The following is a 57,671-nucleotide window of genomic DNA, read 5'->3' on the forward strand; positions in this document are numbered from 1 at the left end:
AATCAGCGGCATGCCGCCGGCGCGTGTCACCGCATGCTCCAGCTTCGGGAACCCCAGGAGGATCGCGGCGCCGACCGCCATCACCAGCCACAGCCACGGTGCCCAGCCGACATCGTGACCCAGCAGCAGCGGACCGATCATGCACAGCAATCCGGCGAACAGGACGATGCTGCCCGTGATGTCAAGCCGTGTGCCGGCGCGATGCGGTGCCGAGGGCATGATGCGCCAGGCCGCCACCGCGATCACGAGACCGCACGGCACATTGACGAAGAACACCGAGCGCCAGCCGGTGCCGGCGAGATCGATCGTGACCAGGAGACCACCGAGCAGAAAGCCCGCGGCACCCGCGAGTCCCAGCACGATGCCGTAGATGGCGAAGGCGCGGTTGCGCTGTTCGTCGGTGAACAGGAGATGCAGCGTCGCCAGCACCTGCGGCACCATCAGCGCGGCGGAGGCACCCTGCGTCAATCGCGCGACGATCAACTCCGAACCGGATCGCGCCAGTCCGCACCACAGCGACGTCAGGGTGAAGCCGAGCAGACCTGCCAGGAACACGTTCCTGGTGCCGTGAATGTCGCCAAGCCGGCCGCCGGTGACGACCAGCGTGGCATAGGCGATCAGGTAGATCGCGATGACGGATTCGATCTGAGCCGGCGACGCCTTCAACTCGACCGCGATGGTGGGAATGGCGACGTTGACCACGAAGGCATCGACGCCGAACATGAACTGGGCGGCCACGACGATCGCCAGCACCCACCAGCGACGCGACGTGTCGACCTGCTTTGTGACGGTTTGATGCATCGGCGCGTGATCCTCGGATGTCCTTGCCGATCATCTCAGACCGCATGCGGCGCCGCGATTACCTCGAAGGTAGGATCCTCGCGCGTTCCGCCTCTCTCAGCGTGCCGGGAGAGGAAGACGACATACGCATGGCTGCATTCCGCCGCGCGGGACATCGCACGATTGCGTTCGCTGTCTCCAGCACGTAGCTTCGCGCCACAAACAAAAAAATGTAAGCCGGAGAGAACGCCATGGCGCGCCTGAAGTTCGGAGCCTTCCTTGCCCCGCATCATCCGATCGGGGAGCATCCGATGCTCCAGTTCCGGCGCGATCTCGACCTGGTCGAGCAGTTGGATAGCCTCGGTTATGACGAGTTTTGGTGCGGCGAGCATCATTCCTCCGGCTGGGAGATGATCGCCTCCCCCGAGATGTTCCTGGCGGCCGCCGGCGAGCGCACCAAGCGGATCAGGCTCGGCACCGGCGTGGTGTCGCTGCCCTACCATCATCCCTACAACGTCGCGCAGCGCATGGTGCAGCTCGACCACATGACCGGCGGCCGCGCCATCTTCGGCTCGGGTCCCGGCGCGCTCGCCTCCGACGCGCATACGCTCGGCATCGATCCGATGACGCAGCGCGACCGCCAGGACGAAGCGATCGGCGTGATCCGCCGCCTCTTCAGCGGCGAGCGCGTCACGGCGAAGAGCGACTGGTTCACCATGAACGACGCCGCGCTGCAGCTCCTGCCGTTGCAGGAGGAAATGCCCTTCGTCGTGGCCTCGCAGATCTCGCCCTCCGGCATGACGCTCGCCGGAAAATACGGAATCGGCATCATTTCGCTGGGTTCGATGACGACTCAGGGGCTGATGTCGCTGCAGCAGCAATGGCAGTTCGCCGAGGACGCGGCGAAAAAGCACGGCACCAAAGTCGATCGCGCGAACTGGCGCGTGCTGCTGACCTGGCACATCGCCGAGACCCGCGAGCAGGCGCGCCGCGAGGCCGGCCCCGGCCTAATGCGCTGGCACAATGAATATAATGTCGGCACGCTGCAACGGCCCGGGCTCACCGCGTTCGCCTCACCCGACGAGGCCGTGGACAAGACCGCTTTCGTCGACGGCGCGGCCTCCGTCATCGGCACGCCCGACGACCTCGTCAAGATGATCAAGAACGTGATGCAGGTCTCCGGCGGAATCGGCGCCGTCATCGGCTTCGTGCACGACTGGGCCAATCCGGAGAACACGCGCCGGAGCTGGGACATGGTCGCGCGCTACGTGGTGCCCGAGATCAACGGCTACATCGACGGCTTGCGCAAGTCGCAAAAATTTGTGATCGAGAACCGCGCGATCTTCGAGCGCGCGGGACAGGCCGTGATGGCCAAGATCATGGAAAACGAAAAGGCCGCCGAGGCGCTGAAGGTGACCGGCGCCGGCCGCGTTGCGATTCCGGCCGTCAATGCGCCGGATTTGCAGAAGGAAGCGGCGAAGCGGTAAGCGCGGAGTCATCGCAGCTGGATTGTGTTATGTTGGCCGGGTCTAGCCAACCGGAGCAATCGTCATGTCGATGCAGAATGTGGCCGCCCCTGCGCACGGCTTCACTCCGCCCAAGCGCAACGAGCTGACCCACATCCCCGGCGACGAAGGCTGGCCGATCATCGGCAAGACCTTCCAGGTGCTCGCGGACCCCAAAGGGCATATCGAGGCGAACGGCGCCAAATACGGCCTCGTCTATCGCACGCATTTCTTCGGCGAGACCAATATCGTGCTGCTCGGCCCCGAGGCCAACGAGCTCGTGCTGTTCGACCAGCAAAAGCTGTTCTCCTCGACCCATGGCTGGAACAAGGTGCTCGGCCTGTTGTTTCCGCGGGGATTGATGCTGTTGGATTTCGAGGAGCACCGGCTGCACCGCAAGGCGCTGTCGGTCGCATTCAAGTCCGGCCCGATGAAGTCGTATCTGAGCGATCTCGACCGCGGCATCGCCGCCCGCGTCGCGCAGTGGAAGGCCAAGCCCGGCGAGATGCAGCTTTATCCGGCGATGAAGCAGCTCACGCTCGATCTCGCCGCCGCGTCCTTTATCGGCGCCGATATCGGGCCGGAGGTCGACGAGATCAACCGGGCCTTCGTCGACATGGTCGCCGCTGCCGTCGCCCCGATCCGCCGACCGCTGCCCGGCACGCAGATGGCGGCCGGCGTCAGGGGACGCAAGCGCATCGTGGCTTATTTCCGCGAGCAGATTCCGCTGCGACGCGGCAATCTCGGCGGTGATGATCTGTTCTCGCAGCTCTGCCGCGCAACCCACGAGGACGGCGCGCTGCTCTCGGAACAGGACATCATCGACCACATGAGCTTCCTGATGATGGCGGCGCACGACACGCTGACCTCGTCGCTGACGTCGTTCATTGGCGAACTCGCGGCAAATCCCGGCTGGCAGGACAAGCTTCGCGCGGAAGTCATGGCGCTGGGGCTCGCCCCTGACGCGCCAAGCAGCTTCGACGATCTCGAAAAGATGCCGCTGTCGGAGATGGCGTTCAAGGAAGCGCTGCGGATCAAGCCGCCGGTGCCCTCGATGCCGCGCCGAGCCGTGCGCGATTTCAGCTTCAAGGGTTTTTCGATTCCGGCCGGCACTGCGATCGGCGTCAATCCGCTCTACACCCACCACATGAAGGACATCTGGCCGGAGCCGGATCGCTTCGATCCGCTGCGCTTCACCGAAGAGGCCCAGCGCAACCGCCACCGCTTCGCCTGGGTGCCGTTCGGCGGCGGCGCGCATATGTGCCTCGGCCTGCACTTCGCCTACATGCAGGCCAAATGCTTCGCGCGGCACTTCCTGCAGAACATCGAGGTGTCGCTGGAGCCCGGCTACAAGCCCGACTGGCAGATGTGGCCGATCCCGAAGCCGCGCGACGGATTGCGGGTGCGGGTGAAGGCGGTTTGAGCATCGCAGTCGTCATTGCGAGCGAAGCGAAGCAATCCAGACTGCGTCCGCGGAAGCGGCCTGGACTGCTTCGTCGCTTCGCTCCTCGCAATGACGAAACTATCCGCCCCCCTGATCGAACGCCTTGCGCAGGGCCACGTAGCCCTGCTGCTGCTGGCTCCAGTTGCGGCCGCCGGTCATCGCGCCGTCGATGACGAGGTCATGGCCGTTGATGAAGCTGGATTCGTCGCTGGCCAGGAACACCGCAGCATGGGCGATGTCATCGGGAAGGCCGGCGCGCGGGATCGGCTGCGCGGTCTTGTAGACCTCGCGCATCACCGCCGGCGTCTTCTCCGCCGCGTCGGTCGAAAGCCCGAGCGCCTTGCCGAAAATGCCGGTCGCGATGGCGCCGGGCGAGATCGAGTTGACGCGGACGTTGGATTCGCCGAGCTCCATCGCCACGCATTTGGTGAGATGGATCACCGCCGCTTTGGCTGCACCATAGACCATCGATGACGAGAAGCCGGCAAGACGGCCGGCGATGCTGCCATTGTTGATGATGCTGCCAGATCCCTGCTTCTTCATGTGCGGCGCGGCGTGCTTCATGCCGAGCATGACGCTGCGCAGCAGGGTCGCCATCGCCGCGTCAAAGCGCTCGACCTCGAGGCCTTCGATGCCGCCGGTCTGCGCCGGACCGCCGGCATTGTTGAACAGGCAGTCGATGCGGCCGAATTTGTCCACCGCGAGCGCGATCACCGCCTGCATCTGCGCTTCGACCGTCACATCCGTCTGGCGGAAGACGCAATTCGCCCCGAGCTGCTTCGCCAGCGCCTCGCCTTCCGGTATGCGCCGGCCCGCGATCACAATTTTGGCACCTTCGGCAACGAAGACTTCTGCAGTCCGCAACCCGATCCCGCTCGTCGCGCCCGTGATCACCGCGACCTTGCCATCCAGCCTGCCCATGGAATGTCCCTGTTTTCGAACCCCTTGACGCCAAATGGCGGACACCGATCGACGACGGCGCCGCGACGGTCGGCGCCGCGGCAGGCACTATTCCTGCCGGCTTCCGACAAGGCAAGCTTTGCTTGGGGCCGGCGACATGCGTAACATTCCTGGCGATCGCTCGATTGTCGAACGCATATCGCGACCGGACTGCGCATGGGGAAGCTGATCGACGAATTCCGCAAGGGCTGGCAGGGCGTGGCACCGCCGTCGCTCGGCCTGAGCCTTGCGTTTGCGGTCGCCTGCCTGCTGGTTGCGACGCTGGCGCGCTGGGCCCTCGCCCATGTGCGGCCCGACGTCTATTTCACGCCGTATTTCCCGGCCGTGTTCTTTGCAGCCGCGTTCGGCGGCTTCCGCATCGGCATCATCACGGCGCTGGTGGGCGGCGTGCTCGGCGTCGTCGTGAATTTCGGCGATGCCTTTGCCGATAACGCGCGATTCGCCCTGCTGGCGCTGTATTGGGCGGTCTGCGCGCTCACCATCTGGGGCGTCGAGCACTATCGCTCGCTCCTCGTCGAGCAGCGGCGGATTTCCAGACGCCTGATCGAGGAAGAAGACTACCGCAAGCTGCTGGTCGACGAGCTCCAGCACCGGCTGAAGAACAAGCTGTCGACGGTGCATGCCGTGCTGCATCAGGTGCTGCACGATCAGCCGCAAATCTGGGCCCGGATCGATCCGCGGCTGCGGTCGCTTGCCGCGACCGACGATTTGATCTCACGGATCGACAAGGCCGGCTGCGACATTCGCGACCTCCTGATCTCCGAGCTCGGCCCTTACGGCCATGTCCGCTTCACGCTCAACGGCGACCGGCTGTTCCTGCCGCCGAAACTTGCGGTCACGCTGTCCCTGATGTTTCACGAACTCGCCACCAACGCGGGGAAATATGGCGCGTTCTCCGCGCCGCGCGGGTTGTTGCAGGTGTCATGGACCGTCAGCGACGATCGCCTGACCGTGACCTGGGATGAAACCGAGGGTCCGAGCGTCGACAAGATCTCCGAGCCGGGTTTCGGCACCAAGCTGTTGAAGTCGGCGCTGTCGGCCTTCGACGGCAAGACTGAGGTTTCCTATCTCAGGACCGGACTTCATTGCACCATGCAATGCCGTATCCCCAAGGACGGTTAGACGCGGCGCCAACGAAACCCGTTCGCGCGCGTCGTTCGCGGTTTCACCGGACGCGTTGACGCCCTGTTAATGACGATAGGCTGCGCGCGTCGCATCGCCGCAAAACACCACCGTAATTCTCCGGGCCCCTTAACCAAACTTAAGAGGGAACCGCGCAAGATCGCGGCCATTGCAAAGGCGCGCTGAAACAACAAGATTCATGACTTCTATGAACGACAACAAATATTCCGGCGCGAGCGAAGCCGAACTCGGATTTCTCAAGGAAATCGTTAGAATGCTGCCTGCCGGCCTGACCGTGCAGGACGCGCAAGGCGAACTTCTCCTGGTCAACGATGTCGCGGCTGCCCAGCTCGGCATGGACGGCAGCCGCCCCTCGCGCGATCTAGCGTCGCGCCTCGAAGCCTGCCGGCAGGCCCTGAGCTCCGGCCAGGCGGTCGTCGCCGAGGAAGCGCTCCACGACGGAGCCGCACGCCAGGTGCTGCTGACCACCCATCGTCCGGTCCGCCTCGACGGACGCGAGCTGCTGATCTCGGCCTCCTCTGACATCACCGAGCAGAAGAATTTCGAAGACCAGCTGTTCCGCTCGGCCTATTTCGACGATCTGACCGGCCTGCCCTCGCGGCGCGTGATCGAGCATCGCGCCACCAGCCTGCTCGCGCAGGGTCGCACGGGCGATCGCTTTGCGCTCGCCTTTCTCGACGTCGACAATTTCAAGCACATCAACGACTATTACGGGCACGCCGTGGGCGACGCCCTGCTGGTCGAGCTGTCGAAGCGGCTTGGACGCGGCTTGCGCGACTCGGACATGCTGTCGCGCATCTCCGGCGACGAATTCCTGCTGCTGCTATCGCCGATCCAGAACCAGGAGGAAGTCGCCGAATTCATGCAGTCGACGCTGGAGCGGCTGACCGCGCCGTTCTTCATCGACAATTCGGAAGTGTTCGCCTCAACCTCCGTCGGCATCAGCCTCTACCCCGATCACGGAAGCAGCTTCGAGACACTGCGCCAGAACGCCGACATCGCGATGTACCGCATCAAGAATGACGGCAAGGGATCGGCGGCCTTCTTCGATTCCAGCATGGAACGCGAGGCGCTGGCGCGGATGAAGATCGAGCAGTCGCTGCGGCAGGCCATCCTGGAGAAGCGCTTCTGCTGCGCCTTCCAGTCCAAGGTCGACATCCGCACGCAGGACGTGAAGGGCATCGAGGCCCTGGTGCGGCTGCGCGACGACGAGGGCGTGATCCAGGCGCCCGGCTCGTTCATCAATCTTGCCACCGAACTCGGGCTGATCGACGAGCTGACCCATCTCGTGCTCGCCGAGATCGTCAAGTCGATCGACCTGATCAACGAGACGTTCGGTGCGGAAGCGACCATCAGCATCAACGTCGCGGCCAAGCAGGCCGGCAACCCGGAATTCATGCGCAGCTTTGCCCAGGCGCTCGACGACACCGGCTTTCCGCAGCGCTTCATGATCGAGGTGACGGAAGACGCCTTCGTCGCCAAGAATCATTTCCAGGCCGAGATCCTGCCGATGTTCCGCAAGCTCGGCGTCGCCATCTCGATCGACGATTTCGGCACCGGCTATTCCTCGCTCTCGGCGCTGGCCGACATCACCGCGGACGAGATCAAGATCGACCGCTCCTTCATCACCGATATCCATAAGCGTCCACGCAACCAGGGCATCCTGCGCGCGATCGAATCCCTGAGCGAAGCGCTCGGCATGACCGTGATTGCCGAAGGCATCGAATCCTACGAGGAGCTCGCCTACCTCCAGGCTGCGACCAAGATCCGTTACGCGCAGGGCTATTACTTCTCCCGGCCGATCTTCCTGGAGGAGCTGAAGCTCGCAACGCCCATTTCCAGCGAAGCACGCGCCAGCGTCACAAACCGCTCGACGCAGCAGAACCGGCAGGGCTATTCCCGCGCGAACGGATACCGGCGGTAACCCCGGGCCTGAGTCGTTACTTTGCAAAGCCTGAGCAACCCGTTCCACGGGTGAGGTCAACAATTGCATCTGCCGATTTCTTCGGCAGAAGCGATCCGGCTCGGCCGGGCCGGACAATATCACACATGCCCGTCGCGTGGTCCGCCGGAAGGTGGAATTGCAATGTCCGCACGGTTGTGCAAATCGCTATGGCCAAAGAACTCATCAGGAGGGACCATCGTGCGCCGATCGCTCATCTTAACAACAACCATCCTCGCCCTCGCCGCGGGCACCTCCGCACAGGCCGACGATCTCAAGATCGCGCTGATCTATGGCAAGACCGGCCCGCTCGAGGCCTATGCCAAGCAGACCGAGACCGGCCTGCAGATGGGGTTCGAATACGCCACCAAGGGCACCATGACGCTCGACGGGCGCAAGATCGTCGTCATCACCAAGGACGACCAGGGCAAGCCGGATCTCTCCAAGGCCGCGCTCGCGGAAGCCTATCAGGACGACAAGGTTGACATCGCGATCGGCACGACCTCGTCGGCCGCGGCACTCGCGATCCTGCCTGTCGCCGAGGAAAACAAGAAGATCCTGATCGTCGAGCCCGCGGTCGCGGATCAGATTACCGGCGAGAAGTGGAATCGCTACATCTTCCGCACCGCGCGCAACTCGTCGCAGGACGCGATCTCGAACGCGGTCGCGATCGGCAAGCAGGGCGTCACCGTCGCGACGCTGGCGCAGGACTACGCCTTCGGCCGCGACGGCGTCGCCGCCTTCAAGGAGGCGCTCGGCAAGACCGGGGCGACGCTCGCCGCCGAAGAATATGCCCCGACCTCGACCACCGACTTCACCGCGGTCGGCCAGCGCCTGTTCGACGCGCTGAAGGACAAGCCGGGCCGCAAGGTGATCTGGGTGATCTGGGCCGGCGCCGGCAATCCGCTGGCGAAACTCCAGGACATGGATCCGAAGCGCTACGGCATCGAACTGTCCACCGGCGGCAACATCCTGCCGGCGCTCGCCGCCTACAAGGGCCTGCCCGGCATGGAAGGCGCGACCTATTATTTCTACGCGATCCCGAAGAACCCGGTAAATGACTGGCTTGTCGCCGAGCACCAGAAGCGCTTCAACGCGCCGCCGGACTTCTTCACCGCGGGCGGATTCGCCGCGGCGATGTCCGTCGTCGCCGCCGTCACCAAGGCGAAGTCGACCGACACCGAGAAGCTGATCACGGTCATGGAAGGCCTGGAGTTCGATACGCCCAAGGGCAAGATGATGTTCCGCAAGGAAGACCATCAGGCGCTGCAGAGCATGTATCACTTCAAGGTCAAGGTCGATCCGAATGTCGCCTGGGCCGTGCTCGAGCCGGTGCGCGAGCTGAAGATCGAGGACATGGACGTTCCGGTCAAGAACAAGCGCTGATCTTTCTTCCTTCACCTCTCCCGCTTGCGGGAGAGGCCGGGAGAAGGCTCTGTCCTCTTGGGGTTCTCGCCTGAGGAGACACCCTCTCCCACCCTCTCCCGCAAGCGGGAGAGGGAGCGCAGCCTGATCGCGGACAAATTCTCCTCTCATCATTTGCCAGATCCGCCATGACGCTGACCCTCGAAACCCGCGACCTCACCATCCGCTTCGGCGGCCATGTCGCGGTCAACAGCGTCACTTGCAGCTTCCGCCCGGGCGAACTCACCGCGATCGTCGGCCCGAACGGCGCCGGCAAGACCACTTATTTCAACCTGATCTCCGGCCAGCTCCGCGCATCGAGCGGCAGCATTCTGTTCGACGGCACCGACATCACCCAGCATTCCGCGCCGATGCGGACGCGCGCAGGCCTGGGGCGCGCCTTCCAGCTCACCAACCTCTTTCCGAATCTGTCGGTGGAGGAAAACGTCCGCCTCGCGGTGCAGGCCGCCAACGGCACTCACTACGACATGTTGCGGCCCTGGATGGTCCGCCGCGATCTGATCGCCCGCGCCGATGCTATCCTGGATCAGGTCGCGCTCGGCGGCCGCCGTGGCGTCGCCGCGACCGCACTGTCGCATGGCGATCAGCGCAAGCTCGAGGTCGCGCTGATGATGGCGCTCGAGCCAAAGGTGTTCATGTTCGACGAGCCGACCGCGGGCATGAGCATCGACGAGGTGCCGGTCGTGCTGAACCTGATCGCGCAGCTCAAGCAGGACAAAAGCAGGATCATTCTCCTGGTCGAGCACAAGATGGACGTGGTGCGATCGCTCGCCGACCGCATCATCGTGTTGCATAACGGGCAGCTTGTTGCGGACGGCAGGCCTGCCGAGGTGATTGCGTCACCGATCGTGCAGGAAGCCTATCTCGGCGTCGCGCCCAATAAAGTTGCAGGGAGCGCAGCATGACCGATCTGTTGAGGCTCTCCGGTGTTCACACTCATATCGGCCGCTATCACATCCTCCAGGGCATCGATCTCGCTGTCGCGCAGGGGCAGACCACGATGCTGCTCGGCCGCAACGGCGCCGGCAAGACCACGACGTTGCGCACCATCATGGGCCTCTGGCAGGCCTCCTCCGGCGAGATCAGCCTCGCCGGCGAGCGCATCGAGAGCCGTGCGACGCCCGACATCGCGCGGCTCGGCGTCGGCTACGTGCCGGAGAGCATGGCGGTGTTCTCCGACCTCACGGTGAAGGAAAATCTGGTGCTGGCGGCGCGCGACGGACCACTCGACGACGCCCAGCTGGACTGGATTTTTGGCTTCTTCCCCGCGCTGCGCCGGTTCTGGCTGTCGCGCGCGGGAAGTCTCTCGGGCGGACAGAAGCAGATGCTGTCGATTGCCCGCGCCATCATCGAACCCCGCAAGCTCCTGCTGATCGACGAGCCGACCAAGGGGTTGGCGCCGGCGATCGTGATGGCGCTGATCGAGTGCCTGAAGGAGATCAAGCGCAAGGGCGCCACGATCCTGATGGTCGAGCAGAATTTCTTTGCCGCCCGCGAGCTCGGCGACAACGTGCTGGTGATGGACAACGGCACCATCGTTCATCGCGGCGAGATGGCGGCCTTGGCCTCAGACGTGCCGCTGCAGGAGCGGCTGCTCGGCCTGAGCCTGGAGACGCATCAATGACCGAGCTCGCCGCAACCGATCCGCTGCCGAAGCCGAAGCGCGACATCGCGCCGATCCTGCTGCCGATCGCGGTCGCCCTGGTGATGATCCCGCTGATCGGCTCGCCCAGCACCTGGCTGACGCTGACGGCCGCGAGCCTCGCGATGGGCATGATGATCTTCATCATGGCCTCCGGCCTGACGCTCGTGTTCGGCCTGATGGACGTGCTCAATTTCGGCCATGGCGCCTTCATCGCGGTCGGGGCCTATGTCGCGACCCTGGTGCTGGCGCCGTTCGCCGCTTCCCTCCAGGCGGATTCGCTGTGGACTAACCTCGCGGTGCTGGCGCCGGCGGCACTGCTGTCGATGGCGGTATCCGGCGCGCTCGGGCTGGTTGTCGAGCGGGTGCTGATCCTGCCCGTCTACGGTCAGCATCTGAAGCAGATCCTGATGACGACGGGCGGCCTGATCGTCGCCGAGCAGACGCTCTATGCGGTGTGGGGGCCGCAGATCATCCCGACGCCGCTGCCGACGTCGCTGCGCGGCTCCTTCATCCTCGGCGACGTCGCGATCGCGAAATACCGCGTGCTGGCGACGCTGATCGGCCTCGCCGTCTTCATCGCGATCCAGCTCGTGCTCAACCGAACCAAGCTTGGCCTTCTGATCCGCGCCGGCGTCGAGAACCGCGAGATGGTCGAGGCGCTCGGCTATCGCATTCGCCGTCTGTTCCTCGGCGTGTTCATGACGGGATCGGCGCTCGCCGGCCTCGGCGGCGTGATGTGGGCGCTGTATCGCGAGCAAGTCCACGCCTCCATGAGCGACGACCTCACCGTCCTGATCTTCATCGTCGTCATCATCGGCGGCCTCGGCTCGATCGGCGGCTGCTTCATCGGCGCGATCCTGGTGGCGATGATTGCCAATTACGGCGGCTTCCTGGTGCCTAAGCTCGCCCTCGTCTCCAATATCCTGCTGATGGTCGCCATTCTGATGTGGCGGCCGCGCGGCCTCTATGCGGTGACCAGCCGATGATGATCCTGTCAGGCGATCCGCCGCGCAGCCGCGTGCTCACGCTCGTTCTCGTCCTCATCATCCTGGCGCTGGTGGCGACGCCGTTCCTGTCTCCCGGGGCGAAGGCGCTGAACGTCGCGGCCAAGATCTGCGTCTTCGCCGCGCTGGTCGCCTCCTACGACCTCCTGCTCGGCTATACCGGCTCGGTGTCATTCGCACACACCATGTTCTACGGGATCGGCAGCTACGCGATCGCGATCGCGCTGTACGGGATGGGCCCGAATTGGGGCGCGGTCGCAACCGGCATCGTGGTCGGCCTGCCGCTTGCCGCGCTGCTTGCGCTTGCGATCGGACTGTTCTCGCTGCGGGTTGCCGCGATCTTCTTTGCCATGATCACGCTCGCGGTCGCATCCGCCTTCCAGGTGCTGGCCTCGCAGCTGTCCTGGCTGACCGGCGGCGAAGACGGGCGCAGCTTTCAGCTGCCCGAGCTGCTCAGGCCCGGCACGGTGCTGATCTCGAAGAACGTGCTGGGATTCGAGGTCAACGGCCGCCTCCTGACCTACTATCTGGTGTTCGCCGTCTCGGCCCTGATGATCCTCGCTTTGCTGCGGGTGGTGAACTCGCCGTTCGGGCGCGTGCTGCAGGCGATTCGCGAAAACCGCTTCCGCGCCGAGGCGCTCGGCTTCCGCACCGTTTTCCACCTGAGCTACGCCAACTGCATCGCCGCACTGGTCGCCGCCGGCGCCGGCATTCTCAATGCACTGTGGCTGCGCTATGCCGGTCCCGATACCTCGCTCAGCTTCTCGATCATGCTGGACATCCTGCTGATGGTCGTGATCGGCGGCATGGGCACGATCTACGGCGCGATCATCGGCGCCACCATCTTCATCCTCGCCCAGAACTATCTGCAGGCGCTGATGGGCGTCGCCTCCAAGGCGGCCTCGGAAGCCGGCCTGCCACTGCTGCCGGGGCTGTTGCATCCAGACCGCTGGCTGCTGTGGCTCGGGCTGCTTTTCATCGCCAGCGTCTACTTCTTTCCGACCGGCGTGGTCGGACGGCTGCGCAATCTCGGCGGCGACAAGAGCGCGAGCGGATCGCATTAACGCGTGATTCATGATGCAGCGCGGCGGCTCGCTCGGCGCAACCGTATTCGTGCAACGAGATTAACGCCCAGGTAACTGGCTTTCCTAAGCTTTACGCCATTTGTGCGGTGTATTCCTGTCCTTCCAGGGGGAGGGAATGCGCCAGGTCTTTGCAGAGATTGCGTCACGAATGTTCCTAGCCGCGAAGCACGGCTGGGAGGCAGCCATCCGGCGCGGACCGGTGCTGTGGCTTACTTTGTGCGGCGTGTTGCTGGTCGCCGGGATCTTCGCGGTGACCGCCCTGGCCGTCGGCGAATTTCGCGAACGTACCCTGACCAACCGCGAGCGCGAGCTGGAAAACACGGTGCAGCTGATCGCGCGGCACTTCGATCAACAATTCGAAGATGCGGACGTCGTCGCCGCCGATGTGATCGGGCAGATGAATCTGCCGGAGATCAGTTCCGCCACGGCTTTCCGCGAGCGCATGTCCGGACCCGCGACGAACCAGATGCTGCGGAGCAAGATCAGCTCGGTGTCTTATCTCGGCGACATCGCGATCTACGATGCCGACGGCGAGCTGATCAACTGGTCGCGAGCCCAGCCGCTGCCCAAGATCAACATCTCCTCGCGCGCCTACTTCCAGACCTTCAAATCCGATCCGATGGCCGAACCGGTGATTCTGGAGTCGGTCCGCAGTTTCATCATCGGCAAATGGACCACGATTGTCGCACGTCGGCTGAGCGGCGTGGACGGCAGCTTCCTCGGCACGATGGTCCGCCGGATCGATCCGGACAGCTACCAGAACTATTTCGCATCCGTTGCGCTTGCGGAGGGCACGGCGATCTCGCTGTTCGACCGCAATGGCAAGATGCTGTCGCGCTACCCGCATGTCGAAGAGCTGATCGGCAGGGACTTCAAGGACGCGCCGCTGATGCGCAAGATGCTGGCCGAAGGTGGCCGGCACACCCTGCGCGTCAGGGGCCCGATCGACGGCGACGAGCGCCTCGGCTCCGGCGCCTCGCTTTCGCATTTCCCGCTGGTCATCGTCGCGACCAACACCACGAGCGCGGCGCTGGCCGACTGGCGGCAGCAGACCGGTTTCATGGTCACCACCGCCGCGCTTTCGGCGACCGTGATTGCGCTGATCCTGTTCCTGATCGTTCGCCAGATCAGCCGTCAGAATCGGGAGGCGCAGCAGCGGCTGGAAGCGGAGCGAGGGCGGCTCGACACCGCCTTGAACAACATGTCGCAAGGGTTGATCCTGTACGATGCAGCCGGATACATCGTCACCTGCAACCGCCGCTACGCCGACATGTTCGGCCTCTCCCACGACGTCATCAAGCCCGGCTGTCACATCCGCGAGGCGATGTATCATCGCAAGGAGCGCGGCGCGTTCGAAGGCGATGTCGAGGCATTTTGCGCCGACGTCATGAGGATCGTCGCGGAGGGCACGGTCTCCACCAGAAGCCATCACTTGCCGAGCGGCCGCGCTTTCCAGGTCATCAACACCCCACTCGCGCAGGGCGGATGGGTGGCCACGATCGAAGACATCACCGAACGCCGCAATCTGGAGCAGGAACGCGACCGCAACTACATGTTCCTGCGCGAGATCATCGACCACATCCCATCGCAGATCACGGTGAAGGATGCTCAAACGCGGCAATATCTGCTGGTCAACCGGACCGCGGAAGAGCAATTCGGCCAATCGAGTGAAAACATCGTTGGCAAGACTCCCTTCGACATTTACCCGGATGCCTCCGCCAGAGTCGTCACCGACGACGACAGCAAGGCGCTGCAGATGACCGAGGGATTGTTCAAAGACGAACATGCCTGGCAGAGCCAGGCCAAGGGAATGCGCTACATCACCTCGACCCGGATCGGGATCCGCGACAATTCCGGCGAGCCGCGTTACCTCATCAACGTGGTCGAGGACGTCACCGAACGACGGCGCGCCGACGAGAAGATCGCGCATATGGCGCATTACGATGCGCTCACCGACCTGCCCAACCGGACGCTATTCCGCGAGCAGATCGAGCGCGAACTTGAGAAGGTCGGCGGCGGCAGTCAGTTCGCGCTGCTCTATATCGACGTCGACGAGTTCAAGGGCATCAACGATTCGCTCGGCCATCACGTCGGCGACGAGCTGTTGAAGGGAATCGCCGCCCGCATCCGCGGCTGCCTCGGACAGGACGACCTGATCGCGCGGCTCGGCGGCGACGAATTCGCGGTGATCCAGACCGGCATCAAGTCGTCCGCCGACGTGGTGTCATTCGTGACGCGGATCTTCGAGGCGATCCGCCGGCCCTATCACTGCTTCGGCCATCAGCTCTCCACCGACGCCAGCATCGGCATCGCGATGGCGCCGCAGGACGGCACCGATCTCGACCAGCTCATCAAGAATGCCGATCTCGCGATGTACGGCGCCAAGGCCGGAGGACGCCGCGCTCACCGCTTCTTCGAGCCGGAGATGGATGCGAGCGCCAAGGCGCGCCTGAGCCTGGAGCAGGATCTGCGGCAGGCCCTGGTGAACGGCGGTTTCGAGATCCACTATCAGCCGCTGGTCGACTTGCGCACCAATGAGGTCACAGGCTGCGAGGCGCTGCTGCGCTGGCGGCATCCCGAGCGCGGCATGGTGTCGCCGGCGGAGTTCATTCCGATTGCCGAGGACACCGGCCTGATCAACGAGCTCGGCGACTGGGTGCTGCGCATGGCCTGCAACGAGGCCGCGACCTGGCCGGCGCATGTGCGTGTCGCGGTCAACGTCTCGCCGGTGCAGCTCAAATGCGACACGCTGGCACTGCGGATCGCCGGCGCGCTCGTCGCTTCCGGACTTGCCCCCTCCCGGCTCGAGCTCGAGATCACCGAGGCCGTGCTGATCCGCGACGACGAGGCGGCGCTCTCGATCCTGCACCAGCTCCGCGCCATCGGCGTGCGCATCGCGCTCGACGATTTCGGCACCGGCTACTCCTCGCTCAGCTATCTGAAGCGCTTTCCGTTCGACAAGATCAAGATCGACCGCTGTTTCGTCGCTGATATCGCCGAGACGAGCGGCGCGCCCGTGATCGTGCAGGCGGTGGTGAACATCGCCGCCGCCAGCGACATGACCACGGTCGCGGAGGGCGTCGAGACCGAGGCGCAGCGCGAGATGCTGCGTGCGCTCGGCTGCACGGAGATGCAGGGTTATCTCTTCAGCAGACCGAAGCCGGCCAGCGAAGTGCGAAAGCTGTTCGGTTCGAGCCATGCCTTGCCGGTGGCGGCGGTGGCCTGAGATGGCGAAGCCGGGGAAAACGCCAGCCAAGACGGTCGACGTTGCGGATTCCTATGCCGTGCGGCTGATGCAGCATCTGGTGGTGCCGACCTTCGTGATCGACCCCAAGCGCCGCGTCGTGATCTGGAACAGGGCCTGCGAGCGGCTGACCGGTGTCGCCGCCTCCGAGGTGATCGGCACCAATAAGCACTGGCAGGCCTTCTACGAGACCAGGCGCCCTTGCCTCGCTGACCTCGTCGCGCTCGACCGCCCGGAACAGCTGCCGGCGTTCTATTCGGAATATGCCGCGCGCGGTCATAACGGGCTCGGCTTCAGCGCCGAAAACTGGTGCGTGATGCCGAAGCTCGGCAGCCAGCTCTATCTCGCCATCGACGCCGGCCCCATTCACGACGAGGCCGGCCATCTGATCGCGGTGGTGGAGACTTTGCGCGACCTTGCCGACCAGAAGCGCGCCGAGATGGCCCTGAAGGAGCTTGCCACCAAGGACGGGCTGACCGGCCTGTCGAACCGCCGCGCGTTCGACCAGATGCTGATGAGTGAATGGGCCCGCGCCCAGCGGACGCAGAAGCCCATGGCGCTGCTGTTCGTCGATGTCGATCATTTCAAGCTGTTCAACGACCGCCACGGCCACCAGAGCGGCGACGAATGCCTGCGCGCGGTCGCGTCCGTCGTCAGCCGGTATGCCGTGCGCCCGCTCGATCTCGCCAGCCGTTATGGCGGCGAGGAATTCGCGCTGATCCTGCCGGACATGGGTTGCGATGCCGCCTGCGCCATCGCCGACGAAATCCGCTGCGCGGTGATGGCCTTGCGGGTCACCCACGGCGCCATCGGTGCCGGCGAGCACGTCACCCTGAGTGTCGGCGTCGCCAGCCACATTCCGGACGAAACCGACGACAGCCCCCAACGGCTGCTGGGCGCGGCCGACCAGGCGCTCTATGCGGCCAAACGGCTCGGCCGCAACCGCGTCATGTGCTCCGAACGGCTGCTCGCCGAGTTCGCCAAGCTCGGGCGGGACGGCGTGCCGGTTCCTGACCGCGCGACTCGTAAATCAGCCTAGCCCAAATCAGCCTGGACGAAGCCGGCGGAAGCGGTTGCCCACCCTCCGCCAATCGGCTAAATGAACCTCGACTAGCACCCGTAGCTCAGCTGGATAGAGCGTTGCCCTCCGAAGGCAAAGGTCACACGTTCGAATCGTGTCGGGTGCGCCAGTCTCCTCCAGTGCGCGCTGGAGGCACCCTCACCCGATTTGCGTTGTTACCCCGCCCGCTCAGGTCATCGCCTGCTCGGCGCAAGCCCACCTCAATTCAGCATCGAGATGATCGCCTGAACCTGGTCGGAAGCCGACGTGACCAGTCCGTCGTAGGACGTCTGACCGTGTGCGGCCGCCTTCAGGATGCATTCGGCGACCGCCGCCTTCAGGCCGAACACCGACTGATCGGGCGGCACGCTGGCCATCACGGCCTCCAGCGCCTGACGCATCGTTCGAATGAGTTCGGAGCTGTATTGCATGGGCTGTCCTCCGCAGCCTCATATTAGAGCGCGTGGCCATGCTGGCCACTCACAAGCCTGAGATTGTTTTTTGATGAAGTGGGACATCCCGGAGCGGCGGCCAGCCTGTCTCGAGCGCTGAACCACACCCACCTCGCGCTTCTCATCGCTCGATTGTATCATCTTGCCATGAGCGAATCCGACACGGCGACCGGCGAAGCTTCGCCCGTCCGCAAGATCATCCATATCGACATGGATGCCTTCTACGCGTCCGTGGAACAACGCGATCATCCGGAGCTGCGCGGAAAGCCGGTCGCCGTCGGAGGCTCCGCGGAACGTGGCGTCGTCGCGGCCGCCAGTTATGAGGCCCGCGAGTTCGGCGTTCGCTCTGCCATGCCATCCGCGACGGCGAAGCGACAATGTCCCGATCTGATCTTCGTCAAGCCGCGCTTCGAGGTCTACAAGGCGATCTCTAGGCAGATCCGCGACATCTTCGCGGAGCATACCCCCATCATCGAGCCGTTGTCGCTCGACGAGGCCTATCTCGACGTGACGGAAAACCTGCAGGGCATCCCGCTGGCGCGTGATGTTGCGCTCAGGATCCGCGAGAGGATCAAGGCCGAGACGGGCCTCAACGCTTCGGCCGGCATCTCCTACAACAAGTTCCTGGCCAAGCTCGCCTCCGATCATCGCAAGCCCAACGGTCAGTTCGTGATTCCACCGGAGATGGGACCCGCCTTCGTCGAGACCCTGCCGGTCGGAAAGTTCCATGGGATAGGCCCGGCCACGGGTGCGAAGATGAACGCGCTCGGCATGTTCACCGGTCTCGATATTCGTCGTCAGACGCTGGAGTTCATGAATGCGAATTTCGGCAAGTCGGGCGCCTATTACTACTGGATTTCGCGCGGTGTCGACGAACGGCCGGTCCGGGCCAACCGGGTCCGCAAGTCCATCGGCGCGGAGACCACGTTCTCAAGCGATCTCACCGAATTCGACGCGCTGGTCGCCGAGCTCAAGCCGCTCGTCGACAAGGTGTGGCGCCATTGCGAGGCGACGGGCAGCCGTGGCCGCACCGTCACCTTGAAGATCAAGTTTGCCGACTTCGAGATCATCACGCGCAGCAGGTCCGCTCTTTCGCCGGTTGCAGGCCGGGACGATCTTGAGCGGCTGGCTTGCGGCCTGCTCGAAGTCGAGATTCCGCTGCCCAAGAGCGTCAGGCTGCTGGGGGTCTCGCTGTCTTCCCTCCAGGCCGGGGACGATGCGGAGCCGCCGCAGCTGACTCTCGGCATCTGAACCAAACCGACGGGCTTTCGGCGGACGCAGAGAGCCACGTCGAGCGCGCTCGCAACGCGAATCTACGGTGGCGGGTTTTCAGACTCGCCGCCGAAGGACGATCCGCTGGGCCCGATCAATGCCTCACGTGCTCGAACACGACGATCACGCCCGTCGGTTCGGGCTCGTGTGCCATCAGGCGGGTCAGCTCGGAATCGCCCCAATCGGCGAGGCTGACGACTTCGCCGCTCTGACGCTCGGTGCCGGGCGGCGCCGTGGGCTCGACGACCTTCAGCCCCGTCTCATCGACGAAGAAAGTGTGCTCGCCGAACATGCTGTTGAGCTGCGGCATCGCGGGATGCTCGTCGGGCAGCACTTGAGCGCCGAGCTGGTTGACGGTCTGCTTCACCTGTTCGGATGTGAGCTTCATGAGCTGCTCCGTTTCTGTCACGTCGGTTTCACTGAGCTGAGCCAGAGCGGGCGTTCCCTGCGCTGATGTTCGCCTGGCCCAATCTTCCGAACAGGTGCTACGCACAAATGTTCCGGAGAAATGCATTTCGTGATCGCGCGTCGCGTCTGCCGCGCTTGCGGCACCAGATCGCCACAGGATGCACATGATTCAACATCCCAAGAGCCAAATTCCAAGAGCTGATTTCAAGAGCCGAATTCGTTACTCGCTTCTGTTCTCGCCAACAGAGAGCGCGCAGATGCGTGACAGATATGTGTAGGACAACCCGGTCTCCTCGGCCCAGGCGTTGAACTGCGCCTGCACCTTGGCGAGATCGCCCTTCGACTTGACCTCTTCGGCAATGTCGAGACCGGCATCGCGCAGGCAGGCCACGACGTCCCTGGACGTCACAAAGCCGTCCCAGCCGACGAACCGCAGCAGCATCTGGCCGGTATTGCCACCCAAACGGCTGCCGCGCTTGCTTAGAAGCTCGAGCAGGCCGATCTGGTCGGACGGCGGCCACTTCGTCAGAAACCTGCCGAAGCTGCCGTGCTCTCTTGCGATCTCCTGGACGAAGGCCGCGTTGTCGCGCACCGACATGATCTTGGCACCGTTGCGCACGATGCGCGCGTCGCGCAGCAGGTCCTCCCAATAATCCTCCGGCTGGAAGGTGAGCTTGGCCGGTTGGAAACGCAGGAAGGCGTCTTCAAACCCGTCCCATTTCGTCTCGATCACGCTCCAGGCAAAGCCCGCGCAAAACACACGCTTCGTCATCTCTGCGAGGATGCGGTCGTCGCCGCGTTTGGCGAGGCCCTTCAGGTCGGGCTTTTCCGGCATCAGCTTTTCGAGCGCCTTGGGCCCGCCCTTGCGTTTTTCGGCGCGCGCACGAATGGTCTTGAAGGAGGTCATTGGGAGACACGCGATTGAGGGTGTGCCACGACACCAGAATTCGACGCTCGGGTCCAGCTCCGCCACGTCCGCCGACTTCGGTCGCGCTTGCTCGGTTCGCGGCAAGCCCGGCTATCGCGACAGACGCTTCGCGAGATGGACCGACTGCCAGTCTCCGAGACCGGTGTCCTCGAACCCCGCTTTCTTCGCAAGACCGCGCATCTCGGCGTTCACGCGCGCGGTCTCGGCTGCAATCATCTCGTGACCGAGATCGCTCGCGTGCCTCTCCATCGCCGTCATCATCTGCAGGCCGACGCCCTGGCGCTGAAAGCCATCGGCAACAGAGATGGCGAAATCACCATGCCGTGCAGCCGCATCGTAGGCGTATCTGGTTTCGCCGATGATCGTGCCCTGCCCTTCGTGCCTGATCTCGGCGAGCAGGGTGAAATGACGGGGATTGCTGGTCTTGGCGACGCATTCGGCCGCGATCATTGCAAAGTCCGCCCGCGCGCCCATGAAGCGCTTGTTGCGCGATGTCGTGGAGAGGCTCGTGAAATTGATCGAGAGGATCTCGACATCGGACGCGCTGGCCGGCCTGATACGAAGCGTGGCGTTGCCTTCGGCTGACTCGACAATGGCATCCAGCAACGGCTGTGACATGCGCGCGGCTCTCGGCAGGTTGCATCGAATGCACACCTAGCCGAGACCGCGCGCTTACCGCTTGGACGGTGCTGCCAATCTTGCGGCCGAAAACGAACAGTTCGTTGCTCGGTGCCGGGCGTCACACGCGAGAGAGTGAAGGCACCTCCTCCGGCACGATCGCCTGGAGGCCGCCGAAGCGACGCTCGCGGCCGTGGAAGGAGGCCAGGGCCGCAGCGAGATCGCCTGCGTCGAATTCGGGCCACATCCGCTCGGTGAAGTGCAGCTCGGCATAGGCACCTTCCCAGAGCAGGAAGTCCGACAGCCGTTTCTCACCCGAGGTGCGGATGATGAGGTCGACGTCGCGCAAACCGGCCTCGCCGGTGACGAGCTGCGAGAACGCCTCGCGGGTGAGACTCGTCAGCGCCGCCGCCTTCGCCGCCGCGTTGAGGATGGCGTCGCGGGCGGAATAGTCGACGGCGATGCGCAGATGAAGCGTGCCACCGTGCGCGGTGGCGTCTTCCGCGCGCGCGATCGCATTGGCGATACCGTCGGGCAGGCGGTCTCGCCGGCCGATCACGGTGAGGCGCACGCCGTTCTTGACCAGGCTCTGCACCTCGTTGCCGAGGTAGAATCTCAGAAGCGTCATCAGCGCGGCGACCTCGGCCTTCGGCCTTCGCCAATTGTCGGTCGAGAAGGCGTAGAGCGTCAGCGTGCCGATGCCCTGCTTGGGCGCGGCCTCGACGATGCGGCGGATCGCCTCGACGCCGGCCTCATGGCCGCGCACGCGCGACAGGCCGCGCCGCGTCGCCCATCTGCCGTTGCCATCCATGATGATGCCGACGTGAAGCTTGTCGTTGCGGGACACAAGGTCACTTTGCATTGCAAAGTCTCCGGTCAAAAAAGGGGGAGGATCAGGTCGAGACGATACCGAGACGGCCGAGCGGCGCCGCCTCGCGGCCGGCAGCCTTGGCTGCGTCGCGCACCAGGCGTTCGAGCACGGCGAGATAGTCGAGGAAGCGGCGGCGGCCGGCCTTGGTCAGGCGGCAGGTCGTGTGCGGGCGATTGCCCTCATAGCCCTTGGTCACCTCGACGAGGCCGGCTTCCTGGAGCACGGCGAGATGCCGGCTGAGATTGCCGTCGGTGAGGCCGCAGAGCTGCTTGAGATCGGCGAACGCCAGACCTTTCGGATGCGCCATCAGCGAGGTCAGAAGTCCGAGCCTCGCCTTCTCGTGGATCACGCGGTCCAGTCCTTCATAAGAGAAGGGTGCGCTGTCAATCTTCGACATCATGGTCTCCCGATGCGAAATACAGAATGCCCGCCATCACCGATTGCCCGATCACGAAGGGCAGGCCCATGGTCCATGGCGACAGCGTATGGGTCTGGCTCGCGAGCACCACCACCGCAAAGCCGGATATGAAATACCAGGCGCCGGCGAGCGCCACGGTGCGCGGCAGCGAACGGACGGAGGCAAAAATGCCGAGCGACACCAGGATCTGCCACAGGCCCGGCAGCAGCCACAGCGTTTCGCCCGCGAACTTCCACATCACCACCGCAAGCAGCACACCGGCAACGCCAGCGGGCAGGAATTGCTCGACGGCCTGGTGGATCATGGCATCAGCGAGGCCCGAATGATGGCGGCGCGAACGCGCGCGCATCTCGATGCCGATGATCAGGCCGGAGAGCGCGGCGGCAATGAACCAGCCGAAGAAGAAGCCGAGCGGTTCGCTGGTGGCATCCCCAAGCAGCCAGAATTCCAGGATCGCGGTGAGAAGCGCGACCGCGCCGGTCGCGGCCATCGTCGCCGGGCCGTAACCGCGAAATGCCGTGCCTGCCGCAATCTGGCTGCGGATCGCCACGATGTCGGCCAGTGCCTTGTCGAGATCGCGCATTGGCAACGCCAAAACCTCGCTCCGCCTATCCCTGCCGGGTCTATCCGTCTGTTACTTTGTACCGCAAAGCATATCGGATTGCAAAGTAAAGGCAAGTCCCGAAGGTCGCCCGAGAGGATCCGTCCTCAACAGACAACTGCCGGTTGCGCGAGACGTCCTCCCGCGGATAAGATGCGCGCGAACGCGCTGGGGGGAGAGTATGTGGCTTAAGCCATTCATCGTTGCGTCATTATTGCAGGTGAGCGTCGTCACCGCAGCACAGGCAGCCGGCCCATTCGGCAGCGTCAAAATCGGCAACTGGGTCGGCGGCGCGTTCAGCAATGACGAAACGGGAGCCTTCTCGCATTGTGCCGCGACGGCGCCTTATGCCAACGGCGTCATTCTCGTCGTCGGCCAGAATGCTGGGGGCTCGTGGATCTTGAGCTTTGCCAGTCCCAGCTACCGCTTCAAGCAGGGCGAGAATGCCGCGATCGACGTCATCTTTGACGGACAGGAGCAAGCCAGATTGTTCGCCACGGCCAACCAGACGAACATGCTCAGCTCCGTCATGCCTGCCAACGTGGTACGAACGTTTCAGAAGGCAAGCCTGATGGTCGCGACGAGCGGCCGCACCGTGCTGAATTTCGACCTGACCTCGGCCGGGCCCGTGATTGCGGCACTGGCCAATTGCGTCACCAAGGTGAAAGCCGACGGGCTCGACAAGGCCGGCGACTTCACCAAGATCGCCGCCAAGCCGCAGCCAGCGCCGGACAAGCAGGGACCGCCAGCCAACGGCAGCAAACCTGCCAGAGCCAAGAGCGGCACCGGGTTCGTCGTGAGTGCCAGCGGACACGTCGTCACCAATAACCATGTGATCAATGGCTGCGTCGGCGACATCAAGGGCAATCTCACGGGCGAAGCCGGAATGGTTTTGCGCGTGGTGTCGAGCGACGCCAACAACGACCTCGCCTTGCTGCAGGCGCCGTCGACGACCATGTTCAAGGAGTTCGCCCGGATCCGCGACCGCTCGATCCGCTCCGGCGATTCCGTCGTCGCGATCGGCTTTCCCTTCCATGGGCTGCTGACTTCGGACTTCACCGTCACGACCGGCATCGTCAGCTCGCTCAGCGGCATGCGCAACGATTCGCGTTTCCTGCAAATCAGTGCGCCGGTGCAGCCCGGCAATAGCGGCGGCCCGCTGTTCGACACCACCGGGCAGATCGTTGGCGTCGTTACGGGAAAGCTGGACGGATTACGGATGGCCGCTGCGACCGGCAACATCCCCGAAAACATCAACTTCGCGATCAAGACCGGCGCGTTGCGCGACTTCCTCGACAACTCCGTGGTGCCTTACCAGACTGCCGAACCGAAAGGCGAGATCAAGACCACAGACATCGCGGGCAATGCGCGGCCCTACACGATGCTGATCTCGTGCAACGGAATCGAGCAGGCCGACGCGAAGCGGTAGCGGCAACGCGGGCCGGCTGGAGGCGTCGAGCCTATACGAGGCGCTCCAACCGGGCTGAAGTCAGCCAGCTCGCTAGTACGGCGCGACGGGGCGCGGCCGCCGGTGCGATCGCGGTTGCGCCGGAGAAACCTGGCTGTAGGCAAAGCGGGGATTGCGATCGCAGTACAGCAGCCGGCCGGACACGCTGGCTTGGCATTGTTCATAGCTGCTGTAGGAGCATTCCCCCGGATAATCATACTCACCGCCCTGGGCACACCAAGGATAGTCGCGCGCCGCTGCCGGCGTAACCGTCGCGAAGCCGGCAAGGGCTGTCACGCCGAGTGCCACCAGCACCAATTGCGTCTTACGCATGATCTACTCCTCTCCTCACAGCGCATCATACGCGCCATATACCCATCAGGTTTCACGAAGCCGCTTTATTCCAGCTCAATGGCACGGCATCCAAGAAAAAAGCCCTGCCGAACGGCAGGGCTCCATTCCCGGACATCACAAGATCGCTACTCGACCTTCAGGCCGGCGAACTCGACCACCTTCTTCCATTTCTCGGTCTCGGCCTTGATCTCGTCGCCGAACGCCTCGGGCGTCTGCGCCCGCGGCTCGCCGCCGAGTTCGACCAGGCGCTTGGCCATGTCCGGCTCCTTTATCAGCGTGTTGATCTCGCTGTTGAGCTTGGCGATGATCTCCTTGGGCGTGTTCTTCGGCGCCCCCATGCCGAACAGCGCGCTCGCCTCGTAGCCCTTCACGGTCTCGCCGATCGCCGGCACGTCGGGCAGCTGCGGCGAGCGCTCCGCCGTGGTGACGCCGATGGCGCGGAGCGAGCCGGAGCGGATGTGCTGGATGATCGAGGGCATGTTGTCGAAGATCACCTGCACCTGGCCGCCGAGCATGTCGGTGATCGCGGGTGCGGCGCCGCGATAGGGCACGTGCTGCATCTTGCAGCCCGTCAGCGCCATGAACATCTCGCCGGACAGATGCACCGAGGTGCCGTTGCCCGAGGAGGCCATGTTGACCTTGCCGGGGTTGGCCTTCACGTATTCGATGAACTCGGCGACGGTCTTGGCCGGCACGTCCTTGTTGACGGTCATCACGTTCGGCACGCGCTGGAACGAGGCGACCGGCGCGATATCGCGCACGAAGTTGAATTTCAGGTTGGTGTAGAGCGAGGCGTTGATGAAGTTGGCCGGATTGACCAGTTGCAGCGTGTAGCCGTCGGGTTCGGCGTTGACGACCGATTCGGTGGCGATATTGTTGCCGGCACCCGGCTTGTTTTCGATCACGAATTGCTGGCCGAACTTCTCCGACAACCGCTGGCCGATCAGGCGCGCCAGGATGTCGGTGGCTCCGCCCGGCGGATAGCCGACCACCCATTTCACCGGATGGGTCGGGTAATCGGCGGCAAGGGCCTTCGACAGCGGGCTGGCTGCAAGCGGACTGGCGGCGAGCAGGCTCAGCGCGGTACGGCGTGTGATCATCTCAAGGGTTCTCCCAACGTGTTGTTCTTGAAGCCAGATAGCTTGAAAATGGCGTCGGCGCGGTTGTAACAAAGCTTGCCGCAGGCGCAAAGTACACGGGGTGCATCACGACGAAAGGATAAGGCATGGCGGTCAAGGTCGAAGCCCTCGATCATCTCGTGATCAACGTCGCGAACGTCGCAGTGACCGCCGAGTGGTACGGCAAGATTCTCGGCATGGAAGTCAAGGTATTCGACCCCGGCGGCGGCAAAGCGCCGCGGACGTCGCTACAATTCGGTAACCAGAAGATCAACGTCCGGCCGCGCGATGCCGACAAGGTGGAGTGGTTCACCGCGGACCACCAGACCGCCGGCAGCGAGGATCTGTGCTTCCTCACCTCCGCCAGCCCCGACGAGGTGGTGGCGCATTTGAAGGCACATGGCGTTGCGATCGAAGAGGGCCCGGTTCCCAAGCAGGGCGCCCGCGGCACGCTGCGCTCGGTCTATTGCAGGGATCCGGATGGCAGCCTGATCGAGATTTCGTCATACGAGGACGGCGGCCGGTAAGGCCAAGCCGCCTGCCCCACGCACCGTCGCATGAGGGCTGAGAGAGCAGGAAGACGCAATCATCAAAACGCGGCCGCCGGCAAGATGCAGGCTGCACGGGAGGACATATGCCGACTTCGCAAGCCGCCGCCGGAATCGTCGGCCCATTCGACGGGCTCGATGTGCCTTGGCTGCTGAAGATGCGGGCTGACGTGCGCAGCTCACATCCGTTCCTGATCTGGGCGCCGTTCGACGCGCCTGCGCGGCGCTGGAGCTATGGCGAGTTTCACGAGCGGGTCGGCGCGCTCGCGGCGGGACTGACGAAGCGCGGCGTGAAGCCGGGCGAATATGTGCTCATTCACCTCGACAATTGCATCGAGGCGCTGCTGGCCTGGTTCGCCTGTGTCGAACTCGGCGCCATCGCGGTGACCACCAACACGCGCTCGGCGCCGGCCGAACTCGACTATTTTGCCGATCATTGCGGCGCGGTCGCCGCGATCACACAGCCGGCCTATGCCGAGATCGTCGCGCAGAATTGCCGCAACATCCGCTGGATGGCGGTGACTTCGCACGATGCGGGCGCGCCGCCCGGGAACCCGGTCTCACGCGGCGACAGCTTTGAGGAGCTGTTCGCCGATAGCGCCGACCGTCCCAGGCGCGCGATCGATCCGCTCGCGCCGTGCAGCGTGCAATACACCTCGGGCACGACATCGCGCCCCAAGGCGGTGCTGTGGACCCACGCCAACGCGCTGTGGGGCGCCAAGATCAACGCCGCGCACGAAGACCTGCACGCAAGCGACGTGCATCAGGCCTATCTGCCGCTGTTCCACACCAACGCGCTGGCCTATTCGATGCTGGCGACGCTATGGGTCGGCGCCACCTGCGTGATCCAGCCGCGCTTTTCCGCCAGCCGGTTCTGGGGCGCTGCGCGCGAGCACGGCTCGACCTGGACCTCGACGATCCCGTTCTGCATGAAGGCGCTGCTCGAGCAGGAGATCCCGAGCGATCACAAATTCCGTCTGTGGGGCACCGCGATCAACGAGCCGCCGGCCTTCGCCGCCTTCGGCGTCAAGATCATCGGCTGGTGGGGCATGACCGAGACCATCACCCACGGCATCGTCGGCGAGATCGACCAGCCCAACATCCCGATGTCGATCGGCCGCGCCGCGCCGGAATATGAAATCCGCATCACCGACGACGACGGGCGGCCGACCGAAATCGACGGCACCGGAAATCTCTCGATCAAGGGCATTGTCGGCCTGTCGCTGTTCGCCGCATATCTGCACAACGAAAAGGCGACGCGCGAGAGCTTCGACGAGCACGGCTTCTTTCTCACCGGTGACCGCGTGGGGCGGCTGGAGAACGGCTACATTCGCTTCGCAGACCGCAGCAAGGACATGCTGAAGGTCGGCGGCGAGAACGTCGCCGCGTCGGAGATCGAGCAGGTGGTCGCACTGGTCCCCGGCGTGCGCGAGGCCGCCGTGGTGGCGAAGACGCATCCAATGCTGGACGAGGTGCCGGTCGTCTTCATCATCCCGCAGGGTGGCGTCGCCGGTGCCCGGCCTGATCTGCACGACGCCGTGATGGCCGCCTGCCGCGCCGGCCTCGCCGACTTCAAGATGCCGCGCGAGATCCGCTTCGTCGACGACATGCCGCGCTCGACGCTGGAGAAGGTGGCGAAGGCGGAGCTGAGGAAGATGGTGGGGTAGCACGAGCGATTACCACAACGTCGTCCTGGCTTTCGCCAGGACGACACCGGAGTTCAGAACGACCCCAGCGCCACCGGGCGGAACGCTTGCAACAGCTGCTGGTCCAGCTTGCCGCCCATGCCTTCCATCATCGCAAACGCGCGCGAGTGGGTGAAAGGCATGCGATAGGCGCGCTTCTCCACGAGTGCCGCGTAGATGTCGACGATGGTCGTGACCCGCACGATATCGCTGATCTGGTTCGACGAGAGATTGTTGGGATAGCCGGAGCCGTCGAGGAATTCGTGGTGATGCAGCACGACGTCCAGCATCTCCGGCGGGAAGCCGCCTTGAGCCGCGAGCGCGTCATAGCCGCGGCGCGGATGCTGGCGGACTTCAGCCATCTCCTCGTCGGTGAGCTTGCCGGGCTTGTCGAGCAGCGCGGAGGGAACGAAGGCCTTGCCGACATCGTGCAGCAGCGCGGCACGGGTCAGCCGGCGCTGGTCGTCCTCGCGCATGCCGAGGTGCTGGGCGAAGGAGACCGCAAATCCGGTCACGAACAGGCAATGCCGGTAGCTGCCGACATGGTGGCAGCCCACCGTGGTGAGCCACTCGCGCAGCGAGGAGTGCTTGATCGCCTTCAGGATCTTGCTCTCGGCGGCGATGACGTCGTCGAAGGTCAGGGGCACGCCGAGCGGCAGCTTCTCGAACATCTTCTTCAGCACCGCGTGCGCGGCCTCGACGCCGCGATTGAGCGTCTTGCCACGATCGGTCGCGTCATAGACGGCGGTGTCGGGGAAGGCGGCACGGATGCGCTGCAGGATGTCCTCAGGCTGAAGCGGCCGCGAGATGGTGTCGGTGGCGCCCAGCGCCCAAGCCTGCATGGTGCCGTGATGCAGGGCGTCCGCAAGCACGAACAGACGAGGCATGGCGCGATAGGCGTCGCCGCGCAGCTTGTTGCGCACCCGCTGCACGCTGTCGGGCGAGCGCAGATTGATGTCGACCACGAGGCCGGAGAGATCGCGCGAGGGCTGCTCGGGGAGCTCCTGCGTCGTTACCGTGGCAACGTCGCCGACCGCCTTGAGAATGCTGGCGAGCTCGGTGCTCTCGTCGCTCCGGTCGGAGGCGAGCAGAAGCCGGCGTTTGGCGGCGGGTTTGGCTGAGGCGTTCATGGCTTCCCCAAGAGCACGGGCGTGTTTCGGGCAAAAGCCTAAGCCGGATCAGGTTCTCCGGCCCTTAAGAGGCGTGCTCAATGGAACCCTGCGGAATCTGGGACAATTTTACGGAATTCGCGTCCCCGGCGGTTCCAATCAAAAACCTCGAAAACAACCCCATGCACAGTAGAGATGTGGTTGCAAACACAGGGCTTTTTTAACGACGAATCCGCCGGGGGCTGCCCCCGGCGGATCATGTCAGGTCAACAATCGCAACCAGCCTTACGCCTTCATCGCGCCCTTCACGGCTTCGGCCGTGATCGGCAGGGCCCGGACGCGGGCGCCCGAGGCGTTGAAGATGGCATTGCCGATCGCGGGTGCGATCACTGTCACCGCGGGTTCGCCGACGCCAGTGGCCTTTTCGCCATTGGCGATCACGGCGATCGCGACCTCCGGCACCTGGCTCATGCGCAAGGGCGTGTAGCTGTCGAAATTGGTCTGTTCGATGCCACCGTCCTTCAGCGTCGCCTTCTCGTACATCGCCAGTGACAGGCCCCACAGCGCCGCACCCTCGACCTGGGCGCGGATGTTGTCGGGATGCACCTGCGTGCCGACATCGGTGGCGACCGTGAGCTTCTTCACGGTCACTTCGCCCGATGGCGCCACGGCGACGTGAGCGACGCAGGCCGTCCAGCTTGCGGTCGCGCGTTCCTGCGACGAGACGCAGGCCACGCCCATGCCCTCACCTTTCGGCAGCTTCCTGGTGCCGTAGCCGGCAAGACCCATCGCGGCGAGCAGCGTATTGCGCAGCCGCTGCGCACCGCCGTCGTTCTTGCCGGCGCCGTCGAGCAGCGAGATGCGGAACTGCGCGGGGTCCTTGCCCGCCGCCGCCGCGATCTCGTCGATCATGCTTTCGACCGCCCAGAAGGTCCAGCCCGGCGCGACCGAGCGGAGCTGGCCGGACGGCGTCGCGTTGTGCGCCATCTCGTTCTTGATCGCGCGCACATGATGGTTGGGCACGGTGTAGAAGAAGTCGGCCCCGTTCACCGTGAAGGAGTCGAGCGGACCCTTCTTGTCGACCGAGGGCGTCAGGAAATCGGGTATTCCCCAGCGCTGGGTCGGCCACGCCGAAACCACGTCGTGGCTGAGCGCGATGAGCTTGCCGTCGCCGTCCACGCCTGCCTTCACTTTCTGGTAGGTGAGCGGACGCGAGAAATCCATCGTCATGTCGTTCTCGCGCGTATAGATCACCTTCACCGGCTTGCCGATGGCCTTCGCCGCCTGCACCGCCGGAATCATCATGTCGGCATCGAGCCTGCGGCCAAAGCCGCCGCCGAGCCACATCTGATGCATGACCACGAACTTCGGATCGATCCCGGCCGCACCCGCCGCGATCGCGCCGGAGCGCGTTGCGAACTGGTTGCCGGAATAGATGTGCAGGATCTCGCCCTTGAACTCCGCAGTGGCGTTCATCGGCTCCATCGGCGCATGGATATTGATGCTGGTGGTGTACTCCGCCTCCAGCACCTTGGCCGCCGTGCCGAACGCCGCCGCGGGATCGCCGTCCTTGACGAAGAACTGGCCGGAATCCTCCTGCTTCTGAAGCCGCATGGCCTCGTCGAGCAGCGACTGGCTCGACACCTTCGCGTTTGGACCGCCGTCATAGGCGATCTTGAGCGCCTGCGCCGCCTTCTTGGCGTTGGCATATGTGCCGGCGACCGCGACGACCCAGCCCGAGGTCGTTCCGGTCTTGTCGTCGAGGGTGACGGCCTTGATGAAGCCCGGCACTTTCTTGGCGGCACTGTCGTCGACCGATTTCACCGTGGCGCCGAAGCGCACGGGCGGCGTCACGACCGCGCCATAGGCCATCCCTAGCAGCATCACGTCGATGCCGTATTTGGCCGTGCCGTTGGTCTTGGAGGGAATGTCGAGCTGCGGCACCGACACGCCGATCATGGTGTATTGATCCGGCGTCTTCAGCTTGATCGCCTTCAGCTCGTCCGGCGTGAAGGTTTTTGTCGCCTTGCCGCTCTTGACGACATCGGCGAAGGACATCGCCTTCTTCGACTTCGGGTGCGAGATCATGGAATCGCGCACCACGAGCTCCGACGCCGGCACGCCCATCGCGGCGGCCGCGCCTTCTGTCAACGCCATCCGCCCGGCAGCGCCGGCGCGGCTCATGGCCTCGAAGTTCATCATGGTCGACCAGCTGCCGCCGGTGATCTGAGCGCCCAACACGGGATCGTTGAACTTCGGATCGTTGGAGGCAAGCTGTACGCGCATGTCGCTCCACTTCGCGCCCAGCTCTTCGGCCACGATCTGCGCCATGGTGGAGGCGATGTGCTGGCCCATGTCGGCCTTGCGGCAGGTGACGGTGACGAGACCATCGGGCGCGATCGCGTACCAAACGCTCGGCTCGAAGTTCGAAGGCGCCGCAAGCGCCTCACCGATGCCGGGCACGCCGGCATAGCCGAGCACGAGGCCGGCGGCCGCTGTGCCGACCAGGAAGGAGCGGCGGCTGAGATCGGTCGCCTCGGGCGCAACGTTGTTCACGTGCTTGTTCATGTGGGCCTCCGCTCGTTGCCGGAGGCGGATGCGGTGCGCATCTCGGTTGCGGCGCGCATGATTGCCTTCTGGATCCGCGAATAGGTCATGCAACGGCAAAGATTGCCGTCCATATGCGCCACGACCTCTTCCTTGGTCGGGTTGGGATTCTTCGCCAGCAGCGAGGCCGCCTGCATGATCTGACCGGACTGACAGTAGCCGCATTGCGGCACCTGTTCGGCGATCCATGCCTTCTGCAAGGGATGGTCGCCCTTGGCGGCGAGGCCTTCGATGGTGGTGATCTTCTTGCCGGCGACATCGCCGACCATGGTCTGGCACGAACGCACGGCTTCACCGTTGACGTGCACGGTGCAGGCCCCGCACAGGCCGGCACCGCAGCCGAATTTGGTGCCGGTCATCTGCAATTGCTCGCGGATCGCCCAGAGGAGCGGCGTGTCGTTCGCCGCATCCACGGACAGACTCCGCCCGTTGATGGTGAGAGTTGGCATAGGCGTCTTCCCCTGCCGGTGCATGAAGCCGCTTACGGCGGCAACTTGAGTAGCGGACGCCCACCGGGCCGGCGCCAGCCTTGATCGCAAGAATGATCGCGTTCAGGCGCGGAGGCAAATGCAATTTGGAATCGATCGAAACAAACGAGGCGCGCGCATCTTGTGCGTTGCGAGAACAGCGGTGATGCAGCGGCTGAACGCAACAGAGTGCACGCCAAGCAGGCAGGCCATCGCATTCAGGCAGTTTCCTCCGAGTAACCCGGCGCGTTAAGATGGGGGAAGACAAGATAATAAGGTGGATGCAATGCCTAAGATCGATCGGGACGGCGTTGGAATCCATTACGAGGTTCATGGCGAGGGCTGGCCGCTGCTGCTCACCCACGGCTACTCATCGACTTCGGCAATGTGGCATGGGCAGGTCGAGGCACTTGCCCGGGATCACAAGCTGATCTTGTGGGACATGCGCGGTCACGGCCAGTCCGACTATCCCGACGATCCCGCCGCTTACAGCGAAGCACTCACCGTCGGCGACATCGCCGCGATCCTCGATGTGGTCGGCACGGAGCGCGCCATCATTGGCGGGCTCTCGCTCGGCGGCTACATGTCGCTTGCCTTCGCTCGCGCGCATCCAAAGCGCGTCCGCGCGCTGCTGATCATCGACACCGGCCCCGGCTTCAAGAAGGACGATGCACGCGAGGCCTGGAATGCGCGCGCGCTCGCCACTGCCGACAAATTCGATCGCGAAGGGCTCGACGTGCTGAAGGCGGCAACGCGCGAGCGCGCCACCGCGAGCCATCGCGATGCCAGGGGATTGGCGCTCGCCGCACGCGGCATGCTGACCCAGCGCGATGCGAAGGTGATCGAGCTGCTGCCGGAGATCAAGGTGCCCAGCCTGATCGTGGTCGGCGCCGACGACACGCCGTTCCTAGCTGCCTCGGACTACATGGCCGCGAAAATTCCCGGCGCACAAAAAGTCGTGATCCCCGCCGCCGGACACGCCGTCAACATCGACCAGCCACAGGCTTTTGTTGACGCGGTGCTGCCTTTCCTGAAGAACTTGCCGGAATAGGTCGGACAGGAACAGTGGCGATGAAGCGAGCTATATTGGCTGCGGGCGCGGTGTTGCTGTCAGCATCCGCGCAAGCCGAGCAACTCGGCGGGACATTGCCCCGCCTGCCCTTCGTCGCGACCTTGTCGAACAACACGCCGCTCGCTTTCGGCATGGATGCCGACCAGACTGCGCGGGCGCTGGGGCAACCGCTGCAATATGTGCGGGGACGCCCCGGCAACGAGATCTATCTCGCCCTTCGCAACATCGGCGGCAGCAGACTGATCCCCACCCGTCACCGCCTGTTCCTGCAATTCCGCCACGGACGGCTGGCGGGCTGGAAGGAGGATTATGGCGAGAACTGGATGTGGGAGTGAGAGTGGCTTTTCATGACGCAGAGCAATCGTCTCTGCGCCATCATGCGTTGGAGCTGCCACATCGTCACGGCCGGGCTTGTCCCGGCCATCCACGATCTTTCCTACCGCACCAAGAACGTGGATGCCCGGGACATAGGCGAGCGGAAGCGACGCCGTCCTTCGGACGGCTACGCCCGGGCATGACGAGTTTGTGGAACGAGCGGAACCCGCAATCGAAGACTAACCAAAAGGACAACCCGCGTGCGACAGGACATCAAGCTGACGGCCTCCGACAAATTCCAGCTCAGTGCCTATCGCGCTGACCCCGCCGGCACGGCGAAGGGCGCGGTGGTGGTGATCCAGGAGATTTTTGGGGTCAACCATCACATCCGCTCGGTCTGCGATCGCCTCGCCGGGGAAGGCTATGTCGCGATCGCGCCGTCGATCTTCGACCGGACCTCGCCGGGCTTCCAGTCCGGCTACTCGCCCGACGAGATCGCGGAAGCGCGCAAGTTCGTCGCCAGTCCGGACTGGGACGCGATGCTGCGCGACACGCAGGCGGCGATCGATGCGGTGAAGAGCGTCGGCCCGGTCGGCATCATCGGCTTTTGCCTGGGCGGCAGCATCGCCTTCGTCGCGGCGACGCGGCTGTCGGGCCTGAAGGCCGCGATCGGCTATTACGGCGGCGCCGTCGTGCGCTATGCCGACGAGACACCAAAAGTTCCGACACAGCTGCACTTTGGCGAGAAGGATGCCGGCATTCCCCTGACCGACGTCGAGACCATCAAGACGAAGCGGCCGGACGTGGAGGTCTTCGTCTATCCGGGCGCGCAGCACGGCTTCCATTGCGACGAGCGGACGAGCTACGACAAGGCCAGCGCCGACATCGCCTGGCCGCGCAGCATGGAATTTTTCGCGAAGCATTTGAAATCGTAGCGCGCGCGGCTGTCTTCGCTGTCATTCCGGGCTCGCGCTTCGCGCGCCCCGGATGACGAGCAGGAATCGGGTGGCTGCATCCTGCTGCCCGGCGATAGAGCTGGCTGATCAAGCCAATTCGCGCCGGGAGATCATGATGCAGCAGGCCAATACGAACATCGTCATCCGCAATCCGTTCGGCACCATGGACGTGCCCGCGCCTGATGATCGCGACGTCATGGACTATGCCGCAACCGCCGCGCTTGCCGGCGATGCGGCTGACGTCAACGCGGCGGCATGGGCAATTATCGCGGCACAGTCAGACCCGCTCGACGGCATCTGGGCCAGCCGCTGGAATGGCGGCGCAGATCCGACCATTGCCGGCGATACGCCGCAAGCCTGGAAAGAAGGACGCGCGGAGGTGCGGGTCGCAGGCGAGCGCATTTTCCTCCGCTTCGACTGGGACCATGGCCGCCGGCACGGGCTGATCGATACGGCGCGTGATCGCGCGGGTCGCCTGGTCGGGAAATATATCAACCTGACCAACCCGGCGATCACACGGCCATGGGTTGGACTGGTGGTCGACGCCACCAGGATCGACGGATGTTTTCCGAACGGGCGTCTGGATTTCAGGCGGTGAGCTAGAGCTTCGGTTCTGATTGCATCAGAACCGAGGCTCTAGATTCTTTTCTGACGCGTTTTCTTTACGCGAACCGGTATCCACTTCGCTCGAAAACGCTCTAGAACCAGCGCTCGCCGACAAACACGGTGTCGCCGGGGCTCAAGGGGGTGCCGAGCGGCACCACGGCGCGCATGGCGCCGCCGGCTTCGGTGTGCGTGACGGTGACCACGTCGCGCTTGGCGCGGGGCGAGAAGCCGCCGGCGATCGCGACGGCGCTTTCGACCGTCATGTTCGGCACGTAAGGATACTGGCCGGGCGCGGAGACTTCGCCGAGAATGAAGAACGGACGATAGGCCTCGATCTCGACGGCGACCGAGGGCTCGCGAATGTAGCCGTTGCGCAGCCTTGCGGCGATCTCGCCGGCAAGACCCGCGGGGGTGCGGCCGCGTGCCGGCACGCCGCCGATCAGCGGCATGGTGATGGAGCCGCCGGCGTCGATTGCGTAGCTGTTGGTGAGACCTTCCTGGCCGTAGACAACCACGCGCAGCTTGTCGCCGGCGTCGAGATGATAGGAGGCATCGTAGCGAACAGGCGCCGCCATCGGCGCGGCATAACCGACCGGCATGGGCGCAGGCGAGGCAAAGGAATTGCTGAGTGCTGCGATGGCACCGCCGCCACTGCCGACGACGGCGGGCTGCGGCGCGTTGTACGGCTGGCCATAGACCATCGAATCGAGATCGGCGCGCGGCTGCACATAGGCGACGGGACCAGCGGTTTGCATGCAGCCGCCAAGGGTCAGCGCGGCGGACGCTGCCAGGGATGCTGCCGAGATCGACCATCGAAACGCGCGTGCAACCGGCACCGGACTTATCCCTCGAAACGAGACAGATCCAGTGATGCACCGGTTATGGTTAATAAAGCGTTGAGGGGGCGGGTGGCTTGGCAATGGTACAAACACTCCGTCATGCCCGGGCTCTTCCCGGGCATCCACGTTCTTGGTGCCGCACGAAATATCGTGGATGGCCGGGACAAGCCCGGCCATGACGAGGGACCAGCTTACGCGCTCACACCGACGCCGATCGGGCAGGACACGCCGGTGCCGCCCAGGCCGCAATAGCCGGCGGGATTCTTGGCCAGATATTGCTGATGATAGTCCTCGGCAAAGTAGAATTCGCCGGCGGGTGCGATCTCGGTGGTGATGGTGCCGAGACCTTTTGCAGCAAGCGCCTTCTGATAGAGCGCCTTCGATTGATCGGCCGCTTTCTTCTGCGCGTCTGAATAGGTGTAGATCGCGCTCCGGTACTGCGTGCCGACGTCGTTGCCCTGACGCATGCCCTGCGTCGGGTTGTGGCTCTCCCAGAACGTCTTCAATAGCTTCTCGTACGACACCTTGGTGGGATCGAACACGACCAGCACCACTTCGGTGTGACCGGTGCGGCCCGAGCAGGTCTCTTCATAGGTCGGGTTCGGCGTGTGGCCGCCGGCATAGCCGACAGCAGTCGTGTAAACGCCGTCGCCGAGCTCCCAAAACTTGCGCTCGGCGCCCCAGAAGCAGCCGAGCCCGAACACCGCCTGCTCGAGACCGGCGGGATAAGGCGGCTGCAACTTCGCGCCGTTGACGAAATGGGTGGTCGCGGTCGGAATGGCTTGCGCACGGCCCGGCAGCGCTTCCGCGGCGCTCGGCAATGCGGTGGTCTTGCGCATGAACACCATGGACGGATCTCCGAACGAGCCGTTCATCGCCTGGGCTAATTACTCAGGCGGCGTGCTCGCGATCAGGTGGGAATATAGGTCTTTACGCACGGAGCGGCAGCCCTGTTACAGCGCGGCATGCTCGAAAGCTCAATCCCGGGAATAGCCGATCAACGGCTTGCGCGGGCGGAACAGGATCATCAGGAGGATGCCGAGAATGCCGAGGACGGCGAAAACCGGCTGATCCAGCACCAGGCGGATCACCGAGGTCCACAGCCAGGGCGCCTTGGCCTCAACCCAGGTCCGGAATGCCGTCTGGCTGGCCTGATTGATGTCGTTCCAGAACTGGCCGAAGCGGGTGAACCGCAGGGTCTGGTCGGCCACCCAGCGGGCGCCATCATAGACCATGAAGATGAACCCGCCGGCGAGCAGCAACAGCCCAATCAGTCGGAAAAAGCCGCGGATCATGCCTCACCCTATATAGTCGTCCGATCGGACGACCCTCGGAACGCCGCCAGCCAATACAAGGGAGACGGCAGAAATTCAACCTCTTCAGGGCGTTACGGCACTCATCCCGGCTCTGAGGGGCTGCTTTTGCAGCCCGGGAAAGCGTTGACGGTGCCGAAGACCCTCTCTATAAGGGCGCCAACTGGCGGCGGGCGCAATCCTGCCGCCGCTGTTCTTTGAGCAGATGCAGGCTCTTTGGGCTTAGAGGCTTCTTGGGCTGAGAGGCTCCTTGGGCCTCAGAGGCAGCCGCAAGGCCGTCGCTCATGTTCCGGGAACAGCCTAGCAACCGAACACCCTAATTCCGAGCGTCGATTACGCGGTCAAGCAAGCCGGCGCTACCCGACGAAGACGCGACCGGTACCCGCAAAGGACATTGAGACCATGGCCAATACCACTTCCGCCAAGAAAGCGACGCGCAAGATCGCCCGCCGCACCGCTGTCAACAAGTCGCGCCGCACCCAGATGCGCGGTGCCGTACGTAACGTCGAAGAAGCGATCAAGACCGGCGACCGCGCCGCTGCCGTGACGGCGCTGGCGAATGCCGAGCCCGCCTTGATGCGCGCCGCGCAGCGAAACATCATTCACAAGAACAATGCCAGCCGCAAAGTCTCGCGGCTCACCGCGCAGATCGCCAAGCTCGCCAAGTAAACTCGCGAGCGTTCTGGCACGCCGTCCGATCGAGTCGTTCGATCGGGCGATCACATCGCACATCACACGCGTCAAATAGCCCGGCCTCACGCCGGGCTTTTTTGTTGCCCGTCATATTCACGCAAGCAGTCACGCGTCGAACGACCTTCGATCGGAGGATTGCGGCGCTTGCACCATGACGCGTCCGTAGTTTTACCTGCGAATGGTTTTGCAACAGCGGAAACTTGCACCGCGGTGCAAAAAGCCCCTGCGAGGCGGGCGCAAGTTGAATTCGCGGGCTTGCGAGTTCTGCACACCGTAGTTTCCCCGGATCGCGTCACGCGATGGAGTTACCCTGTGAAACGAGACTCAAAAAACGATGGCTCGCTAACAACTTATCGACATAGTGAGGCCAAGCATTTGGAAAATTCACCCGCGCGTCGCGCGCGTGACGCTTTTGTAAAAAATTTTTGGCGGTGGCGGAGAATTGTCACATCGGACGCGGCATCTTCGATTCTGTGCACGAATCCAAAAACTTGCTCTGAAGCCTGTGCACAAGTGCCGCGTGGCGTTAACGCAGATCAAGATTTTTGATGCCTCAAGTGTGAATCAATTCCGTTGCGAGTCTTTCCGCATAGTGTATTCCTTAAGACGTCAGCGGCGCCCACGATCTTGAGACCAGCGCGGTATCGGAAACGGGGCGAGCGTGCAAATCGGCGGCGGTGTGCACGTAGGCGACGCTTCAACAAGCGATTGTCGGATCAAAACCCACAGCAATGTGGGAACGGTAGCTCTTTGTCTGAATGTCTCCAAGCGGGATCTTTCTCTCGCGCTTAAGAGACATCTTGAAAGCTGCCCCGACAGGCATGATGGCGAAGCCGAGCGGACGACGAGTACACGGGCAGGCATCCGACTACGAAGCGGGTGTCGTTTGGACACGCAGGACCTTGTCGTGAGCAATCACGGCAGGACGGGGAGGTATCATGTCTTACGAACTCAACGCGGTATTGAAACACATTTCGACTTCCAGCATTTCGACTTCCAGCGATGCCGTTTTAGATCCGTCGGACATCAAGCCTCCCGCGTGTAACGGAGCGCCGAGTACGCGCTGACCTCGCGACCCCTCCATCTCTAGACATTGCTGATCGGACGCGGCGTTTCCGCCGAACGGTCGAGCCATGCCTGCAGGTGAAATCGCTTGAGGTCCCGCCATCGCAAATATCCCTGAGCAGGTATCCCTGGCAGGAACTCAGCATGGCGCTCACCACGCAACCTTATCTCTCAAGAAAAGTTCTCAAATGATGACAACCCCGGAACAGGATCGCTGGTCACGCGTGAAGAGTCGGCTGCGCTCGAACGTAGGCGAGGACGTCTATACGAGCTGGTTCGCGCGCATGGATCTGGAAGGCGTCCAGGACGAGAGCGTGCGTCTGTCGGTGCCAACCCGCTTCCTGAAGAGCTGGATCCAGGCCCATTATGCCGAGCGCGTGCTGTCGTGCTGGCAGGCCGAGATGCCGGAAGTGCATCGCATCGATCTCACCGTGCGCTCGGCCGTGCGCCCCGTGGTGCAGCAGAAGGAAGCGCCCGCGCCGGTCGAAACGCGCCGCTCGCCTGCGCCGGAGCTGCGCTCGACCGCGACCGCGCCGGTCTCGGCCAATCATGATGCACTCGGCGGCTCGCCGCTCGATCCGCGCCTGACGTTTGCGAGCTTCGTCGTCGGCCGTTCCAACACGCTGGCGCATGCGGCTGCGCGTCAGGTCGCCGAGGGTCGTCGCGGCGATCCCGTCATGTTCAATCCGCTCTACATCCATGCGGGTGTCGGCCTCGGCAAGACGCATCTCTTGCAGGCGGTGACCTGGGCCGGCAATTCCGGCAACGAGCGCAAGGTGCTTTATCTCACCGCCGAGAAATTCATGTACGGCTTCGTCGCCGCGCTGAAGACGCAGACGGCGCTCGCCTTCAAGGAAGCGTTGCGCGGCATCGACGTGCTCGTGATCGACGATCTCCAGTTCCTGCAGGGCAAGTCGACCCAGGCCGAGTTCTGCCACACGCTGAACGCGCTGATCGATGCCGGCCGCCAGGTCGTGATCGCGGCCGACCGTCCGCCGTCCGACCTCGAAAGCCTCGACGACCGCGTGCGCTCGCGGCTGGCCGGCGGCCTCGTGGTCGAGATGGCCTCGCTCGGCGAGGAGCTGCGGCACGGTATTCTCAAGTCGCGCGTCGCAGCCGCCCGCGCCCATCATGCGACCTTCGAGGTGCCGGAGGAGGTGCTGACCTATCTGGCCCGCGCCATCACCCATAACGGCCGGGATCTCGAAGGCGCGATCAACCGCCTGCTCGCGCATTCGAAGCTCAACAATCGGCCGGTGACGCTGGAGATGGCGGAGCACGAGGTGCGCGACCTGATCCGGCCGCAGGAACCGAAGCGGATCAAGATCGAGGACATCCAGCGCGTGGTGGCACGGCAGTATAATGTCAGCCGCTCCGATCTCCTGTCCTCGCGCCGGACCGCCAACGTGGTCCGTCCGCGCCAGGTGGCGATGTATCTCGCCAAGACGCTGACCTTGCGATCGCTCCCCGAGATCGGCCGCCGCTTCGGTGGGCGCGACCACACCACGGTGCTGCACGCCGTGCGCAAGATCGAGGCCCTGGTTTCCAAGGACACGGCGCTGTCGGACGAGGTCGAATCGCTCAAGCGCCAGCTTCAGGAATAAACGCCTATTTGCTTCTGCGCGGGTGCGACCACATCCAAGCTGCATCGGAGGTCGTCATGCCCGGGCCTGTCCCGGGCATCCACGTTCTTAGGACCGCGAACCCAGACGTGGATGGCCGGGACAAGCCCGGCCGTGACGGGCGCAGAGACGTCCCTGGCCGGCGAGGCGTTCAGCGCGTTGCGGAAACATAGGTAAATCGTGGGGAACTGCCCGCAATCCCTTGAATCCGGGGGCCATCCGCGCCACCTTGCGCGACCCTGACGGCTTTGGTCATATCGGCTGGATGATCCGGCTTTCCGGGGTCTTCGGTGCCGTGGCGCGCGTCCCGCCGCCCGGCTTTTCCAGATTTGTGTTTCCTTGGGGATCGGGCGAGTAGTGCAATGAAGGTTACGGTCGAACGCGCGCAACTCCTGAAGTCGCTGGGCCACGTCCACCGCGTGGTCGAACGCCGCAACACGATTCCGATCCTCGGCAACGTGCTTGTTAGGGCCGAAAACGCGAAATTGTCGCTGAAGGCGACCGACCTCGACCTCGAGGTCACGGAAACGCTCGCGGCGGAAACCGCGACCGCGGGCTCGACCACCGTGCCGGCGCACATGTTCTACGACATCGTGCGCAAGCTGCCGGATGGTTCGCAGATCGTGCTCGAAGCCGACGGCGACCGCGCCGTGCTGGCGATCCGTGCCGGGCGCTCCCGCTTCACGCTGCAGACCCTGCCGGAAAACGATTTCCCGGATCTCGCCGCCGGCGACATGTCGCATTCGTTCAGCCTCGCCGCCAAGGACGTCAAGCGGCTGATCGATCGCACCCAGTTCGCGATCTCCACGGAGGAGACCCGCTATTATCTCAACGGCATCTACCTGCATGCCGCGGGCTCCGCCAAAGCCGCCACCCTGCGCGGCGTCGCCACCGACGGCCACCGCCTCGCCCAGCTCGACCTGGTGCAGCCCAAGGGTGCCGAGGGCATGCCCGGCGTGATCGTGCCGCGCAAGACGGTCGGCGAGGTGCAGCGCCTGATCGAGGACAACGAGGCCGAGGTCACGATCGAGCTGTCGCAGGCCAAGATCCGCTTCACCATCGGCAATGTGGTGCTGACCTCGAAGCTGATCGACGGCACCTTCCCCGATTACGGCCGCGTGATCCCGCAGGGCAACGACAAGGAGCTCGTCGTCGACAAGAAGGATTTCGAGAACGCGGTCGACCGCGTCTCGACGATTTCCAGCGAGCGCGGGCGAGCCGTGAAACTCTCGCTGTCGCCGGGCAAGCTGGTGCTGTCGGTGACCAATCCGGATTCCGGCAGCGCGACCGAAGAGCTCGAAGTCGAATACGCCTCCGACGCCCTCGATATCGGCTTCAACTCCCGCTATCTGCTCGACATCGCCGCCCAGATCGAAGGCGACGTCGCAACGCTCCGGCTCGCCGACCCGGGCTCACCGACTCTGGTGCAAGACCGCGACGACAAGAGCGCGCTCTACGTGCTGATGCCGATGCGGGTGTGAGGGACGTGGTCCTCCTCTCGCGACACCTTTTATGCAGAGACAACCCCTCACCCGGCCTCGCTGCGCGAAGCCCCCCTCTCCCACAAGGGGAGAGGGGGAAGCTACAGCTTCGCCTGCCGAAACAAGCGCAATGCACGTTGCTGCGCCCTCTCCCCTTGTGGGAGAGGGCATCTCCACGGGCGGATACATACTCAGTCGGGTGAGGGGTTCGTGCCGCAGGAACCATCCCATCGGCCAGTCTCCAAACGTCTTCGCCAATTCGCGAAGAATATGCGGCACGAACCGGCGGATGCGGAAGCGGCAATGTGGCGCCTGCTCAGGCACCGGCAACTCTCCGCTTTCAAGTTTCGCCGGCAGGTCCCGTTCAACACCTACATTCTCGACTTCGTCTGCTTTGAGAAGCGCCTGGTGATCGAGATCGACGGCGGTCAGCACGTAGAATCACGACGCGATGCAGCGCGTGACGCAGCTCTCTCGCCGAAGGCTTTGTCATCGCGCGCTACTGGAACAACGACGTGCTCCAGCGACCCACTTCTGTATTGGAGGACATCCTTGCAAAGCTCGCCGAGCGGTAAGATACCCCTCACCCGTCGCCTCACCTTGTGAGGCGCCACCCTCTCCCACAAGGGGAGAGGGGAAGAATCGCGGCCACGACAAAGATCTGATGACCCCCTCCCGCATTCATCGCCTGACGCTGACGCATTTTCGTAATTACCGGGCGGCGGGGCTCGAGACGGCGGCCGACATGGTGGTCCTGGTCGGGCCGAACGGAGCGGGCAAGACCAATTGCATCGAGGCGATCTCGTTCCTGTCGCCGGGACGCGGCCTGCGGCGTGCGACGCTGGACGACGTCGCCGACAATCAGGGCGACGGCTCCTGGGCGGTGTCGGCACAGGTCGAGGGCGCGCTGGGCCTTGCCACGCTCGGCACCGGCATCGATCCGCCGTGCGCAGATAGCCCGGTCAGCCGGCGCTGCCGCATCGACCGCGAACCGGTCAATTCGGCGGCGGCGTTCGGCGACCACATCCGCATGGTATGGCTGACGCCGGCGATGGACGGGCTGTTCATGGGAGCGGCGTCCGAGCGGCGGCGCTTCTTCGACCGCCTGGTGCTCGCCATCGACAGCGACCATTCCAGCCGCATCTCCGCGCTCGAACGTTCGCTGCGTTCGCGCAACCGACTGCTCGAGACGCGCAATTACGACGACCATTGGTGTGACGCGATCGAGCGTGAGACCGCGGAGCTTGCGGTCGCGGTCGCCGCAACCCGCGGCCAGACCGCGGCGCGTCTGACCGGCATGCTGAACGCTCGCGCGCAGGCCTCCGCCTTCCCTTCGGCGCAGATCGCGCTCGACGGCTGGATGGAGAACGCGCTGCTGACGGAGACCGCGACGTCGGTCGAGGACCGCTACCGCCAGATCCTGCGCGACAACCGTCCGCGTGACGCCATCGCCGGCCGTACCACGGATGGTCCGCATCTCACCGATCTGCAGGTGATCTACGCGCCGAAAAGCATGCCGGCGCGCGATGCCTCGACCGGCGAGCAGAAGGCGTTGCTGATCGGGCTGGTGCTGGCGCATGCGAGCCTGGTCGCCGAGATGACCGGCATCGTGCCGCTGCTGCTACTCGACGAGGTCGTCGCGCATCTGGATCCCGGCAGGCGCGCGGCGCTGTTCGACGAGCTGCGCAAGCTCGGCGCGCAGGTGTGGTTGACCGGCGCAGACCCTGCCGCCTTCGCCGAGATCGGCGCCGGGGGCGAGATCTTTGACGTCGAAAGCGGACAGGTATCGGCCCGGCGCTAGTCGCCGCCGTTGAACCGGCCCCATTTCTGCCGCGACTAGTTGCCGGAGGCCGCGCCGACGGCGTCGCAGCCGTTTTGCAATCGCGCAATGACATGCCGCGCGAGACCCCTGGAGAGTGAGATGCGGACGGCAAGGTCCGGGGCGCAAGCTCCGGCACGATGGCGGGCGTTTGCGTGCGGCCTCGTCCTGCTCGCGATCTGCATGCTCGCTGCAAGGGCCGGCGCCGGGATGCCGCATCTCGCGGCGCTGTTTTCCGCCGATCTCACGCCGGATCCCGATGCCAGGCTGCTCGCACCGACCCGCTACAGCTTTCGAGGAATCCACACCACCCTGATGCGGGGCGTCGAAGCGCCGCTTCGGGTCAAGCTCGAGGCCACCGTGCCCGCCGAACTCGGCGACGTCCTAGCCTTCTACCGCAGGGAGCTCGGAAAGCTCGGCTGGCAGGAGCAGCACGATGGCGCCGTCGTCTCCGCCGATCACGTCCAGCTCGCGTTCGCATCTCCGCTCGGTCCGGCGATGCTGGAGCTCGGCCGCAAGGGCAGCAGCACCTTGGTTCATCTCGTGCAGAAGAACTCGGATACTGCAACCCGGGCGAACGTCATGCCCGAGCCGGGCCAGGCGAAGCTGGTGTTCAGCAACATCGGCGAGACGGAAGCCGTGCTCGGGATCAACGCGCACATCATCAAGCGCTCGGCCGGCGCTAACGCCGTCTCGCTGGATCTGGCGCCCGGCAGATATTCCTACGAACTGAACGTACCCGGCCGTCCGGCCCACAGCAATATCCTCACCGTCGCAGCCGGCGACGCCTGGGAGCTCACCATCGGGCGCGACGGCGAGGCATGGTCGCCGCTCCAGCTGTATTGAGCCGTCCGGATCTTTGAACCTGCCCGGTTCCTGCCGCGACTTCTCGTTTGAGACCCGCCGACGGTGTCGCAGCCGTTGCAATCGCGCGCGCCCAAGCGCCGCGCGGCATCCTGGAGACGTAACGATGGCGATGATCCCGCGCGGGATGCAAGTCCCGGCACGATGGCGGCTGCTTGCATGCGGTCTCTTCCTGATGGCGAGCTGCTCGATCGCGGCCGGCGCCGACGAGGGCATCGTCGACGTCCACGCGCTGCCCCAGCTCGAAGGTGCGGTGGAAGACATTTCGCGCCCCGATCCCTATAGCGTCGAATATCGCGTACCGATGCGGCAGGCCGTGACGCTGCCCGCGGTCCAAAAGCTCCTGCGCGACAACGGATGGGTGCCCTATGTGATGCCGCTTGAGGAGAAAAGCAGCCTGCTGAAGTTCAGGAAGGGACGACAAGGCCTTTCCGTTCATTTCACGCAGGCGCTCGGCCGGCCCGACCAGTCCGTGGTTTACTACACCACCGACCGGATGTACGGGAACGTGCCATTTCCGGAAGGCGCAAGTGACATCGTGTTCGACGGGACCCGGCCCTATCTCGGCTGCATCGCGCCGACGCCGCTCGATGCAACGTCGGATTTCTACAGCAGCCAGATGGCTGCGATCGGCTGGCAGAAGCTCACGCCGGAAACCGCCGCACGCTGGACCACCAGCCTGAATGAAACCGTTCCCAACGGCCTGCGCGCGTTCTACGCGCATGCCGATAGCAAGGAGACCGGCTTCTATCAGCAGAAGCCCGTGATGCTGACGCTGACGCGCCGCGACGATGGCCGCACCAATGTCGATATCCGGGTCGCCCCCTTCGCGCTGCCGAGCGAGCTCAAAGCCGATAGCGATCTGGCCGGCCTGCCGCGGCCGAGCCCGACCAAGACGGCCAGGGGGCTCGGCGGCGCGAGCGACAACAAGCGCGAAATGTCGGCCGCCGCGATGGCCGAGCTGCCGGCCGTGCTCGCCTTCTATCACCGCGAGTTCGCCGCGCGCGGCTGGCAGGAGGACGGCAGCGCGCAGCTCGCACCCGGTGACGAGGTCGCGATCAAGATCTCTTCGGCGGAGGAAACCGGCGTGCTGCGGCTTGGCCGCAAATATGATTTCACCATGGTCAGCCTGACCGCGCAGGTGAAGGACTCCGCGCTTGCCGCCCGTGCCAAGGCGAAGAAAGAGGCGGACGACAAGTTCCTTGGGGATGCGTTAGGTGCGGCCAAGCAGCTCATCACCGCCGACGAAGCCAGGCGCAAGGTGCAGGCGGCCGCATTGTCCGACGCGCCGCTCAACGCGCAGGCCGACAGCAAGATTCCGGTGCCGCTGCCTGAAAACGCCGAGGGTGTGAAGTTCGAGAGCGACGAGGGCAGGCTCGAGTTCTCCTCGACCTCGAGCGTGAAGGCGCTCACTGCGTTCTATCGCGCATCGCTCAAGCCAGCGGGCTGGAAAGAGCAGCCCTCCGTCATCAATCAGCCCAACATGGCGGTGATGGAGTTCGCAAAGAGCGGCAAGTCGATCTCGATGACCGTGATGCAGATGGGACCGAAGGTGAACGTTAGCGCCAACGGCTCCGGTCTGGTCGTCGCCGCGGCGAAGCCCGTCGAGGCCAAATCGACCCAAGCCAAGGCGGTCCAGACCAAATCGAAGGAGCCGCTCACGCCCGATCCCGATTCGGCCCTGCCGGTGCCGACGCAGCACAGCTCGACCGGCATCAGCTCCACGAAATTTCCCGGCAGCGACCAGTCGTTCCGGACCGAGCTCGAAGCCAGCATCCCCGCCGAGCTTGGCGAGGTCCTCGCCTTCTATCGCGCGGAGCTGACCAATCGGGGCTGGCAAGAGAAGGCCGACGGCGCGATCGTGACGGCCGAGCGGGCGGAGCTCGCGTTCACCTCGCCGCAGGGGCCGGCCGTGCTGAAGCTTGGCCGCGCCCGAGACGAGACCACGGTCAGCCTGATGCAGCGAAATCCGCAGGCCGCGGCCAAGGCCGACATCATGCCGAAGGCCGGACAGGCCAGGCTGATGCTCGGCAATATGGGGCCGAAAGAAGCATCGCTGACGATCAACAATCAGACCGTAAAGATCGCGGCCGGCGCCGGCGGTCCGCAATCGCCGAAAGGCCCGATGCTCGATCTGCCGCCAGGCAAGTACCAGTACGCGCTGCGTCTGCCGGGACGCCCCACTCGCACCGAGATTCTCACAGTGGCCGCCGGCGATGCCTGGGGCCTCCTGGTGGGGCCAAACGGAGATGTGCTGCCGCTTCAGATGTATTGAGCTGCAAGGCCGTTCCGGGGCGTTCCAGGCGCCTCGGAACGCCCTCGTCCCCGCAAAATCCACGCCTTCCACGGCCCGAAACGGCTTCCCGAATCGCGCTTTTTCCAAGCCGCCGAATCGGGCTTCGAAGGCCTTGAAAATCGGCCAAAAAATTCTATTTAATCAAAGACTTGCCGGGGGATACTTTGCGCTAGGCGCAATCCGTCTTTCGTGGCACAAATAGCCCGCATATCAGCGCCTTTTGCGCCGCTGATTCGGGCGACATCTCGAAGGCCTCTCATGACAGAACCTGCTCGGCAGACGCCTGCCGAAAACGAACCCTCAAATCCGAGCGATTACGGGGCGGAATCGATCCGCGTGCTCAAGGGTCTCGACGCCGTCCGCAAGCGTCCCGGCATGTATATCGGCGACACCGATGACGGCTCGGGCCTGCATCACATGGTGTACGAGGTCGTGGATAACGCGATCGACGAGGCGCTCGCGGGCCACGCCACGCGCGTGGACGTGATCCTCAACGCCGACAATTCCGTCACCGTGCGCGACGACGGCCGCGGCATTCCCGTCGACATCCACAAGGGCGAAGGCATCTCGGCAGCCGAGGTCATCATGACCCAGCTCCATGCCGGCGGTAAGTTCGACCAGAATTCCTACAAGGTTTCCGGCGGTCTGCACGGCGTCGGCGTCTCCGTCGTCAACGCGCTGTCAAGCAAGCTCGGCTTGCGCATCTGGCGCGACAACAAGGAACACTACATCGAATTCGCCCATGGCGATGCGGTCGCGCCGCTCAAGGTGGTCGGCGACGCGCCCGGCAGGCGCGGCACTGAGGTGACGTTCCAGGCTTCGACGGAAACCTTCAAGAACATCGAGTATGATTTCGCCACGCTGGAGCACCGGCTGCGCGAGCTCGCCTTCCTCAATTCCGGCGTCAACATCGCCCTCTCCGACATGCGTCACGCCGTCGAGAAGCGCGAGGAGATGCACTATTCCGGCGGCGTCGAGGAATTCGTCAAATATCTCGACCGCAACAAGAAGGCGATCGTTCCGGCGCCGATCATGGTGCGCGCGGAATCCAACGGCATCGGTGTCGAGGCCGCGTTGTGGTGGAACGACAGCTACCACGAGAACGTGCTGTGCTTCACCAACAACATCCCGCAGCGCGACGGCGGCACCCATCTCGCCGGCTTCCGCGGCGCGCTGACGCGCCAGGTCAACGGCTATGCCGAGGCCAACGCGAAAAAGGAAAAGATCGCGCTCACCGGCGACGACTGCCGCGAAGGCCTCACTGCGGTGCTGTCGGTGAAGGTGCCGGACCCAAAATTTTCGTCGCAGACCAAGGACAAGCTGGTGTCCTCGGAAGTGCGCCCCGTGGTCGAGAACGTGCTCAACGAGGCGCTGCAGGCCTGGTTCGAGGAGCATCCCTCCGAAGCCAAGATGATCGTCGGCAAGGTGATCCAGGCGGCGGCTGCCCGCGAAGCCGCGCGAAAGGCGCGCGAGCTGACGCGCAAGAGCCCGCTCTCGGTCTCTTCGCTGCCCGGCAAGCTCGCCGACTGCCAGGAGAAGGACCCGGCGAAATCCGAGCTCTTCATCGTCGAGGGTGACTCGGCAGGCGGCAGCGCCAAGCAGGGCCGCAACCGCGAATTCCAGGCCGTGCTGCCGCTGCGCGGCAAGATCCTCAATGTCGAACGCGTGCGTCCCGACAAGATGCTGCACAGCGAGCAGATCGGCACGCTGATCACCGCGCTCGGCACCGGCATCAGCGACGAATTCTCGATCGAGAAGCTGCGCTATCACAAGATCATCGTGATGACGGACGCCGACGTCGACGGCGCCCACATCCGCACGCTGCTGCTCACTTTCTTCTACCGGCAGATGCGCGAGATCATCGACGGCGGCTATCTCTATATCGCCCAGCCGCCGCTCTATAAGGTCAACCGCGGCAAGTCCGAGCAATATCTGAAGGACGAGCGGGCGCTGGAAGATTATCTGATCGATACCGGGCTGGACGATTGCGTCTATATTCCCGGCACCGGCGGCGATCGCACCGGCCGCGACCTGCGTTCGCTGGTCGATGACGCCCGCGCCGTCCGCGGCGTCCTGCGCAGCCTGCACACCCGCTACAATCGCAAGGTGATCGAGCAGGCCGCCATCACCGGCGTGCTCAACAAGGCGATCTACGGCGATCCGGAGAAAGCCGCCGCGGCAGCCCAATACATCGCCGCCCGCCTCGACACGCTCGCCGACGAGGTCGAGCGCGGCTGGATCGGTCAATACGTCGAAGGCCATGGTTTCCAGTTCGAGCGCACCGTGCGCGGCGTCAAGGACGTCGCCCTCATCGATGACGCGTTCCTGGGCTCGGTCGAAGCCCGCAAGCTCGACGAGTACACCGTCAAGCTCCAGGACGTTTATGCCCGCCCCGGCAAGCTGCGGCGCAAGGACACCGAGCACATGGTCTACGGCCCGGTCGATCTGTTCGAAGCCGTCACCGACGCCGGCCGCAAGGGCGTCTCGCTGCAGCGCTACAAAGGGCTGGGCGAGATGAATCCGGAGCAACTCTGGCAGACGACGCTGGACGTCAATGCGCGATCACTGCTCCAGGTGAAGGTCAAAGAGGTCGACGAGGCCGACGACATCTTCACCAAGCTGATGGGCGACGTGGTCGAGCCGCGCCGCGACTTCATCCAGGAACATTCGCTGAGCGCGACGATCGATATCTGAGATCGGATGGCTTGGACGGTCGTCATGCCCCGGACTTGTCCCGGGCATCTAGGTTCTCCGTGCATCTGGCAAAGGCGTGGATGGCCGGGACAAGCCCGGCCATGACGTAGAGACACGGCTGAACCTCCCCCGCCCTCGCGACAAGTGCAGAATTGCTCCCGCGCTCAATTCTCGGTAGTTTCCGCCTCGAAAACCCGCCCACCCAACACGACAGCGAGAGACCCCGTGGCGCCCATCCAGTACATTGTCGAGGCCGGTCACCGGCTCTCGGGCTCGATCGAGCCTTCCGGCAACAAGAATGCGGCCCTGCCGATCATCGCGGCAGCCCTGCTCACCGAGCATCCGGTGACGCTGGAGAACGTGCCGCGGATCCGCGACACCGAGACGCTGGTCGAGCTGATCCGCTCGGTCGGCGCGGCGGCGGAATGGACCGCCCGCAACACGCTTCATATTCACGCCAAGAGCATCCGCGCCGCCGATCTCGATCCTGATCTGTGCGTGCGCATCCGCGCCTCGATCCTGCTCGCCGGCCCCCTGCTCGCCCGCTGCGGCGAAGTGATGCTACCGCCGCCCGGCGGCGACGTCATCGGCCGCCGAAGGCTCGACACGCATGTGCTCGCACTCGAGCAGTTGGGAGCCAAGGTCACCGCGACCGACCGGCTCGAATTCCGCGCTTCGAAACTGACCGGCGCCGACGTGTTCCTGGACGAGCCCAGCGTGACCGCGACCGAGAACGCGCTGGTCGCAGCCGTCGCCGCCCAAGGCACCACCTATTTGCGCAACGCCGCGTCCGAGCCGCATGTGCAGGACCTCGCCAACTTCCTGGTCGCGCTCGGCGCAGGGATCGAGGGCATCGGCACCAACACCATGATCGTGCACGGTCCGGCGACGCTGGGCGGCGCGACCTACCGGATCCAGCCCGACCATATCGAGGTCGGCTCGCTGATCGGACTCGCGGCCGTGACGCGGTCGCCGCTTCGCATCGTGCGCGCGGGCGTCGAGCATCTGCGCTCGATCCGCATGGGATTCGAACGGCTCGGCATCGTCTGCCGCATCGAGGGCGACGATCTCATCGTGCCATCAAACCAGACGCTGAAGATCCAGGACGATTTTGGCGGCCACGTGCCGAAGCTGGAAGACCAGCCCTGGCCGGCCTTCCCGGCCGATCTGATGTCGATCGCGATCGTCACCGCCACGCAATGCGAGGGCGTGATCCTGATGTTCGAGAAGATGTTCGAATCGCGGATGTTCTTCGTCGACAAGCTGATCGCGATGGGCGCGCGTATCGTGCTCTGTGACCCCCATCGCGCCATCATCGCCGGCCCCAGCCGCCTGCGCGGTGCATCGATGATCTCGCCCGACATTCGCGCCGGCATGGCCATGCTGCTCGCGGCCGTCTGCGCCGAGGGCACCTCCACGATCAACAACGCCGACCAGATCGAGCGCGGCTACGAGCGCATCGACGAGCGCCTCAACGCGCTCGGCGCGAAGATCAGGCGCGTGCCTGAACGGAAGGGCTGAGGCGCTTCTTCCCTTCTCCCCTTGTGGGAGAAGGTGGCGTAGGCGGCCTTTGGCCGCCGTTTTTGAGAACGCCGAAGCTTCGCATCGGCTATAGCGCCGGATGAGGGGTTGCTTCAGCGAGTCCTGCTGCTTGAGGGCCGTACGCGGAGAGATCCCCCTCACCCGTCTCGCCGCTGCTGCGGCGAGCCACCCTCTCCCGCAAGGGGAGAGGGAGAAGACCAAGCCATGTTTTCGTCGCCCGGCTGTGCTATTGACCCGGCCATGCTCGACACCGTCCAGCCTCGTTCGCAGCCGCAAGCCGGCGTGCCGCCAAATCCTCTCGCCGACGAATTCGTCGCGACGCTGCGGCTGGCCGTGCCGATGATGCTGACGCAGCTCGGGCAGATCGCGATGATCACGACCGATCTCGCGCTGATCGGGCGGCTCGGCGAGAGCGCGGTCGCAGCAGCAGCGCTGGCGCACACGGTCTATTTCGTCAGCTTCACCTTCGGGCTCGGATTGATGACGGCGGTGTCGCCGCTGGTCGCGCAAGCCTTCGGCGCCGGCGATGTCAGGCGCATCCGCCGCTCTCTGCGCGTCGGCTTGTGGGTCGCCTTGCTGATCTCGCTGCCGATGATGGCCTCCCCGCTCTATGGCGAGCACATCCTGGTCGCACTCGGTCAGGCGCCGCACTCGGCCGCGCTCGCCCAGCGCTATCTGAATGGGCTGGCCTGGGGCATCGCGCCGGCACTCGGCTTCATCGCGCTGCGCAGCATGATGAGCGCGGTGAACCGGCCGCAGGCCCCGCTATGGATCACGCTCGCGGCGATCCCCGTCAATGCCGCGCTGGTCTACGCCCTGATCCACGGCCTGTTCGGCCTGCCGGAGCTCGGTCTGTTCGGCGCAGGGCTTGCGACCACCATCGTCAATCTCGGCACGTTCGTCGCCACGCTCGCCATTGCGGGGCTGCGCAAGCCGTTCGCGGATTATCGTCCGCTTGCCCATCTCTGGCGGATCGACTGGCCCCTGATGCACAAGCTCATCGCGATCGGCGCCCCGATCTCGTTCTCACTGCTGCTGGAATATGGCCTGTTCTCTTCGGCGGCGCTGCTGATGGGGTTGATCTCGACCACGGCGCTCGCGGCGCATCAGATCGCGCTCCAGGTCACCGCCGTGCTGTTCATGGTCCCGCTCGGCATCGGCATGGCAGCCACGGTGCGGGTCGGCCACGCCTTCGGCCGGGGCGACCCGGCTGCGGTGAGGCGCGCAGGTCTCGTGGCAGCCGTGATCGGGATCGCGTTCGTCTCGGCCCTCAGCGTCGCAATCATTCTCGGCCGCTATGAGCTCGGACGGCTGTTCTTCGGCAGCGGCGAGGCGAGCATGGCGACCGTCGAGCTGACTGCAACGCTGCTGCTGGTCGGCGCGACCTTCTTCATCGCCGATGCCATCCAGACCATCATGGGCGGCGCACTGCGCGGCATCAATGACACCAGAATGACGTTGGTATTCGCCGCGATCGGCTACTGGTGCGTGGGCTTTCCCATCGCCTGGTTGCTCGCTTTTCACGCTGATTTCGGCGCGGTCAGTGTCTGGATCGGACTGTCGATCGGATCGTTCGTCTATGCCGGACTTCTGATCTTGCGCTTCCGGATGCTGACGCGCAAACTGGCGGGATGAACGGGACCGTCCGCGAAGTCATCCCCGATGTCGACGCCGGCACGCTGCTGGCCGGTGCGCAATTCATCGACGCCTTTCGCGTGGAGATCGGCACAGCACCGGTGAATGCCCGCGAGGCCTGCACCAGGATGGTGTTGCACGGACCGCGCTGGATCGGTGCACTGACACGCCTGCGCAACATCCTCGTGAGGCCCTTTGGATTGAAGACATCGGGTGAAGGCGCACCAGCGCCGGGCGGCCCGATCGGCTTGTTTCCGGTGCTGAGCGAAACGCCGGAGCAGCTGGTCGCCGGCTTCAATGATTATCATCTCGACTTCCGCATCGTGGTCGATGTCGCCGGCGAAGCGGTGCTGCGCCACGTCACCCTGACCACGCTGGTGCGGACCAACAATCGGCTGGGCCGCGCCTATCTCGCGTTCATCACGCCCTTCCACAAGCTCGTCGCCCGCAGCATGATGGGGCGGCTCGTCGAGCCGGCCCGATGACGCTCTCCGTCGACCTCTTCTACTCCTTTCGCAGCCCGTTCAGCTGTCTGGCGTTGCCGAAAACGCTCAACCTGGTCGAAACCTACGATCTGACGGTGAATTTGCGGCCGGTCTATCCGCTCGCAGTCCGTGTGCCCGGGTTTTTCAAGAAGGCCAGCCCGAACTTCATTCGCTATGTGGTGCTCGACAGCACGCGCGTGGCGCAGCACGAAGGCATTCCGTTCCGCTTTCCCAGGCCCGATCCGATCGTGCAGCACAAGGTGACGTTCGAGGTCGCGGCGGAGCAGCCCTACATCCACCGTCTGACCCGGCTTGGTGCCATGGCGCAGCTCGAGGGACGCTCGCTCGCATTCACCGATGCAATCGCCCGCGTGCTGTGGGACGGCTCGGTGTCGGGCTGGAACGAAGGCGATCATCTCGGGCGCGGCGCCGAAAAGGCCGGCTTCGATCTCGCCGCGATGGATGCCGCAATCACCGCGGACCCTGATCGCTACGAGCAGGTGATCACGGAGAACGAGAAGGACCACGCCGCCTCCGGCCATTGGGGCGTGCCGACCTTCGTGTTCGACAACGAGCCGTTCTTCGGCCAGGACCGCATCGATTTGCTGGTCTGGCGCATGCAGGGCAAGGACCTGATGCGGCGCTAGCTCACTCGGCCAAGCGCGCTGACTTGTCCGACGAGGCTTCCGACCACTCGCCGACGACGCGATCGAGATCGCAGAGATTCTGGTGCATCTGCTCCAGCGAGAAGCCGATCGCGAAGAAGCGCTCGGCGGTGTCGCTCGGCTGGCCGCGGATCAGGCCGTCCTGGCGAACGGCGGCAACCGCCTCGGCGTAATGCTGGAGCGCGACGTGCACGGGATGAATCGGCGGCGCGCCGGCACCAGCCCGCAACGCTTCGGCCGCCGAGCGCAGAAAGCGCACGATCGCCGCACTGACCTCCGCCAGCGGCGCGGCGAGCCGCATCTGCACCTCGGCCGGCAACGGCACCACGGTCGAGCGGCCGATCATCACGACGTCGTGGCGCAGCCGTAGGATCGTTCGCAGCAAGGGACCGGTGTCGGGCCCGCTTGACAGGCGCGCGGCCCGCTCGCGCTCGGCTTCGGCACCGATCGCATTCATGCCCACCATCGCGGTGCCGATGCCGTCCTGGATCCGGTGCAGCGCATCGTTGTCGCGGCCGCGCGTGAGACCCGCGAGCAGCTCGGTGAAGGCGTCCGCGATCAGCTCGAGCAGCCTTGCCGCGCTGGCGCGGATCTGGCGCACCGCGCGCGAGGGCAGCACCAGGAACGAGACCAGCAATCCCGTGATTGCGCCGACCCCGACCTCGCTGACCCGATCGATTGCCGATGTCATGGGATCGGAATGATGCATCGTCGGAACCAGCAGCACGATGATGGCGGTGACCGTCGCTGCATTGAGGCTCGGGTTGATCGCGGCGACGAAGGCGAGTGGCGCGACCGCCAGCACCAGCAGGCCCAACAGGCCGGCCTCGGTCGAATAAGGGATCAGGATCGCGATGGCGCCCCCATAGATGGCGCCGCCGATGGTGCCGAGCACGTAATCGCGCGTCGCCTTCAGCGAGCGCCCGACGCTCAACTGGGTCACGATCAGCGAGGTCAGCACCGCCCAGAGCGGCAGCAGCAGATGCAGCGCGGTGGCGATCGCGTAGGCCGCGGTGGCCGCGACCGTGACCCGGATCGCCAGGCCCAGTTGCGTTCGCCGCGCCCGGACCCGGTCGAACACATCTTTTGGAAGTCCCATCGTGGAATATCCCGATCCTCTTGGAGCCTGCCAAAAGCATAGCTGATGCCCGCAGCCCATGGCCGCTTGAAAGGCCAAATCAGCCCGCCTAACTTGCGCGCCAAAACGAGGAAACACGATGGCCCACGAAACCGCAACGCTCGCTGCCTATGTCTTCAATCTGAAATACGGGGATATTCCGGCGGAAGTGCTGGATCGCGCAAAGGTGCTGACGCTGGACTTCCTGGGCAGCGCCATCCGCGCCCGCAGCGAAGCGGAATCGACCCCCTCGATCCTGAAGATGCTGGAGGCGCTCGCGCTCGACACCAGGGGCGAATCCACCGTGTTCGGCGACAGCAAGACCTGGACGCCGGCGGTCGCGGCGCTGCTCAACGGCGCGCTCGGCCATTCCCTCGACTTCGACGACACCCATGCGGACTCCTCGCTGCACCCGAGCGCGCCGGTCGTTCCGGCCGCCTTCGCCATCGGCGAGATGGTCGGCGCGTCGGGCCGCGACGTGCTGACCGCGATCGTTGCGGGCTATGAGGTCTGCTGCCGGCTCGGCAACGCGCTCGACCCGACCTCGCATTATGCGCGCGGCTTCCATCCGACCGCCACCGCTGGCACCTATGGCGCAGCAGCGGCCGCCGGAAAGCTGTTCGGCCTGTCCGAGCAACAGCTCATCGCCGCCTTCGGCGTCGCCGGCAGCCAGGCCGCGGGCTCGCTGCAATTCCTGGTCAATGGCGCCTGGAACAAGCGCTACCAGGTCGGAGCCGCCGCGATGAATGGCGTGATCGCCGCGACGCTGGCGCGCAACGACTTCGTCGGGGCGACGGAATCCGTGGAGGGCAAACATGGCCTGCTCGCCGGCTACACCGACGATGCGCATCCCGACAAGGCGGTCGCCGAGCTCGGCAAGACCTACGAGACCATGAAGATCGGCGTCAAACCGTATCCGAGCTGCCGCTATACCCACGCCGCGATCGACGCGCTGATCGCAATGCGGCGCGAGCACAATCTGACGCCCGATCAGGTCAAGCGGGTCGAAATCGGCCTGCATCGCAACGGCATCACGCTCACCGGCGACGCCGCGACCAAGCGCCACCCGACCTCGATCGTCGGCGGCCAGTTCTCGATGTTCTTCACCGGCGCGCTCGCGCTCGACCAGGGCTCATTTGGCTGGGACGACTACAATCGTCTTGGCGACGCCGCCATCGACGCACTCGCCGACAAGTTCGACGTAGTGCAGGACGATCGCCTCGAAATCGGCCGCACCCACCCCTTTGGCGCGCGCGTGAGTATCACGACGGACGACGGCGTGCATGAGCGGCTCTACGCCGATCCCTCGGGGGAGCCGACCTCGTTCCCGGATGCACAGGCGATGCAGCAAAAATTCTTGACGCTGGCACGCCCGGTGCTGAATGCGCGCGCGGAGAAATTCGCAGACGCGATCATGACGCTGGAGCGGTTCGATCGCGTGGCAAAGGCGACGGAGCTGGGAAGGTAAAGCACCTCAATCCATCCCCGCCACCTTCCCTTTAGCGCGCGTTGCCGCAATCACATCCCGCACCAGATCAAACACACCGTCCGCTTCCGGCGGTGAGTTCGGCGAACGGCCGAGCCGCACGATCACGAGTCGTTCCGACGGAATCACGATTGTATACTGCCCGATCGTGCCCTTGGCGAAGAAGGCATCGCGCGGCCAGCCGTGATCGACGCGAAAGGTCGCGCCAAAGCTGTCGCCCTGGTTGGTCCAGAATCCGGCGCCGATACCGACCCAGGCATTGGGCGTCGCCGACGCCGAGTAATTCACCCAGCCCTCGGGCAGGATGCGCCGGCCGCCGGCGACGCCGTCGTCGAGATAGAGCTGGCCGAAACGCGCCCAGTCGCGCGCGGATGCGAGCATCTCGCTCGACCCCTCGATCGTGCCGGCGCCGTCGAGCTGGAGCGTGACGTGTCGCATGCCGAGCGGCGCGAACAATTCGCGGCGCGCGAAGGCAAGCGCATCGGCGGGATTGCCGCCGGCGGCGTTGCGGATCAGATGCGCGAGCATGATGGTGTTGCCATCGTGATAATTCCACACGGTGCCCGGCGCGGTCGCAAGCGGCATGCTCGCTGCATAGGCGGCCATGTCGGCCTCCACGAATTTCATGCGATTGACCGGCTCGAAGGCGGAGCCAAGCGAGGCCTGAAGCGAGCTGCCGAGCGCCAGGCCCGCGGTGTGGCGCAGCAATTGATCGACGGTGATGGCGTGACGCGGATCGTCCGGATTTGTCCAGGCGGCGACCGGTGCGGGCCCGTCGAGCTTCAGTCGGCCCTGGCGCACGAGGATCCCGGTGAGAGCCGAGATCACGGACTTGGTCATGGAGAAGCCGAGCAGCGGCGTCTCCGGTCCGATGCCGTCCGCATAGCGCTCCGCGATGATGCGGCCCGACTTCATGACGACGATTGCGCGGGTGCGGCGGAATGGCGGCGATGGCGGCTCAGCGAA

Annotated in this window: 49 protein-coding genes, 1 tRNA gene and 2 pseudogenes (2 of these 52 only partly in view); 33 read left to right on the top strand and 19 right to left on the bottom strand. The window is 64.6% G+C overall.

Going from position 1 to position 57,671, the window contains the following annotated elements; genetic code table 11:
* Positions 1-801, bottom strand: a pseudogene (locus IVB54_RS38315) (MFS transporter) (it extends 605 nt beyond the left edge of the window).
* Between the two features lie 230 nt (positions 802-1,031).
* On the opposite strand from IVB54_RS38315, the gene IVB54_RS38320 reads away from it, so the two are divergent.
* Together IVB54_RS38320 and IVB54_RS38325 are read left to right on the top strand one after the other, a co-directional pair.
* The gene (locus IVB54_RS38320; RefSeq protein ID WP_018455870.1) at positions 1,032-2,267 is read left to right on the top strand and encodes an LLM class flavin-dependent oxidoreductase; all 1,236 of its coding nucleotides are present in this window, start codon (positions 1,032-1,034) and stop codon (positions 2,265-2,267) included.
* Positions 2,268-2,331: 64 nt separating this feature from the next.
* Positions 2,332-3,708, top strand: a complete 1,377-nt coding sequence (locus IVB54_RS38325) for a cytochrome P450 (protein ID WP_018455869.1) — start codon at positions 2,332-2,334, stop codon at positions 3,706-3,708.
* A 99-nt stretch (positions 3,709-3,807) separates the two neighbouring features.
* Here the strand turns inward: IVB54_RS38325 and IVB54_RS38330 are convergent, their stop codons facing one another.
* Entirely contained in the window at positions 3,808-4,650 is an 843-nt protein-coding gene (locus tag IVB54_RS38330) for a glucose 1-dehydrogenase (RefSeq protein WP_018455868.1), read from the bottom strand.
* A gap of 195 nt (positions 4,651-4,845) precedes the next feature.
* On the opposite strand from IVB54_RS38330, the gene IVB54_RS38335 reads away from it, so the two are divergent.
* From IVB54_RS38335 to IVB54_RS38380, 10 genes are all read left to right on the top strand, one after another.
* Positions 4,846-5,811: a sensor histidine kinase gene (locus tag IVB54_RS38335; protein WP_085349750.1), complete on the top strand. Its 966-nt coding sequence runs from the start codon at positions 4,846-4,848 to the stop codon at positions 5,809-5,811.
* A 208-nt stretch (positions 5,812-6,019) separates the two neighbouring features.
* Complete coding sequence (locus IVB54_RS38340) at positions 6,020-7,756, top strand: EAL domain-containing protein (protein ID WP_018455866.1); 1,737 nt, start codon at positions 6,020-6,022, stop codon at positions 7,754-7,756.
* Between the two features lie 219 nt (positions 7,757-7,975).
* Positions 7,976-9,160, top strand: a complete 1,185-nt coding sequence (locus tag IVB54_RS38345; protein ID WP_018455865.1) for a substrate-binding domain-containing protein — start codon at positions 7,976-7,978, stop codon at positions 9,158-9,160.
* Between the two features lie 167 nt (positions 9,161-9,327).
* On the top strand, positions 9,328-10,104 hold the full coding sequence (locus IVB54_RS38350; RefSeq protein WP_018455864.1) for an ABC transporter ATP-binding protein: 777 nt from the start codon (positions 9,328-9,330) through the stop codon (positions 10,102-10,104).
* On the top strand, positions 10,101-10,823 hold the full coding sequence (locus IVB54_RS38355; RefSeq protein WP_018455863.1) for an ABC transporter ATP-binding protein: 723 nt from the start codon (positions 10,101-10,103) through the stop codon (positions 10,821-10,823). The genes IVB54_RS38350 and IVB54_RS38355 overlap by 4 nt, the downstream gene beginning before the upstream one ends.
* Positions 10,820-11,830, top strand: coding sequence for a branched-chain amino acid ABC transporter permease (locus IVB54_RS38360; protein ID WP_247295907.1), 1,011 nt, complete (start codon positions 10,820-10,822; stop codon positions 11,828-11,830). Before IVB54_RS38355 ends, IVB54_RS38360 begins: the two co-directional genes overlap by 4 nt.
* Positions 11,827-12,912 carry a branched-chain amino acid ABC transporter permease gene (locus IVB54_RS38365; RefSeq protein ID WP_026233042.1) on the top strand — a complete coding sequence of 362 codons (1,086 nt, stop codon included), beginning with the start codon at positions 11,827-11,829 and terminating at the stop codon, positions 12,910-12,912. Before IVB54_RS38360 ends, IVB54_RS38365 begins: the two co-directional genes overlap by 4 nt.
* Positions 12,913-13,048: 136 nt before the next feature.
* Complete coding sequence (locus IVB54_RS38370; protein ID WP_247777001.1) at positions 13,049-16,159, top strand: EAL domain-containing protein; 3,111 nt, start codon at positions 13,049-13,051, stop codon at positions 16,157-16,159.
* A gap of 1 nt (position 16,160) precedes the next feature.
* The gene (locus IVB54_RS38375; protein ID WP_018455859.1) at positions 16,161-17,216 is read left to right on the top strand and encodes a diguanylate cyclase; all 1,056 of its coding nucleotides are present in this window, start codon (positions 16,161-16,163) and stop codon (positions 17,214-17,216) included.
* Positions 17,217-17,290: 74 nt separating this feature from the next.
* Positions 17,291-17,367, top strand: a tRNA-Arg gene (locus tag IVB54_RS38380).
* A 91-nt stretch (positions 17,368-17,458) separates the two neighbouring features.
* Here the strand turns inward: IVB54_RS38380 and IVB54_RS38385 are convergent.
* The gene (locus IVB54_RS38385; protein WP_007598219.1) at positions 17,459-17,668 is read right to left on the bottom strand and encodes a hypothetical protein; all 210 of its coding nucleotides are present in this window, start codon (positions 17,666-17,668) and stop codon (positions 17,459-17,461) included.
* Positions 17,669-17,836: 168 nt separating this feature from the next.
* Between IVB54_RS38385 and dinB the strand changes: the two genes are divergently transcribed.
* Positions 17,837-18,940, top strand: coding sequence for a DNA polymerase IV (dinB, locus tag IVB54_RS38390; RefSeq protein WP_247777002.1), 1,104 nt, complete (start codon positions 17,837-17,839; stop codon positions 18,938-18,940).
* 115 nt (positions 18,941-19,055) lie between these two features.
* Here the strand turns inward: dinB and IVB54_RS38395 are convergent, their stop codons facing one another.
* From IVB54_RS38395 to IVB54_RS38420, 6 genes are all read right to left on the bottom strand, one after another.
* Positions 19,056-19,349, bottom strand: a complete 294-nt coding sequence (locus IVB54_RS38395; protein WP_007598221.1) for a hypothetical protein — start codon at positions 19,347-19,349, stop codon at positions 19,056-19,058.
* Positions 19,350-19,589: 240 nt separating this feature from the next.
* Entirely contained in the window at positions 19,590-20,276 is a 687-nt protein-coding gene (locus IVB54_RS38400; protein ID WP_018455857.1) for a DNA-3-methyladenine glycosylase I, read from the bottom strand.
* A 111-nt stretch (positions 20,277-20,387) separates the two neighbouring features.
* Complete coding sequence (locus IVB54_RS38405) at positions 20,388-20,915, bottom strand: GNAT family N-acetyltransferase (protein ID WP_247777003.1); 528 nt, start codon at positions 20,913-20,915, stop codon at positions 20,388-20,390.
* A 121-nt stretch (positions 20,916-21,036) separates the two neighbouring features.
* Positions 21,037-21,777: a di-trans,poly-cis-decaprenylcistransferase gene (locus IVB54_RS38410; RefSeq protein WP_018455855.1), complete on the bottom strand. Its 741-nt coding sequence runs from the start codon at positions 21,775-21,777 to the stop codon at positions 21,037-21,039.
* Positions 21,778-21,808: 31 nt separating this feature from the next.
* Positions 21,809-22,183, bottom strand: coding sequence for a transcriptional regulator (locus tag IVB54_RS38415; protein WP_007616058.1), 375 nt, complete (start codon positions 22,181-22,183; stop codon positions 21,809-21,811).
* The gene (locus IVB54_RS38420) at positions 22,170-22,787 is read right to left on the bottom strand and encodes a hypothetical protein (RefSeq protein ID WP_018455854.1); all 618 of its coding nucleotides are present in this window, start codon (positions 22,785-22,787) and stop codon (positions 22,170-22,172) included. Before IVB54_RS38420 ends, IVB54_RS38415 begins: the two co-directional genes overlap by 14 nt.
* A gap of 199 nt (positions 22,788-22,986) precedes the next feature.
* Between IVB54_RS38420 and IVB54_RS38425 the strand changes: the two genes are divergently transcribed.
* Positions 22,987-24,234 (top strand): serine protease, encoded by a 1,248-nt coding sequence (locus IVB54_RS38425; protein WP_026233040.1) that lies wholly within the window; start codon positions 22,987-22,989, stop codon positions 24,232-24,234.
* Between the two features lie 72 nt (positions 24,235-24,306).
* Here IVB54_RS38425 and IVB54_RS38430 read toward each other — a convergent pair whose 3' ends face one another.
* Positions 24,307-24,585, bottom strand: a complete 279-nt coding sequence (locus tag IVB54_RS38430; RefSeq protein ID WP_083926408.1) for a DUF3551 domain-containing protein — start codon at positions 24,583-24,585, stop codon at positions 24,307-24,309.
* 146 nt (positions 24,586-24,731) lie between these two features.
* The gene (locus IVB54_RS38435; RefSeq protein WP_018455852.1) at positions 24,732-25,706 is read right to left on the bottom strand and encodes a tripartite tricarboxylate transporter substrate binding protein; all 975 of its coding nucleotides are present in this window, start codon (positions 25,704-25,706) and stop codon (positions 24,732-24,734) included.
* 125 nt (positions 25,707-25,831) lie between these two features.
* On the opposite strand from IVB54_RS38435, the gene IVB54_RS38440 reads away from it, so the two are divergent.
* Positions 25,832-26,251: a VOC family protein gene (locus IVB54_RS38440; protein ID WP_018455851.1), complete on the top strand. Its 420-nt coding sequence runs from the start codon at positions 25,832-25,834 to the stop codon at positions 26,249-26,251.
* Between the two features lie 107 nt (positions 26,252-26,358).
* On the top strand, positions 26,359-27,939 hold the full coding sequence (locus tag IVB54_RS38445; RefSeq protein WP_018455850.1) for an AMP-binding protein: 1,581 nt from the start codon (positions 26,359-26,361) through the stop codon (positions 27,937-27,939).
* A 53-nt stretch (positions 27,940-27,992) separates the two neighbouring features.
* Here IVB54_RS38445 and IVB54_RS38450 read toward each other — a convergent pair whose 3' ends face one another.
* The 3 genes from IVB54_RS38450 to IVB54_RS38460 all read right to left on the bottom strand — a co-directional run bounded on the left by IVB54_RS38450 (position 27,993) and on the right by IVB54_RS38460 (position 32,122).
* Positions 27,993-29,087, bottom strand: a complete 1,095-nt coding sequence (locus IVB54_RS38450; RefSeq protein WP_085349734.1) for an HD domain-containing phosphohydrolase — start codon at positions 29,085-29,087, stop codon at positions 27,993-27,995.
* 264 nt (positions 29,088-29,351) lie between these two features.
* Positions 29,352-31,634 carry a molybdopterin cofactor-binding domain-containing protein gene (locus IVB54_RS38455; protein WP_247777004.1) on the bottom strand — a complete coding sequence of 761 codons (2,283 nt, stop codon included), beginning with the start codon at positions 31,632-31,634 and terminating at the stop codon, positions 29,352-29,354.
* Positions 31,631-32,122, bottom strand: coding sequence for a (2Fe-2S)-binding protein (locus IVB54_RS38460; protein ID WP_007616069.1), 492 nt, complete (start codon positions 32,120-32,122; stop codon positions 31,631-31,633). The genes IVB54_RS38455 and IVB54_RS38460 overlap by 4 nt, the downstream gene beginning before the upstream one ends.
* Positions 32,123-32,426: 304 nt before the next feature.
* On the opposite strand from IVB54_RS38460, the gene IVB54_RS38465 reads away from it, so the two are divergent.
* The 4 genes from IVB54_RS38465 to IVB54_RS38480 all read left to right on the top strand — a co-directional run bounded on the left by IVB54_RS38465 (position 32,427) and on the right by IVB54_RS38480 (position 35,081).
* Complete coding sequence (locus IVB54_RS38465; RefSeq protein ID WP_018455846.1) at positions 32,427-33,191, top strand: alpha/beta fold hydrolase; 765 nt, start codon at positions 32,427-32,429, stop codon at positions 33,189-33,191.
* A 20-nt stretch (positions 33,192-33,211) separates the two neighbouring features.
* Positions 33,212-33,547 (top strand): hypothetical protein, encoded by a 336-nt coding sequence (locus IVB54_RS38470; protein ID WP_026233039.1) that lies wholly within the window; start codon positions 33,212-33,214, stop codon positions 33,545-33,547.
* Between the two features lie 240 nt (positions 33,548-33,787).
* Positions 33,788-34,462, top strand: a complete 675-nt coding sequence (locus IVB54_RS38475) for a dienelactone hydrolase family protein (RefSeq protein WP_018455844.1) — start codon at positions 33,788-33,790, stop codon at positions 34,460-34,462.
* A gap of 136 nt (positions 34,463-34,598) precedes the next feature.
* The gene (locus tag IVB54_RS38480; RefSeq protein ID WP_026233038.1) at positions 34,599-35,081 is read left to right on the top strand and encodes a hypothetical protein; all 483 of its coding nucleotides are present in this window, start codon (positions 34,599-34,601) and stop codon (positions 35,079-35,081) included.
* A 100-nt stretch (positions 35,082-35,181) separates the two neighbouring features.
* Here the strand turns inward: IVB54_RS38480 and IVB54_RS38485 are convergent, their stop codons facing one another.
* The 3 genes from IVB54_RS38485 to IVB54_RS38495 form a co-directional block, all read right to left on the bottom strand.
* Positions 35,182-35,925 carry a polysaccharide biosynthesis/export family protein gene (locus IVB54_RS38485; RefSeq protein WP_018455842.1) on the bottom strand — a complete coding sequence of 248 codons (744 nt, stop codon included), beginning with the start codon at positions 35,923-35,925 and terminating at the stop codon, positions 35,182-35,184.
* A 194-nt stretch (positions 35,926-36,119) separates the two neighbouring features.
* A complete protein-coding gene (msrA, locus tag IVB54_RS38490) occupies positions 36,120-36,776 on the bottom strand; it encodes a peptide-methionine (S)-S-oxide reductase MsrA (RefSeq protein WP_026233037.1) in 657 nt (218 codons plus the stop codon).
* Between the two features lie 129 nt (positions 36,777-36,905).
* On the bottom strand, positions 36,906-37,223 hold the full coding sequence (locus tag IVB54_RS38495; RefSeq protein WP_007616084.1) for a hypothetical protein: 318 nt from the start codon (positions 37,221-37,223) through the stop codon (positions 36,906-36,908).
* Between the two features lie 420 nt (positions 37,224-37,643).
* Between IVB54_RS38495 and rpsT the strand changes: the two genes are divergently transcribed.
* The 12 genes and pseudogenes from rpsT (at position 37,644) to IVB54_RS38555 (ending at position 54,084) form a co-directional block, all read left to right on the top strand.
* Positions 37,644-37,910 carry a 30S ribosomal protein S20 gene (rpsT, locus tag IVB54_RS38500; protein WP_007598259.1) on the top strand — a complete coding sequence of 89 codons (267 nt, stop codon included), beginning with the start codon at positions 37,644-37,646 and terminating at the stop codon, positions 37,908-37,910.
* Positions 37,911-39,190: 1,280 nt separating this feature from the next.
* Complete coding sequence (dnaA, locus tag IVB54_RS38505) at positions 39,191-40,603, top strand: chromosomal replication initiator protein DnaA (protein ID WP_026233035.1); 1,413 nt, start codon at positions 39,191-39,193, stop codon at positions 40,601-40,603.
* Between the two features lie 380 nt (positions 40,604-40,983).
* Positions 40,984-42,102: a DNA polymerase III subunit beta gene (dnaN, locus tag IVB54_RS38510; RefSeq protein WP_007598262.1), complete on the top strand. Its 1,119-nt coding sequence runs from the start codon at positions 40,984-40,986 to the stop codon at positions 42,100-42,102.
* A 210-nt stretch (positions 42,103-42,312) separates the two neighbouring features.
* Positions 42,313-42,677, top strand: a pseudogene (locus tag IVB54_RS38515) (DUF559 domain-containing protein).
* A gap of 89 nt (positions 42,678-42,766) precedes the next feature.
* Positions 42,767-43,903: a DNA replication/repair protein RecF gene (gene recF / locus IVB54_RS38520; protein ID WP_018455838.1), complete on the top strand. Its 1,137-nt coding sequence runs from the start codon at positions 42,767-42,769 to the stop codon at positions 43,901-43,903.
* Between the two features lie 120 nt (positions 43,904-44,023).
* On the top strand, positions 44,024-44,767 hold the full coding sequence (locus tag IVB54_RS38525) for a hypothetical protein (protein WP_026233034.1): 744 nt from the start codon (positions 44,024-44,026) through the stop codon (positions 44,765-44,767).
* Between the two features lie 124 nt (positions 44,768-44,891).
* A complete protein-coding gene (locus IVB54_RS38530) occupies positions 44,892-47,060 on the top strand; it encodes a hypothetical protein (RefSeq protein ID WP_018455835.1) in 2,169 nt (722 codons plus the stop codon).
* Positions 47,061-47,339: 279 nt separating this feature from the next.
* Positions 47,340-49,775, top strand: coding sequence for a DNA topoisomerase (ATP-hydrolyzing) subunit B (gene gyrB / locus IVB54_RS38535; protein ID WP_018455834.1), 2,436 nt, complete (start codon positions 47,340-47,342; stop codon positions 49,773-49,775).
* 225 nt (positions 49,776-50,000) lie between these two features.
* Complete coding sequence (murA, locus tag IVB54_RS38540; RefSeq protein ID WP_247777005.1) at positions 50,001-51,296, top strand: UDP-N-acetylglucosamine 1-carboxyvinyltransferase; 1,296 nt, start codon at positions 50,001-50,003, stop codon at positions 51,294-51,296.
* A gap of 261 nt (positions 51,297-51,557) precedes the next feature.
* Complete coding sequence (locus IVB54_RS38545) at positions 51,558-52,952, top strand: MATE family efflux transporter (protein WP_018455832.1); 1,395 nt, start codon at positions 51,558-51,560, stop codon at positions 52,950-52,952.
* On the top strand, positions 52,949-53,437 hold the full coding sequence (locus tag IVB54_RS38550; protein WP_018455831.1) for a DUF2867 domain-containing protein: 489 nt from the start codon (positions 52,949-52,951) through the stop codon (positions 53,435-53,437). The genes IVB54_RS38545 and IVB54_RS38550 overlap by 4 nt, the downstream gene beginning before the upstream one ends.
* Positions 53,434-54,084 (top strand): 2-hydroxychromene-2-carboxylate isomerase, encoded by a 651-nt coding sequence (locus IVB54_RS38555; protein ID WP_018455830.1) that lies wholly within the window; start codon positions 53,434-53,436, stop codon positions 54,082-54,084. Before IVB54_RS38550 ends, IVB54_RS38555 begins: the two co-directional genes overlap by 4 nt.
* 1 nt (position 54,085) lies before the next feature.
* Here IVB54_RS38555 and IVB54_RS38560 read toward each other — a convergent pair whose 3' ends face one another.
* A complete protein-coding gene (locus IVB54_RS38560; RefSeq protein WP_018455829.1) occupies positions 54,086-55,201 on the bottom strand; it encodes an FUSC family protein in 1,116 nt (371 codons plus the stop codon).
* Positions 55,202-55,319: 118 nt separating this feature from the next.
* Here IVB54_RS38560 and IVB54_RS38565 point away from each other — a divergent pair, with 118 nt between their 5' ends.
* The gene (locus IVB54_RS38565; protein WP_018455828.1) at positions 55,320-56,687 is read left to right on the top strand and encodes an MmgE/PrpD family protein; all 1,368 of its coding nucleotides are present in this window, start codon (positions 55,320-55,322) and stop codon (positions 56,685-56,687) included.
* A gap of 6 nt (positions 56,688-56,693) precedes the next feature.
* On the opposite strand, the gene IVB54_RS38570 is transcribed toward IVB54_RS38565, so the two are convergent.
* A protein-coding gene (locus IVB54_RS38570; RefSeq protein ID WP_247777006.1) for a serine hydrolase crosses the window boundary here: on the bottom strand, positions 56,694-57,671 show its 3' portion. It continues 450 nt past the right edge of the window; only the last 978 of its 1,428 coding nucleotides appear in the window; its start codon lies off the right edge, out of view — the gene reads right to left on this strand; the stop codon is at positions 56,694-56,696.

The organism is Bradyrhizobium sp. CW1, from assembly GCF_023100665.1.
Taxonomy (GTDB): Bacteria; Pseudomonadota; Alphaproteobacteria; order Rhizobiales; family Xanthobacteraceae; genus Bradyrhizobium; species Bradyrhizobium canariense_D.

Bases quoted from the DNA above. Each gene is read 5' to 3' on its own strand.
- IVB54_RS38320 (WP_018455870.1), top strand. From the start codon at position 1,032: ATGGCGCGCCTGAAGTTCGGAGCCTTCCTTGCCCCGCATCATCCGATC.
- IVB54_RS38325 (WP_018455869.1), top strand. From the start codon at position 2,332: ATGTCGATGCAGAATGTGGCCGCCCCTGCGCACGGCTTCACTCCGCCC.
- IVB54_RS38330 (WP_018455868.1), bottom strand. From the start codon at position 4,650: ATGGGCAGGCTGGATGGCAAGGTCGCGGTGATCACGGGCGCGACGAGC.
- IVB54_RS38335 (WP_085349750.1), top strand. From the start codon at position 4,846: ATGGGGAAGCTGATCGACGAATTCCGCAAGGGCTGGCAGGGCGTGGCA.
- IVB54_RS38340 (WP_018455866.1), top strand. From the start codon at position 6,020: ATGAACGACAACAAATATTCCGGCGCGAGCGAAGCCGAACTCGGATTT.
- IVB54_RS38350 (WP_018455864.1), top strand. From the start codon at position 9,328: ATGACGCTGACCCTCGAAACCCGCGACCTCACCATCCGCTTCGGCGGC.
- IVB54_RS38355 (WP_018455863.1), top strand. From the start codon at position 10,101: ATGACCGATCTGTTGAGGCTCTCCGGTGTTCACACTCATATCGGCCGC.
- IVB54_RS38360 (WP_247295907.1), top strand. From the start codon at position 10,820: ATGACCGAGCTCGCCGCAACCGATCCGCTGCCGAAGCCGAAGCGCGAC.
- IVB54_RS38365 (WP_026233042.1), top strand. From the start codon at position 11,827: ATGATGATCCTGTCAGGCGATCCGCCGCGCAGCCGCGTGCTCACGCTC.
- IVB54_RS38370 (WP_247777001.1), top strand. From the start codon at position 13,049: ATGCGCCAGGTCTTTGCAGAGATTGCGTCACGAATGTTCCTAGCCGCG.
- IVB54_RS38375 (WP_018455859.1), top strand. From the start codon at position 16,161: ATGGCGAAGCCGGGGAAAACGCCAGCCAAGACGGTCGACGTTGCGGAT.
- IVB54_RS38385 (WP_007598219.1), bottom strand. From the start codon at position 17,668: ATGCAATACAGCTCCGAACTCATTCGAACGATGCGTCAGGCGCTGGAG.
- dinB (WP_247777002.1), top strand. From the start codon at position 17,837: ATGAGCGAATCCGACACGGCGACCGGCGAAGCTTCGCCCGTCCGCAAG.
- IVB54_RS38395 (WP_007598221.1), bottom strand. From the start codon at position 19,349: ATGAAGCTCACATCCGAACAGGTGAAGCAGACCGTCAACCAGCTCGGC.
- IVB54_RS38400 (WP_018455857.1), bottom strand. From the start codon at position 20,276: ATGACCTCCTTCAAGACCATTCGTGCGCGCGCCGAAAAACGCAAGGGC.
- IVB54_RS38405 (WP_247777003.1), bottom strand. From the start codon at position 20,915: ATGTCACAGCCGTTGCTGGATGCCATTGTCGAGTCAGCCGAAGGCAAC.
- IVB54_RS38410 (WP_018455855.1), bottom strand. From the start codon at position 21,777: ATGCAAAGTGACCTTGTGTCCCGCAACGACAAGCTTCACGTCGGCATC.
- IVB54_RS38415 (WP_007616058.1), bottom strand. From the start codon at position 22,183: ATGTCGAAGATTGACAGCGCACCCTTCTCTTATGAAGGACTGGACCGC.
- IVB54_RS38420 (WP_018455854.1), bottom strand. From the start codon at position 22,787: ATGCGCGATCTCGACAAGGCACTGGCCGACATCGTGGCGATCCGCAGC.
- IVB54_RS38425 (WP_026233040.1), top strand. From the start codon at position 22,987: ATGTGGCTTAAGCCATTCATCGTTGCGTCATTATTGCAGGTGAGCGTC.
- IVB54_RS38430 (WP_083926408.1), bottom strand. From the start codon at position 24,585: ATGCGTAAGACGCAATTGGTGCTGGTGGCACTCGGCGTGACAGCCCTT.
- IVB54_RS38435 (WP_018455852.1), bottom strand. From the start codon at position 25,706: ATGATCACACGCCGTACCGCGCTGAGCCTGCTCGCCGCCAGTCCGCTT.
- IVB54_RS38440 (WP_018455851.1), top strand. From the start codon at position 25,832: ATGGCGGTCAAGGTCGAAGCCCTCGATCATCTCGTGATCAACGTCGCG.
- IVB54_RS38445 (WP_018455850.1), top strand. From the start codon at position 26,359: ATGCCGACTTCGCAAGCCGCCGCCGGAATCGTCGGCCCATTCGACGGG.
- IVB54_RS38450 (WP_085349734.1), bottom strand. From the start codon at position 29,087: ATGAACGCCTCAGCCAAACCCGCCGCCAAACGCCGGCTTCTGCTCGCC.
- IVB54_RS38455 (WP_247777004.1), bottom strand. From the start codon at position 31,634: ATGAACAAGCACGTGAACAACGTTGCGCCCGAGGCGACCGATCTCAGC.
- IVB54_RS38460 (WP_007616069.1), bottom strand. From the start codon at position 32,122: ATGCCAACTCTCACCATCAACGGGCGGAGTCTGTCCGTGGATGCGGCG.
- IVB54_RS38465 (WP_018455846.1), top strand. From the start codon at position 32,427: ATGCCTAAGATCGATCGGGACGGCGTTGGAATCCATTACGAGGTTCAT.
- IVB54_RS38470 (WP_026233039.1), top strand. From the start codon at position 33,212: ATGAAGCGAGCTATATTGGCTGCGGGCGCGGTGTTGCTGTCAGCATCC.
- IVB54_RS38480 (WP_026233038.1), top strand. From the start codon at position 34,599: ATGCAGCAGGCCAATACGAACATCGTCATCCGCAATCCGTTCGGCACC.
- msrA (WP_026233037.1), bottom strand. From the start codon at position 36,776: ATGGTGTTCATGCGCAAGACCACCGCATTGCCGAGCGCCGCGGAAGCG.
- IVB54_RS38495 (WP_007616084.1), bottom strand. From the start codon at position 37,223: ATGATCCGCGGCTTTTTCCGACTGATTGGGCTGTTGCTGCTCGCCGGC.
- rpsT (WP_007598259.1), top strand. From the start codon at position 37,644: ATGGCCAATACCACTTCCGCCAAGAAAGCGACGCGCAAGATCGCCCGC.
- dnaA (WP_026233035.1), top strand. From the start codon at position 39,191: ATGACAACCCCGGAACAGGATCGCTGGTCACGCGTGAAGAGTCGGCTG.
- dnaN (WP_007598262.1), top strand. From the start codon at position 40,984: ATGAAGGTTACGGTCGAACGCGCGCAACTCCTGAAGTCGCTGGGCCAC.
- recF (WP_018455838.1), top strand. From the start codon at position 42,767: ATGACCCCCTCCCGCATTCATCGCCTGACGCTGACGCATTTTCGTAAT.
- IVB54_RS38525 (WP_026233034.1), top strand. From the start codon at position 44,024: ATGCGGACGGCAAGGTCCGGGGCGCAAGCTCCGGCACGATGGCGGGCG.
- IVB54_RS38530 (WP_018455835.1), top strand. From the start codon at position 44,892: ATGGCGATGATCCCGCGCGGGATGCAAGTCCCGGCACGATGGCGGCTG.
- gyrB (WP_018455834.1), top strand. From the start codon at position 47,340: ATGACAGAACCTGCTCGGCAGACGCCTGCCGAAAACGAACCCTCAAAT.
- IVB54_RS38545 (WP_018455832.1), top strand. From the start codon at position 51,558: ATGCTCGACACCGTCCAGCCTCGTTCGCAGCCGCAAGCCGGCGTGCCG.
- IVB54_RS38550 (WP_018455831.1), top strand. From the start codon at position 52,949: ATGAACGGGACCGTCCGCGAAGTCATCCCCGATGTCGACGCCGGCACG.
- IVB54_RS38555 (WP_018455830.1), top strand. From the start codon at position 53,434: ATGACGCTCTCCGTCGACCTCTTCTACTCCTTTCGCAGCCCGTTCAGC.
- IVB54_RS38560 (WP_018455829.1), bottom strand. From the start codon at position 55,201: ATGGGACTTCCAAAAGATGTGTTCGACCGGGTCCGGGCGCGGCGAACG.
- IVB54_RS38565 (WP_018455828.1), top strand. From the start codon at position 55,320: ATGGCCCACGAAACCGCAACGCTCGCTGCCTATGTCTTCAATCTGAAA.